The organism is Herbidospora yilanensis (assembly GCF_001570565.1).
GTDB classification, from domain to species: Bacteria; Actinomycetota; Actinomycetes; order Streptosporangiales; family Streptosporangiaceae; genus Herbidospora; species Herbidospora yilanensis.
Window position 1 is genome coordinate 81,589 of the sequence record NZ_BBXE01000015.1, and the last position, 55,446, is coordinate 137,034.

Below are 55,446 nucleotides of genomic sequence, written 5' to 3' on the forward strand. Positions count from 1 at the left end.
TCGGGGTGGGGGTGGGGGACGGGGTGGTGCCGTTGATGGCGGCGGCCAGGGCCGGGTACCAGGCGTTGGCCATCTTCTGGTCGCCGGACGCGTTCGGGTGCACGCCGTCGTAGGTGTCGGTGGCGGTGCTGAAGCCCGTCCACTGGTCGACGACCACGATCGGGGACTGGGCCGTGGTCCGGGCGGCGGCCCAGGCCGGGATCGCGTTGTTCAGGTTGATCGTGCGCTGGGCGCACTCGCCGCAGGTCGACGGGTTCATCGGGATGATCTTGGCGACCAGGATCTTCATCGCGGGGTTCTTGGCCCGCATCTGGGTGACCAGGGTCGAGTAGGCGTCGAGGATCTGCTGGGTCGAGCGGTTGCTCCAGACGTCGTTGGTGCCGAAGTGCATGAGCACGATGTCGGGGCTGGTGGCGTTCAGCCAGCCGACGAGCTGGTTCTGCGCCGCCACGTTGGTCACCAGGTAGCCGCCGTGGCCCTCGTTGTCGCCGTCGTGGCTCACCCCGCACCCCTGCGGGCCGAGGGTGCCGACCATGTCGACCGACGTGTAGCCGGTCTGCTGCAGGCGCTGCCACAACAACGCGCGCCAGCACCCGGGAGAGCCGGTGATCGAGTCGCCCAGCGGCATGATCCGCACCGTGGCCGCCTCGGCGGGCCGCGTGACGAAGAACGCGGCGAGCAGCACCAGAGCCGCCACGAGGGCGCTCATCTTCGACGTCTTCACGGGGCGGATGGTAAGGAGACGGGGTGGTCAGCTCCTAGAAACTTGTTCTGACTCAGGGGCCTGACCTGGGCTGACGCATGTACGTTTCACAACAGGGCGGTGAGTTCGGCGACCGGGAGGGAGCCGGGCGGGCGGGACTCCCGCGCGGCCCGGTTCGCCTCACGTCGCAACATCGTGTTGACCGGGGTCGCCACGCCGTGGGCGCGTCCGAGCAGCACGATCTCGCCGTTGAGGTAGTCGGCCTCGATGGTGCCGCTGCCCTTGGCCAGGCTCTGCCACGACGAACCGCCCGGCCGGGGCACGCCGTCGATCTCGCCGTGCTCGACCAGCCGCCCGCGCCGGGCCCTCTCCTCGTCGGGGGTGGTCACGTCGATGCCGGCGGCGGCCAGAACGGCGACGCCCTCCTCGCGGGCCCGCCGGGCCAGGTCGAATCGGGCCGGGTCGGGGCCGGTCAGGGCTTCGACGGCGTTGCCGAGGTTGCCGAGCAGCTTGCCGTACTTCCAGCGCATGATCGCGGGGTCGGCCCAGGAGGCGAAGCCGCTGCGGCCGAGGTCGGCGGCGATCGTCTCGGAGAGTTTGTCCACACCCTGTGGATAACGTCCGAGGGGGAGCATGCCGGACTTTGGAGTGCCGTAGGCGACGATCGTGCCGGGCTCCAGGTGCAGGGCGGGCATCCAGACCAGCATTCCGTACACGTCGGCGAACAGGCGCAGGGCCAGGCGTTCGTTCTCGACCGCGTTCTGCGCGCAGACCACCGGCAGGCCGTCGGCGTGCGGGGCCCACGCGCTCAGGGCCGCCGCGCTGTCCTGGGTCTTGGTCGCGAGGACCAGCACGTCGCCTTCGCGCAACTCCAGGTCGGCGGGGTCGCCGACGGCCGGGATGCGAAGTGTTTCCGATCCGTTGGGAGTGATGAAACGCAGGCCGGTTGAGCGGAGCGCGGCCAGATGAGACCCTCGGGCGGACAATGTGACGTCGTGGCCACTCTGGAAGAGGCGGGCGCCGATGGTGCCCCCGATGCCGCCGGCCCCGATGATGACGTAGCGCATGCGCCCGATTCTGCCCGGCTTTACAGTCACGGAGAGTTCTGGCACCGTGACCGTGGAATATCGACTTCGGCGGATTTCGGGTCACCCAATATGCTGCGGAACAAAACCGCGGACCTACGGAAGGAAGGCTCATGTACAAGGAGTTCGCGATCGAGGTCGTCGTCTGGCTGATCCCGGTCGTCATCCTGCTGGGTCTCGCCTGGCTGGTCACCGCGACGGCTTAGTCCTCAGCGCAGCTCCAGCGCGAAGTCGCCCGCCGGGCAGCCTGAGAGCCGCCACCCGCCGGGCACCTGCCGGAACGCCACGCTGGAGATCCCCGAGGTCGTCACCGCCGGGCGGGTCGCGCCCGGCGCCCAGACGTCGAGATCGCACCGTCCGGTTCCCTTGGTTCCGGTCAGCCGCAGGTGGCGACGCTCCGGATCCGACCACAACGAGGTGAGCCGGCCCGGCACCGCCCTCGGGTAGGCCCTGCTCACCACGTTGCTCACGGAGCGTGACGGACCCCTTTCGGCGCCGGTCGCGCAGTCGACGGTCACCAGGTTCCCCGCGGTGGCCGGGTGGGTCCCGGCCAGGTGGGGGTCGCCGCAGGCCTGTTTCCACACCCAGAAGGCGCCGCCGATCATGGCGCTGTCCTCCGCCTTCGCGTACGCCGCCAGCCGCCCCCCGCCCCACGCGCTGGTCCACAGGGGAGTGCCGTAGCGTTCGGCCATCCGGGCCGAGAGGGCGACCGCGCGGGCCGGGTCGATCGGCAGGTCGCCGGGCTTGACGGCCAGCACGAGGCCGGGGTCGGCGGCGAAGCCGGGCCAGGGCGCCCACAGCGGGCCGGGCTCGAAGAAGATCAGGTGCCGGTGGCCGCCCGCCGAACGTTCCGCCTCCCTGATGGCGGCGACGGCGCGGGCGTAGAAGCGGCCGAGCGCGGCCGAGGAGGTCAGCGGCGGCGTCTCGCCGAGGCCGGGGCTGTTCATCAGGTCGAACCCGGCGACGGCGGTCGAGTGGGCGAACTCGCGGGCCAGCCGTCCCCATGTCGCGACCAGCCGGGTCTGGACGCCGTCGCGGTCGGCGTAGAAGTTGCCGAAGGCGCGGTTCACCACCGGGGCCAGTTCCTTCACCAGGAACTGGCAGCGTCTGCTGCCGTCGAACGGGGTGGCCCAGCCGGGTGCGCCGTCCCAGCCGGTCAGCGGGGTGGTGCCGGTCGGGCAGGTCGAGCCCATCGGGGCGACGACGCCCCGGCCCCAGGCGTCCTGGTGCAGGTCGATGACGGTGACCATGTCGTTGGCGGCGGCCTGGTCGACGGCCCGGCGGATGCGGGCGACGTAGCCGGTGTCGAGCGTGCCGGGTGTGGGTTCGAGCAGCGACCACGAGACGGCCAGCCGGACCACCGAGAAGCCCATCTCGGCCATCCGGCGGAAGTCGTCGTCGGTGAGCGGGCGCACGGTCTCCCTGGTCGAGTCGCCGCTCCAGTAGTCGACGAGCTGGTTCACCCCGACCCCGCGTAACAACACCTGGCGGCCGTGGCCGTCGGTGATCGCCCGGTCGGGCGCCGCGGCGGCCTCGGGTGCCAACGTCATCGCCAGGGCGAGCACGGGGACGGCCGCCTTCCTCCGGCCGGGCAGCAGGATCGTGGCCGTGGCGGCGAACAACCCGATCACCGCGCCGTAGGAGGCCCCCACCGCCAGCCTGATGAACAGGGCGAACACCGGCCACAGGTCGCCCGAGAGGGCGTCGGCGGGTCCGTACGAGAAGAGGGCCGCGACACTCTGGACGAAGCCCAGGAAGAGGCCCCCGCACACGCACGCGAGCCAGCACCCGACGAACCGGCCGGGCCCGGCGACCAGCCGCGCCGAGGCGACGTGGACGACGGCGAGGAACACCCCGAGGCCGATCAGCCCGCCCACGACCCCGGCACTCGCGGTCGGCGCGAAGAACCACCACCCGCCCCCGAACACGTAGCCGACGGGCGAGTGCGTCCACCACTCCTGCCCGAGCACGAGCAGCCCTCCGACGCCCGCGAACGCCGCCATCACCGTGAACTCGGGCACCGCCCGCCCGCGGGGCCGCCGGCTGCGGCGTGTCACGATCCAAGCCGGGATCGCGGCGGGCCAGCAGAGAAGTCCCAGGTAGACGCCGGTGAAGCCGGAGGCCCAGGCGGTGGTGAAAGGCCCTTCGCCCACCGGAACGGTCCCGAGGAAGCGCCCCGTGACGGCGGCCAGCACCAGCACGCCCCAGGTCGTCAGGAAGCCGCGCCGCAGCAGGTAGGAGGCGCCGAAGAAGGCCGTCACGGTCAGCGCGGCCTCGGCGCGTCCCGGGGCGAGCAGGCCGGTCGGGTCGGCCAGGTCGAAGGTCAGGAGCAGCCCGGCGAGCACGGCGGATCCGGCCCCGGCGGCGCGGAGGGCGGTGCGGTCCACGGTGACATGACGGGGCACCCCGCGATCCAACCAGCCCCACAGGGCTTCCGACTAGAGTCGCAATCTGTCATATGTCACTGCAATTAGGACCGATCCACGTATTTCGGTCAGGTGCCTACAAAAGTGTCACTCCACTGCAATCTTGATCAACGTCATTTGATCATGTGATACTGCGCCGGTGATGCCGAAGTTACGGCAAATCATCACAGTTGCGACATATGGCTAGTGAAGTAAAAAATTGGGAGGTAACCGGCACTGTGCGGACCGGAGAAACCGGTCACCGTTTCCGTCACGTACGCACGCTCTCTTGGACCTTCAAGCGCTCATCCGCCGTGGGCGCTGTTTGTGCTGCGCAAATACATCAGTGTGGGAGCACCAAGAAAATGGCCGTCGAGACACCCGCGAGACCCGCCCGGACCCCGCGCAACCTGCCGATACACCGATTACTGCCCATGGTCGTCCGGGCTCCGCTCGAAGGCCTGACCGATGTGGCCAGGGACGCCGGGGGAGAGATCGTCCGGCTGGACGTCGGGCCGTTCCGGCCCTACCTGCTGAGCCACCCCGATCACCTCCAGCACGCGCTGCGCGGCGACTGGACCAGCTACCTGCGCAAGGGCATGTTCTGGAAACCCGTCGAGCGGCTGCTCGGCGACAGCGTGATCGCGGACGGGCCGGGCTGGGCCGCCAGTCGCAAGGTGCTCCAGCCGCTCTTCACGTCGCGATACGTGGCCTCGCTGACCGCCGACATGGCCGCCACGATCGACGAGGGTCTCGACGAGCTCACCCCCGGCGTGCCGATCGACGCGATGGACGAGATGAACCGCATCGCCACCCGCGCGGTCATCTCGGTGCTCTTCGGCGACCGGATCTCCCCCCGCGAGGCCGAGGTCCTCGGGCCGGCGTACGCCACCGCGAACACCTCCATGGGCTTCCGGATCGCCCTGCCGTTCGTGCCCGACCGGGTGCCGCTGCCCGGCGACAAGAGGTTCATGGGCGCGCGGCAGGTCATCGACGACGTGATCTACCCGCTGATCCGGCAGGCCCGCAAGGAGAGGAGTGACGGGCCCGACATCATCTCGGCGCTGGTCCGCGCTCGCGACGACGAGGGTCGCGAGCTCACCGACCGCAAGCTCCGCGACGACCTGGCCAGCATCTACGGGGCCGCCACCGAGACCACCGCCGTCGCGCTGACCTGGTTGTGGCCGATCCTGCACGACCATCCCGACGTGGCCGCGAAACTCTACGAGGAGATCGACGAGGTGACCGGCGACGGGCCGGTGGGCCCGGACGCGCTGCCGAAGCTGCGCTACCTGACCATGGTGCTGCGCGAGGCGCTGCGCCTCTACCCGGCGGGCTGGGCCATGCCGCGCCTGGTGACCAGAACCCACGAGCTCGGCGGGGTCACCATCAGGGCCGGGTCGCAGGTGCTCATCAGCCCGTACATCACCCATCGCCTGGACGCCTTCTGGCCCGACCCGCTGACCTTCGACCCGGAGAGGTTCGACCCCGAGCGGGAGGACCGCCGGCACCGCTACTCGTACCTGCCGTTCGGCGCCGGTCCGCACCTCTGTCTCGGGCAGCACCTGTTCTACATCGAGGCGCCGCTGCTCATCGCCGGGCTGCTGAAGCGGTTCCGCCCTGAGCTGGTCACCGAAGGGCCGTTCCCGGTGCAGCCCGCGGGCACGCTGCGCAGCCGCAAGAAGATCAAGATGATCCTGCGTCCGGTGACCACGTGATCGACGCCCATGCCGCCGGCCGCGTGAGCGGGCTGGCCGCGGGTTCCGCGCGCGATCTGACCGCCCGCGCCGCCGCCCACCCCGCCCTGTTCCCGGCCAAGCCGTTCGACGCGACGCTGTTCAACGCCGTCTCGCTGGCCAACGCGTTCGGTTCGCCCGACGCCACCGTGGCCGAGCTCCGGGTGGCCAACCGGCTGTCCCTGTGGATCTTCGCGGTCGACTGGCTGATCGACCACCGGGCGACGGAGCTCGCCGAGGTCGACACGATCGTCGAGGAGTGCCTGACCGGGACGGCCGAGAGCCCGCTGACCGCGTTCCTCGGCGAGATCCGCGACGAGGTGGCCGACGCCACCGGGTTGTTCGAGGCCGAACTGGCCCGGATGCTGCACGCCATGCGCCGCGAGTTCGCCTGGAAGGCGAGCGGAGAACTGCCGACCTTGGAGGCCTATCTCGACAACGCGGCCAACTTCGGGTCGACCTTCGTCAACGTCGCCCACTGGACCAGGAACGGGGTCGAGGGCGTGCCCGACCTCCTCCCGGCCAGCGACGAGGTGCAGAAGGTGCTGCGCCTGCTGAACGACCTGGCCACCCACCACCGGGACGTGAGCTGGGGCGACCTGAACGCGCTGATGCTCGGCCCGGCGCCCGACGAGGTCCGCGCCCACATCGAGACCCTGGCGGGCGGCGCCAGGAAGCTCATCGGCGACGGTCCCCAGGCCGACTACCTGGGCCGTCAGATCGGCTACAGCTCCGGCTTCTACGGGGTCGCCGACTACTGGGGGAACCGGTGACGGCCGACCGGCTCGTCCGGGACCTGATGTCGCGGCCGTGGGGCGACGTGTCGCCGTCGGTCTACGAGACCGGCCGCCTGGTCACCCTCGCGCCCTGGCTGGTCGGGCACGCCGAACGTGTCGACTACCTGTGCGCCGTGCAGCGGCCCGACGGCGGTTGGGGCCTGCCCGACGGTTATGACCTGGTGCCCACCCTGTCCGCGACCGAGGGTCTGCTGTCCGCCGCCGACCGGGGGGATCCGGTGTCGGGCCGGAGCGATCCGAGGGCCGCCGCGCGGCGCGGCCTGGCCGTGCTGACGCGCCGGCTGGTCGACGAGCCGTGGCGGCCGCTGCCCGACATGCCGGCGATCGAGCTCATCGTGCCGCACCTGATCGGCCTGATCAACGCCCGGGGCGGCGACCCGGGCCTGCCGCTCCCGCCCGGCATGAGCACGGCCCCGCTCGGCCGAATTCGCGGCTGGTTGAAATCCGGTGTGCAAGTTCCAGAGAAATTGCTCCATGCCCTGGAAATAGCTGGGGATTCCGCGACTTTTGCGCAAACGGGCCTTACTTCCATTGGTACGGTCGGAGCCTCGCCCGCGGCGACCGCGGCCTACCTCGGAGACCGGGGGCTCATGGACGCCGGCAACCCGGCCCGCCTGCACTTGGAGGCGGTCGCCCGGCGGTTCGGCGGGCCGGTCCCGGTGGGCCTGCCGATCACCGTCTTCGAGCGCGGGTGGGTGCTGAGCACACTGGTCAGGGCCGGTGTCCCGATCGACCCGCCGGCCGAGATGCTGGCGGATCTGGTGGCGGCCATCGGTCCCACGGGCACCCCGGCGGGTCCCGGCCTGCCGCCCGACTGCGACACCACCTCGGTGGCCCTCTACGCCCTGGGGCTGCTCGGGATCCCGTACGACCCCGAGTGCCTGCTGGCCTACGAACTCGACACGCACTTCTGCACCTGGCGGGAGGAGGAAGGGGCCTCCATCAGCACGAACGCCCACGTGCTCGACGCCCTGGGGCATCACCTGAGGCTGGTCCCGGACGCCCGCCGCTATCGGCCGAGGGTCGAGAAGGCCGTCGCGTGGCTCGTCGGGAAACAGCTCCCCGACGGCTCGTGGCACGACCGCTGGCACGCCAGCCCCCTCTACGCCACCGCCTGCGCCGCCCTGGCCCTGCACGAGTACGGCGGGCCGGCGGCCGAGGAGAGCGTGGACCGGGCGCTGCGCTGGACGCTCGCCAACCAGCGAGAGGACGGATCGTGGGGCAGGTGGGCCGGCACCCAGGAGGAGACCGCCTACGCGCTGCAGATCCTCCTGCTCGCCGGAGGCCCCCGGCACCGGGAGGCGGCGGCCCGCGGGCACGCCTTTCTGACCGACGAGGACGACATCCCGGAATGGCCGCCGCTGTGGCACGACAAGGATCTGTACCTGCCCGTTTCCATCGTCAGAGCAGCCATGATCGCGGCGCGTCATCTCACGCGACGGAATGCAGCGGCCTATCTTCAGATATGAGTACATAAAGGGACACGTGTTGAGTGTGTTTCCCGGCATTGCTAAGGTTCCCCGGGGCGCCTGCGGCTTGCGCCCTGGAAATCCCCGCTAAGCGGTGACGGGTTAGTAATCGCCGGGAAACGTCCCAAGGTGGTTGATATGCGCTTCCGCAATTCCCGAGTGCGCACCAAGGTGGTGGCACTGCTGCTGTCCCTCGCGGCCCTCTGGGGGTTCGCGGCCTGGGTCACGCTCCGGGAAGGCGTCAACCTCCTGTTCGTGAACACCTTCGACCAGGGTGTCGCGCAACCCAGTGACCCGCTCGTGCTGGCTCTCCAGGACGAGCGGCGCGCGTCGGTCGTCCAGCTCGCGGCCCGCCGCCCGTCGGCCGAAATGGCCGGGCTGCGGGTCAAGACCGACCAGACCAGAGCCCACTTCGAGAGCCTGGCCAGGGGCGACGACGTCAGGTTCGCCTCCAGCCCCGACACGGTCAAGCGCCTCGACGAGCTGTTCGGCCTCCTGGCCGGCCTGACCGACATCCGCAAGGCGGTCGACCAGGGCCGGATCAACCGCGACCAGGCCGCCGAGGGCTACACCAGGGTCCTCGACGCCATCTTCCGCACGTATTTCTCGGTCGCCACCCTCGACGACGACGAAATCGCGAAGGATGCTCGCACTTACATCAGTCTTCAGCGCGCACGTGAAGTTCTTTCGCAAGAGGACGCGCTGCTGGCGGGTGCGATCGCGGCCGGCCGATTCGGCGCCGGGGAACACGCGAAATTCGTTCAGATCGTCGGGGTCCAGCGTTTCCACACCGCCGAGCAGGTCAGCGAATTGCGGCAGGCCGACCGGGGCTACTTCGAGACGCTGCTCAAGAGCGACGCGTTCACCCGGCTCCGCCAGACCGAGAACGCGGTGATGGAACGCGGCCGGACCCTGGAGGCGCCGCCCGTCACCGCCGACCAGTGGCAGCAGACCACCTCGGTCGCGCTCGGCCGGATGATGGACGAGGTCCTCGCCGGTGGTGACCGGGTGGTCGAGCGGGCCACGCCGGTCGCGGTGGGCGTCATCGTGCGGCTCGTCCTGGCCGGCGGTCTCGGCCTCGTGGCGGTCATCGCGTCGATCATCCTGTCGATCACCACCGCCCGGCGGCTGGTCGCGCAGCTCGAGAAGCTCCGCGACGCCGCCCACCAGCTCGCCGACGAGCGGCTGCCCGGCGTCGTCGAACGGCTCGCCCACGGCGAGAAGGTCGACGTCGCCAAGGAGGCCCCGCCCCTGGAGTTCGGCGGCGACGTCATCGGACAGGTGGGCCAGGCGTTCAACGCCGTGCAGGAGACCGCGATCCGGACGGCCGTCGAGGAGGCCGAGCTCCGGCAGTCGATCCGCGACATCCTGCTCAGCCTGGCCCGGCGCACCCAGTCGCTCGTGCACCGCCAGCTCACCCTGCTCGACGTCATGGAGCGCCGCGAGACCGACGCCGAGGAGCTCAAGGACCTGTTCCGGGTCGACCACCTCGCGACCCGCATGCGCCGCAACGCCGAGAACCTGATCGTCCTGTCGGGCGCCACCCCGGCCCGCGCCTGGCGGCGTTCGGTCCCGATGGTCGACGTGGTGCGCGGCGCGCTCGCCGAGGTCGAAGACTACACCCGGGTGACGATCATGCCGATGGGCCAGGTCGACCTCACCGGACGGGCCGTCGGCGACGTCATCCACCTGCTCGCCGAGGTGATCGAGAACGCCGTGTCGTTCTCGCCGCCCTACACCGTCGTGCAGGTCGGCGGCCACCCGGTCGCCAGCGGCTACGCCATCGAGATCGAAGACCGGGGTCTCGGGATGACCCAGGAAGACCTCGACGAGGCCAACGCCCGCATCCTCAACCCGCCCGAGTTCAACCTGTCGAGCACCGCCCGGCTCGGCCTCTACGTGGTCAGCCGCCTGGCCGAACGCCACGGCATCCGGGTGTCGCTCAAGAGCTCCCCCTACGGCGGCACGACCGCCGTCGTGCTGCTGCCGACCGAGCTGGTCATCGACGACCGGCCCGCCGACATCCCCCCGGCCGAGCAACTGCCCGAGGCCCTCCCGAGACTGGCCGAGGTCACGATGCTCGCCGCGCCCGTGGCGCAGCTCACCCAGCGCCGCCCAGAGCCCGAGCAGGACACCCCTGTCGCTCCGCGCGTCCCGGAGGCCACCGTGACCGAGTTCACCCCGTCTGGTCTGCCCTTCCGTGTTCCCCAGGCGAGCATCGCCCCGTCGCTGCGCGACTCGGTCGACGACCTCGCCGAACCGGAGGAAGAAGACGACGAACGGTCACCCGAAGAGATCATGCGCATCATGGGCTCGTTCCAGTCGGGCACCCGGCGGGGCCGGTCCGATGCGGCCCGCAAACTCCAACAGAACGAAGAAGGGGACGATCGGTGACCGCCGCCGACCTCGCCTGGCTCCTCGACGACCTGGTCGGCAACGTCCGGGAGGTTCGGCACGGCATCGTGTTGTCCTCCGACGGGCTGTTGCTCGCGAGCTCACGAGACCTGGAGATATCCAGCGCAGAGCACCTGTCGGCGGTGGCCGCCGGCGTGCAGTCGCTGGCCCGCGGCGTGAGCGAACGGTTCGAGGGCGGAGCCGTCCGGCAGACCATCATCGAGATGCGGTCGGCCTACCTGGTGGTCACCGTCGCCGGTCACGGCGCCTGCCTCGCAGTGCTCTGCGAGGAGGACGCCGACGTCGGCCTCGTCGCCTACGAGATGGCGATGCTGGTGGTCCGCGTCGGCCAGTATCTGACGTCTCCCGCACGGTCCGCGGCGTCTTCTACGGGCAGGAGCGACCCGTGAATCCAGACGAGCAGCTGTACGACGAGCAGGTCGTCCGTCCCTACGTCATCTCGCGCGGCCGGACCGAGGCCCGCGCGAACCTCGACCTGATCTCCCTGGCGGTCGCCATCAGGCAGCCGACCGGGCTGGAGGTCGGGCTCGACCCCGAGCACCTGGCGATCGTGCGGTTGTGCCGCCGGCCGCTGTCGGTGGCCGAGATCGCCGCCGCCCTCGACCTGCCCGCGGGCACGGTCCGGGTGCTGCTCGGCGACCTCCTCGACTCGGGCTTCGTGGCGGTCCAGGACCCGCAGCCCGAGGTGGATGTACTCGACGAGCGAATGTATAGGGCGGTGCTCGATGGCCTCCGTGCCCTCTGACAAGGTCCGCATGCCCACCCCCGTGAAGCTGCTCATCGCGGGCGGCTTCGGGGTGGGCAAGACGACGATGGTCGGCGCGGTCTCCGAGATCAAGCCGCTGCGGACCGAAGAGGTGCTGACCGACCGCAGCGTCGGCGTCGACGACCTGTCGGGCGTCGAACGGAAGACCACCACCACGGTGGCCATGGACTTCGGCCGGATCAGCGTCGGCGACGACTACGTGCTCTACCTGTTCGGCACCCCCGGCCAGGAGCGTTTCTGGTTCGTCTGGGACGAGCTGGCCAAGGGCGCCCTGGGCGCCGTCGTGCTCGCCGACACCCGCCGTCTCTCCGACTGCTTCCCGTCGGTCGACTACTTCGAGCGGCGCGGCACCCCGTTCGTCGTCGCCGTCAACTGCTTCGAGGGCGCCCCGGTCTACGACCTGGCCGAGGTGAAGATGGCGCTCAGCCTGCCGCCGGACATCCCCGTACTGCTGTGCGACGCCCGCCGCCGCGCCTCCGGCAAGGAAGTGCTGATCACCCTCGTCCAGCACGCCTACAGCAGGCGGCCGGTCGCCAAGGTCTGAGACACCGCCTCCTGGATGCGGCCATCAGACAGGTGCCGCTTGTTCGTCGCACCCGCGGTCACAGCAGGCGGCCGGTCGCCAAGGTCTGAGACACCGCCTCCTGGATTCGCCGCCGGACCGCCGCTTGTTCGTCGCGTTCGGTGACGACCTCGACCACCCACAGGCCCGTGCTGGGCTGCATCTCGTTCACGCCGTTGACGCGCGCGTACGGGATCTGGGCCATCGCGGCGACGTCGCGGGCGCTGACGCCGTGGGGTGTGCCGAAGAGGCGCTCGAACTCCGGCCGGCCGGCCGGTTCGAGGGTCGAGAAGATGCCGCCGCCGTCGTTGTTGACGACCACGATCGTCAGGTCGGGCCGGGGCTCCATCGGGCCCATGACCAGGCCGTTCTGGTCGTGGATGAGCGACAGGTCGCCGATCAGGGCGTAGGAGGGGCCGTCGTGGGCCAGCGCCGCGCCGATCGCCGACGACACCAGGCCGTCGATGCCCGACGCGCCCCGGTTCGCCAGGATCCGCACGCCCTCGCGCGGCCGCATCGCCAGGTCGAGGTCGCGGATCGGCATGCTCGAACCGGCGAACAGCAGCGCGTTCGACGGCAGCGCCGCGACCAGGTCGCGGGCCAGCCTCGGCTCGCTCACCGGGATGGCGTCGAGCAGCAGGTCGATCGCGTCGCGGGCACGTTTCTCGGCCTCGTGCCAGGTGGCCGTCCAGTCGGTCGGGCCGGTCGCCTCGCCGGCGCGCACCGACGGGACGACCGCCATCGCCGTGCGGGTCGGGTCGGGGTGGCGGGCGGCACGCGAGACCACGACGTGGCGTTCGGCCGACCGGATGTAGGCCAGCGCCGCGCGTGACAACCCCACCCGGCCGGAGGTGACGACCAGGCCGGGCCGGAACACCCGGGCGAACGCCGGGTCGCCGAGCAGGCTGCGGTAGGTCGAGACGGCCGCCGGGCCGCTGCGGTGACCGCTCGTCGGCTCGGCCAGGATCGGCCAGCCGGTGGCCTCGGCCAGGCCCTCCCAGTCGTCGTCTTCGGCGCCGTCGCCGAGCACGATGACGCCGCGCTCCTCGGCCGGGAGCTCGACCGGGTCGAGGACCGGCGCGGGCGGCGTCATGGCCGTCCACGGGCGGCGGTCGGCGCGGCCCTCCAGCAGCTTGTCGGCGTCGCCCGACGGGATCAGCGGGTCGCGGAAGGCCAGGTTGACGTGGACCGGCCCCGGGTCGGGGTGCAGCATGGCCGACCAGGCCCGGTCGATCGTGGTCCGCCAGTAGGGCATCTGACCCGGTTCGGCCGCGCCCATCTCGCAGAACCAGCGCACGTGGCCGCCGTAGAGCTTGATCTGGTCGATCGTCTGGTTGGCCCCGGTAGCCCGCAGCTCAGGCGGCCGGTCGGCCGTCAGCAGCAGCAACGGGATGCCCGACTCGGCGGCCTCGACCACGGCGGGCAGGTAGTTGGCGGCGGCGGTGCCGGACGTACAGACGAGAGCGACCGGGCGGCCCGACCGCCGGGCCAGGCCCAGCGCCAGGAACGCGGCCGAACGTTCGTCGACCCGGACGTGCAGCCGCACGTGCTCGTTGTTGTGGAAGGCCAGCGCCAGGGCCGTCGACCGCGAGCCGGGTGAGAGGACGACCTCGGCCAGCCCGCAGCGGGCCAGTTCGTCGACGACCACCCCGGCCAGCGCGGTGGAGCCGTTCCCGCTCAGAAGTGCCATGGGAACGGGCTCCAATCGGGTGAACGTTTCTCCAGGAACGAGTCGCGGCCTTCGGCCGCCTCGTCGGTCATGTACGCCAGCCGCGTCGCCTCCCCGGCGAACACCTGCTGGCCCACGAGGCCGTCGTCGATGAGGTTGAACGCGTATTTGAGCATGCGCTGCGCGGTCGGGCTCTTGGCGTTGATCTTGCGGGCCCATTCGAGCGCGACGACCTCAAGCTCCTCGTGGGGCACCACCGCGTTGACCATGCCCATCCGGTGGGCGGCCTCGGCGTCGTAGGTGTCGCCCAGGAAGAAGATCTCGCGGGCGAACTTCTGCCCCACCTGGCGGGCCAGGTAGGCGCTGCCGAAGCCGCCGTCGAAGCTGGCGACGTCGGCGTCGGTCTGCTTGAACCGGGCGTGCTCACGGCTGGCGAGGGTCAGGTCGGCCACCACGTGGAGACTGTGCCCGCCACCCGCCGCCCAGCCCGGCACCACGCAGATGACGACCTTGCCCATGAAGCGGATCTGCCGCTGCACCTCCAGGATGTGGAGGCGGCCGGTGGCCGGGGTGCCGTCGGCGTACTGGTAGCCGTCTTTGCCCCTGATGCGCTGGTCGCCGCCCGAGCAGAAGGCCCAGCCGCCGTCGCGCGGCGAGGGCCCGTTGCCGGTCAGCAGCACACACCCGACGTCGACCTGCTGCCGGGCGTGGTCGAACGCCTGGAAGAGTTCGTCGACCGTCTGCGGGCGGAACGCGTTGCGCACCTCGGGACGGTTGAAGGCGATCCGAACCGTGCCCTGGTCAACCGCGCGGTGGTAGGTGATGTCGGCGAAGTCGAAGCCCTCGACGGGGCGCCACGCCTTCTCGTCGAACAGTTCAGAAACCATGCTGTCTCACTTTACGCAGGTGGGTTCGGCGAACAGATCCCGGATGGCGCCGAGCTTCGCCTCGGTCTCGTGCCACTCCGAGGTCGGGTTCGAGTCGCCGACGATGCCGCATCCGGCGAACAGCCGCAGGTTGGGGCCCGTCACCTCGGCGCAGCGCAGCGCGATGCACCATTCGCCGTCGCCGCGCGCGTCCTGCCAGCCGACAGGGCCGGCGTAGCGTCCCCGGTCGAGGTTCTCCAGTTCGCGCAGTAGCGCCAGGGCCTCCCGGAACGGGGTGCCGCAGACGGCGGCGGTCGGATGGAGCCGCGAGGCCAGGGTGAGCGCGTCGACGTTGTGCCGGAGCGTGCCGCTGATGCGGGTCGCCAGGTGGGTGACGTTGGCCAGTTGCAGTTCGTGCGGTTCGTGCACGTCGAGCTCCGAGCAGTGCGCGCGCAGCACGTCCTCGGCGGAGTCGGCGGCCAGTTCGTGCTCGACCGCGGTCTTCTCGGTGCCGAGGCCGATCGCGCCGCCGGGCCAGTCGGTGCCGGCCAGCACCAGCGACTTCACCATCCGCCCGAACCGGCCGGTCAGCAACTCGGGCGAGGCGCCGACGAGCCCGTCGACGGCGAACGTCCAGCAGCCGGGGAAGCGGTCGTGCAGCCGCGAGACCGCCATGCGCGGGTCGAAGGGCCCGCCGAGCAGCCCCCGCACGTCTCTGGCCAGCACGACCTTGTGCAGCCGTCCCGACCTGATGTCGTCGACCGCCCGGGACACCTGCTTGTGCCAGCGCTCCTCGGCGTCGGGCTCGGCCAGCCACCGCACGTTCGGCAGCGGGTCTGGGACCGTTCCATCGGGATGGCAGGGGTCGCCCACGGTCGTCATCCAGGACGCGCCGCCGCGCCGGGCGATCAGCACCTGCGGGATGACGAACACCGACCGTCCGGGCCCGTGGTCGAAGGTGAAGCTGCCGAAGGCGACCGGCCCCGAGCCCGGCAGGCCCACGCGGTCGTCGACGTTGCGCTGGGCCAGCCAGCGCCGGAACCAGCGGCGGGCGTGCTCGAACCGGCCGGGCCCGCTCACCTCGAACCGGGCCGCGATGCCCCACCCGGCCATGCCCTCGTCGCCGTGCAGCCAGAGCAGGCTGTCGGCGAACGGCGCGGCGGCGATCAGCGGGCCGGGATCCTGGATCGGAACCGTCCGCACCAGCTCCATCAGGTCTCCTCGGGCCGGCGCGCCAGCACCGAGTGGACGGTGAAGGACACCGCGCGGAAGCCCGGGTCGGCCATCACGGCGCGCACCTCGTCGAGCTGGTCCTTCGTCAGCCCGGTGGCCAGGAAGTGGTCTTCCAGGTGGAAGCTGTTGCTGGTGAGCAGTTCAAGGCCGGGCGACTTCGGTCCCCACACCTCGACGTGGCACCACGGGTCGATCTGGGTGAACCCGGCCTGGGCGATCTCCTGCGCGGCCGAGCGTCCCCACGTCGGGTCGCTGCCCACGCCGACGAGCACCGAGGCCATCGCGTGCAGGAACGTCTCGTAGAGCTCGCGGGAGCCGTGGTCGGGCGTCAGCAGGGCGGGCCAGTGGGTGACGTCGATCTCGTCGACCTGCAACCAGCCGCCGGGCCGCAGCGCGTCGCGCAGCCGGGCCAGCACCGCCGCCCGCTCGGGCAGGTGGCTGAGCACCAGCCGGGCGTGCACCAGGTCGAACGCCGCCGACGGCAGCGGGTCGTGCACGATGTCGTGCTTCGTGACGGTCAGCCCGTCGTGGGCCGGGATGCGGCCCGGCTTGATGTCGGTGGCGAAGACGTGGCCGCGGGGCGCGACCCGGTCGGCCAGCCACCGCGCGACGCTGCCGCCGCCCGCCCCGATCTCCAGGCAGTTCCAGCCGTCGCCGACGCCCGTCTGGGCGAGCCGGCCGAACGTGAGCGGGTCGAGCAGGTCGGCCAGGCATCGATGCTGGTCGGCCGAGTGGTCTCCGTCGTTGTCGAACACATATTGATGAGCGAGCGCATGCGTCACTGGATTTCCCCCCCGGGAAAGACAAGCAGTCCGGTTCCGCATGCTAGGGCGTGATTACATCAGGACATCGGCAGACACTCAGAGTGATGAGCCGTTCCGGGGGGCTACTCGGTGATGGGGATTCTCAGCGAGACCGAGCCGCGCAGGTCGAGCCAGGCGTCCTTCGGCCCGCGCACGAAGGTCAGCACGACCTCCTCACACCCCGGGCAGCGGGCGACCAGCCCGGGTTCGGGCCCGTAGACGCGCAGTTCGGCCAGCGCGCCGCGCCGGCCGCAGCCCGCGCAGGTGCCCTGTGCCACGGTGACGTCGAAGGTGAAGATCTCGCTCAGCGGACCGGCGAGGGCGTTGCCGTCCTGGTAGTCCAGGTGTTCCATGGGTCAGCCTCCGGTCGGTCCGAAACGCTCGGTCTTGATCTTCGCCGGGTCGTGGCCCAGCCCGGTCAGCAGGTCGGCGGCGGCCTCGACGAAGCCCGTCGGCCCGCAGACGAAGACGTCGGGGGCGGTCTCCGGCGGCCAGCCGTAGGCGATCAGGTCGGCCGCCCGGATCCGCCCGGGGGCCCGGCCCGCGTCGGGCGGGGCGGTCCGGGTGTAGAGGTAGGCCACCTCGACCCCCGCCATCACCTTCTCCAGTTCGCCCGCGTAGAAGAGCTGGCCGGGGTCGCGCAGGGAGTAGAGCAGCCGGAACGGCGTGTCGGACTTCCCGCGCGACCGGATCATCGCCATCAGCGGCACGATGCCCGACCCGCCGCCGATCAGCAGCACCGGCGGGGAGGAGTGGGGACGCCACACGAACCAGCCGCCGACCGGGCCGCGCAGCTCGATCTGGTCGCCCACCTCCAGCACCTCGGTCAGGTAGGGCGACACCTCGCCGTCGCCGACCCGCTGGACGGTGAGTTCGACGCGTTCGCCGTCGTCGCCGTTGGCGACCGAGTAGCTGCGCTGGGCGCTGTAGCCGTCGTCGGCGGTGAGCTTCACGTCGACGTGCTGGCCGGGGAGGTGGCCGGGCCAGCCGGGCACGTCGAAGACCAGCGTGCGGGCCGTCGGGGTCTCCTGGCGGATCTCGGTGACCGTGGCCACCCGCCAGGTCAGCCGCTTAATCACCCTGGTAGCGCTGCTCGCGCCACGGGTCGCCGTAGTTGTGGTAGCCCGCCGTCTCCCAGAAGCCCGGCCAGTCTTCGTTCAGCAACCGGATCCCCTTGACCCACTTGGCCGACTTCCACAGGTAGAGGTGGGGCACCAGCAACCGGGCCGGGCCGCCGTGGGCGGGGGCCAGTTCCTCGCCGTCGAACTCGTACACGATCCAGGCCTTGCCGTCGAGCAGGTCCTCCAGCGGCAGGTTGGTCGTGTAGCCGCCGTGGCTGTAGGCCAGGGCGTACTCGGCGGCCGACTCGACGTCCTCCATCAGGACGTCGAGGCTGACGCCCTTCCACTCGGTGCCGAACTTCGACCACTTGGTCACGCAGTGCAGGTCGACGGTCGGGGTCTCCTGCGGCAGGGCCTGGAACTCCTCCCACGACCAGCGGTGCACCTCGCCCTCGGGGGTGTCGATGGCGAACTCCCACCGGTCGAGCGGGACCCGCGGAGTGGGCCCGGCCGACAGGACCGGGAAGTCGTGGACGAGGTACTGCCCCGGTGGGAGCTTCTCGTCGTGGTCTCTCGGGCGGCCCTGGAAGGCGCGCGAAATGATCCCCATAACTGGCGTCCTACCCCTTTTGCAGGAGGTTGTTGAGTTCACCGTAGGGGAGACCCTCGGCGATCGAGGTGTACGTCCCCTCGCCGAGCAACTCCCTGGTCGCGGCCTGCGCCACGGCGTAGGCGGCCGAGGCGACCGAGGAGCCCAGGCTGATCCGGGCCACCCCGGCGTCGGCGAACGCCCTGACGGGAGGGGCCCCCGGCCCGAGCAGCATGTTCACCGGCGCGTCGATCTCCTTGACGAGCTGGGCCGCCAGGCCGGGGCCGCGGACCCCCGGGACGAAGATCCCGGTCGCGCCCGCCTCAAGGAACGCCGAGGCCCGCCGCAGGACGTCGGCCAGGTCGTCGCCGCCCCGGAGGTAGGTGTCGATGCGCGCGTTGATGTAGAGCGGGACCCCGAAGTCGTCGGCGCTCTGCCGGGCCGCGGCCAGCCGGGCCGACTGGTCGGCGAGGTCCCGGGGGCCGTCTTCGATGTTGACGCCCACGGCGCCCGCTTCGAGGATCCGGGTGACCGTCACGGCGACCTCGTCGGGCGTGGCGCCGAACCCGCCCTCGATGTCGGCGGTGACCGGCACCCCGACCACTTCGGTGACCCGCCTGACCGCCTCGGCGGCGCGGTCGCGGCCGAGATGGTCGCCGTCGGGCACGCCCAGGCTCCAGGCCACGCCCGCGCTCGTGGTGGCGACCGCTTTGGCCCCCGCCGCCTCGGTCAGCAGGGCGCTGGCCACGTCCCAGGCGTTGGGCAGCAGCAGCGGGTCGCCGGAGACGTGGAGCGACCGGAAGAGACGTGCTTTCTCCGTGAGAGAGGACATACGGCTCAGTAGATCAGGTTTGCAGCATCTCTTGTGAGACGTACCAGAGCCGCATGGCGAGCTCCGGATCGACCGCATAGGGCGCGTAGCCGCGCCTCGGGCCGGTGCCCGGGTAGGGCTCGGCCTCGTTGCAATCCTCGAAGTAGCGGCCGGTGACCCCGTCGAGGAGTGGAGAGGTCGCCACCAGGACGCTGGTCGCGGCGCCCTGCGGGATGGTCTTGCCCTGCGGGCGGCCGGTGTTGTCCATCAGGGTCTGGAAGTCCTCGTCGGTGAAGTAACGCTGGATGCCGGTGCGGATCACCCCGGGCATCACCGCGTTCACCATGATCCCGTCGCCCGCCCAGCGTCCGGCCGCGCCGACCGCGAACAGCGCGTTGGCGGTCTTCGACTGGCCGTAGGCCTCCATCGGGTCGTACTCGCGGCGCAGGTAGTGGATGTCGTCGAAGACGACCGGCGAACGCAGGTTCGCCACCGAGCTCAGCACCACCACACGCGCTCCCGGCCGCATGGCCAGCGCCTCGTGCAGGCCCGTGGTCAGCGTGAAGTGGCCGAGGTGGTTGGTGGCGAACTGCAGCTCCCAGCCCTCGGGGGTCCGGGTCAGCGGGATCGCCGAGATGCCCGCGTTGTTCACCAGGATGTCGAGCGGCCCGGCCCACCCGGCGACGAAGTCGCGGACCGAGGTCTGGTCGGAGAGGTCCAGGTGGGCGATGGCGACCTTGCCGCCGATCTCGTCGGCGGCGCGGATGCCGGCGTCGACGTCGCGGACCGCGAGCATGACCTCGGCGCCCGCGTCGGCCAGCACCCGCGCGGTCTCCAGGCCGATGCCGGAGTTGGCGCCGGTGACGATGGCGCGTTTGCCGCCGAGGTCGATGCCTTCGATGACCTCACTCGCCGTGGAATCAGCCCCAAAAGGCGTTTTAACGGTCATGGCTCCGAAAGTAGCGAGTGAGCCGTCAACGTCCGGTCAAGGCAGGGGCACGGCCACCGGTTCCCGCTGACCCTCCCAGGTCAACCAGATCACCGACGGGTGCCGGGCCGCCGGGCGCAGCAGGAACTGCCAGCTCGACCCCGGTCCGATCGCCACCTGCGCCGGCAGGTCGCCGAGGCCGGGCCCGGCCTTGCGCCAGTCGGCCGTCACGGACAGGGCACGGTCGGTGCCGGTGTTGGTCAGCCAGCACAACGACTGGGTGCCGCGCACCCGTGCGATCCGCCACGCCACCGGGGGCGGGCCCGGCTCGTCGAGGGTGCGCCGGTTCACCCACAGGCCGACCATGCTCAGGCCCAGCCCGCCGACCCCGACCGCCGCGCCGAGGGCGAGGTCTCCGCTCGTCAATGCGTTCACGCGGCCGACATTAGGAAGGCGCGGGACCACGAGCCGGGCTAGTGGCGAGACCCTTACCTCTACCTGGCCTTATGCGGATGGCACAGAACGGCGGTTTCATCGCGGAAAGCTCATCATTTAACCTAGGGGCAAAGTAGGAATCGAAGGGAGATGCCGTGCGGTCATTGATCTTGCTCGGGCTCGTCGGGTTCGCGGCTCAACTCGTGGACGGCAGCCTCGGCATGGCTTACGGCGTCACCTCCACGACTCTGTTGCTGGCGATCGGCACCAACGCCGCCGCCGCGTCGGCCACCGTGCACCTCGCCGAGATCGGCACCACCCTCGCCTCGGGCGTCGCGCACTGGCGGTTCAACAACATCGACTGGAAGGTCGTCGCGAAGATCGGCATCCCGGGCGCCATCGGGGCCTTCGCGGGCGCGACCTTCCTGTCGAGCATCTCGACCGAGTCGGGCGCTCCGATCATGTCGCTGATCCTGCTCACGCTCGGCCTCTACATCCTGATCCGCTTCACCGCCTTCGGCCTGCCCAAGGGGCAACTCGGCAAGCCGATGCGCAAGCGGTTCCTGGCCCCGCTCGGGCTGTTCGCCGGATTCGTCGACGCGACCGGCGGCGGTGGCTGGGGGCCGGTCGGCACCCCGGCGATCCTGGCCAGCGGCCGGATGGAGCCGCGCAAGGTCATCGGCTCCATCGACGCCAGCGAGTTCCTCGTCGCCATCGCCGCCTCGCTCGGCTTCCTGTTCGGCATCGGCTCGGAGAACATCGACTTCGCCTGGGTCGGCGTGCTGCTCCTCGGCGGCGTCATCGCCGCGCCGATCGCCGCCTGGCTGGTGCGGCACGTGCCGCCGCGCATCCTCGGCTCCGCCGTCGGCGGCCTGATCATCATCACCAACGTGCGCACTCTGCTGCGCAGTGAGTGGGTCGCCGCCTCCGGTCCGGTCCAGACGGTCGTGTACGTCGTCCTCGCGCTCGTCTGGGTCGGGTCGATCGTCTACTCGGTCGGCGAGCACCGCAAGACGAAGGCCGCCGAGGCGGAACTGACCCCGGCGGCCTGACGCCTAAGCGGTCACCTTCTGCACGATCCGGTCGATCACCAGCATCGCCACCATCGTCAGCCCGGCCAGCGGGAACAGAATCCCCAGCACGGCGAGCAGGACCACCACGCCCCACGTGGTGCGCCCGTTCGCCGGGCGGCGGGGGGCGCCGACCGAGCCCTTCGGGCGCCGCTTCCACCACATCCAGACGCCGGTCACGATCAGCGCGATCAGCGCCAGGCACGCCCCGAGCATCACCAGCAGGTTCAGCACGCCGTATCGGCGGCCCTCGTGGATCGCGATGCCCAGTTCGACGGCCTTGGCCAGCACGCCGTACTCGTTCCAGCCGTAGTCGGTGAGGATCTTCCCGCTGTACTGGTCGACGTGCAGGGTCTGCCCGGCCGACGGGTCGCGGTAGTGGTCGGTGACGACCGTGTAGACGCCGGTCGGCTCGGCCGGTAGCAGCATCTTCAGGTCACACTGGCCCGGCGGGCAGTCCCGGATCGCCGGGCGGGCCGCCGCCAGCGCCGCCTCCAGCGCGATCGCGCCCGGCTGGAGCACGCCCCCGCCACCGCCGTGGTGCGCCTCCGACTCCGGCACGGGCAGGTTGGCCGCCGCCCACGGCACCTTCGCGTCGGGGTGGTGCGACAGGTCGCCGCTGAGCGTCGAGGTCGAGGTCACCTCGGGGTAGCCGGAGTCGAAGTAGGCCTGGGCCTTGTTCACGTAGTCGCCCCAGAAGCCCGACCAGGGCAGGCCCGACAACACCAGGAACACGATCGCCACCCCGGCGCCGACGCCGGTCCACATGTGCAGGCGGCGCAGCGAGGCGCGGGTCCTCTTCTTCGGGGCGGCGCGTCTCCTGGTCGTCCACCACATGTAGGCGCCGGTCGCGACCAGGATCAGCGACCAGCACGCGGCCGTCTCCACGATCCGGTCGCCGACGACCCCGGCCATCAGTTCGCCGTGGATCTTGCGGATCGCGGCCATGAACGTGCCGGCGTCGTCGACCACGCCCAGGACCTCGCCGTCGCCCGGGTTGACATAGACGGAGATCCCGTCGGCGAACGGCCCCGGGTCGGCGCCCTGGAAGATGATCCGCGTGGACCGCTCGGGCCCCGAGGGCGGGATCACCGCCCTGATGTCGACGCCCGGCTTGACCGCCTGCGCCGCGGCGACCTGGTCGGCCAGCGGCACCGGGTTCGCGACCGCGGCCACCTCCCGCACGTCCCGCTGCGACCAGGCCTCGAAGGGCTGCTTGAACAGGTAGACGGAGCCGGTCACGGCCATCACGAACAGGATCGGGGCGACGAACACCCCGGCGTAGAAGTGCCACCGCCACAACAGACGGTAGTTGTGCGTTGACGCCTTGGGGTCGGAATCGGGCGTCGTCGGACGCACGTCGATCGAGGTCATCGTTTTTCTCCGGGGTGAGAGGTCGACGGGTTCAGCGGGCGGGCTGAACCGGTGGACCCCTCCGCCGCACGACGGAGGTGAGCAACCGCTCGTCCGGGACGGCTTCCGCCGCGCCCCGGAACCGCACGACCCCGACGGCCGGGATCCGGGGCCGCGACAACACCAGGAGCCGCGCCGCCAGCAGGTGGAGCAGCTCCGCCAGGGCGCTCTCGCCCCGCGACAACCAGGCCGCCGAGAGCACCGCCACCACGCCGTGGGCGACGACCATGCCGAACACGGCCGCCGCGCCGCCGGTGTGGTGGTCGGCCGGCGGGGTCACCGCTCCCAGGGCGAAGAGGTGGTGCATGCCGTACTGGAACAGGAAACAGAACCCGAGCAGGACCGGGCCCGAGAGACGGCGGCGGGCCAGCGCGAACGCGACGCACCCGGTCGCGAGGGCGGCGGCGCCGACCAGCGGGAGACGGACCGGGGAGCCCCCGGCCAGCAGGTGCATGGCGAGGGACGCGAGCACGCACACGACGGCGAACAGCGCCGCGCGTGCGACGCGTAATCCGGGCCCGCCGATGTCCACGACCGCAATGCTCCCAGAAACGATCAGAGAGGCAAGGCCTCAAGGGCTCACGCCCGGAGATACGCGACGGACAGCCTGGCCGTTCATCATCGGACATGCGGTCGGACGCACAAGGAAGGCGGGCGGCCCCGGCTCGCCTCCCCGCCGCTCGATGAAACCTTCACCGTCAGTGCGACCAGCCGACGCCGAAGACAGGGCATCGGGTCGGTGACAACATGAACGTCGTCATCACCATCCATGTCAGGACGAACCGCCGAGGTGAAGGTCAAGGCCAGAAGATGGCCCGCGGCACCATGAGCACCGAGGCACCAGCTTCAACAAGGTCACCGGTGACCCGCCTTCATGGGGCGAAAAGCAATGAACCCGGACGTTTGCCGATGGCGTCGCTCACGGTGATACCGCCACGCCAATGTCCCATTTCGTCACGGTATCGGAATTGCAAATCCTTGATTCTCTCGGCCGAACGGCGCGCGGATTCGCCGATCGTCTCGCTCCCTATTCCGGCATAGCGGTTGACGGCCGCCGTGTGGGCATTGCGCGGATCGCGGGCGCAATAGGCGCCGATGGCCATGGGAAAGACGAGGGTCGAGGCGATCAGATCGGCGATCTGCAGCCCGGCGTGATTGTCGCTGCAGGCGAACAACGGGACGTCGCGCAGAGCAGGATAGGGGTCCCCCGCCGACCGCCACTTCTGAGTGAAGATCGAATGAGCCACCCTGCGATTGGTGTGGGACTGACGGCTGTCCGCGATCACCATGCCGATATCGCTTCTGACCTGCATGTACTGGTTGAAGTGCGTGGTGATGAGCTGAACGGCCGAACAGTAACTCCCATCGGGGGACATCGACCGGCCGGGTTCTTTGATCCACACCCGCCCGAGTAACCGGCAGCCATGAGCCTCGACGAGATCGAGCAGCGCGCCCCGGAAGCGGGTCGCGACCCGCCTTTTGTTCCGCGAATCGCTGCGCGTCATCTGGAGGATCTCACTGCCCTTGATCTCCACCAGGATGTGGTCGAGCGCCCGGCGCCCATCGAACCGGTTGGGGAAATACTGCCGCTTCAGCGCGAGAAAGTCCCGCGTCAGAAGGGGAATGGACGCGGCATTCACCACCAGTCCGAGAATGACCATGGCTGGAGTGGCGGCGGGGGAAAGGTCGGGAGGCTCGCAACCGCCGGCCTCGTCGAGGTAGCAGAATTGCACCCGGGTCACAATAGCGCTAAGGCCGCCCCACCGGGGCGGCCTTAGGATGTGGTGTTCGGGTTTCCCCTAGGCACCTGAAGAATTTTCTACCCTCAGTTAAGCACAGCGCATTGCCATGCGGCAAAGCAGTGAGCAAAGACTTGTCAGGCTGTGAAGGCCCCGGCGTGCTCGTGTGCCCAGTCGGCGAACGTGCGGGCGGGCCGCCCGGTCACCTCTTCCACCGTCGGCAGCACCGTCCGCCCCTGGATCGGGGGGCGGTGCGGACCTGGAGCATGAAGGCGACATCTGGTCGGTGGTGAGCTCCTCGAAGCGGATCTCGCGGTCCAGGACCTTCGACAACACCGCCACCTTCTCCGGGGCGGTCAGCGCCTCCGGGCCGGTGAGCCAGTACTCCCTGCCCTGGTGGCCGTCCTCCGTCAGGGCGCGGGCGGCGACCGTCACCAGGATGCGTGTCATGCCGCCGACCCTGGGAATCCATGCGGCCAGGTCATGTCCTCAAACGGACTCGGCCCGGCCCTTGCGCCAGTAGCCCATGAACGCCACCGCCTTCCGGTCGAGCCCTCGCTCGCCCACGAGGTGCCGCCGCAGCGTCTTGACCACCGCGGCCTCCCCGGCCAGCCACACGTAGCAGGCCGCCGGGGGCGCCTCGGGGATCTCCCACAGGATGTCCTCGTCGACGTCGACGTCCTCCACCTGCGCGGGGGCGGCCGGCGGGATGAGGCGGGCCGCCGCGGCCCGCACCTCGTCGATCAGCAGGGAGCCGTGGACGGCGCCGTTGCGGGGGAGCCAGGTGACCCGCATTCCGGCGGGCGCGGTCTCCTTCTGTACGTCGGCCGTCTCCGGCACCTCCATCAGCGCCTCCCCGGTGAAGTGCGGGGGGAGTTGCTCCAGGATGCGGGTGATGGCGGGCACCGCCGTCTCGTCGCCCGCCAGCAGCAGGGTCCCCCCGTCGGCGGGCAGCTTGAACTCCAGCCCGCCGTAGGGGCCGCCGTGCCGGGAGTCGGGGCCCCACAGGGCGCAGCGGTCGTCCTCCCGCACGTCGGCGGCCCAGCGGGCGGCCGGGCCCAGGTGGCCGTCGTCGGGGTGCAGGACGATGTCCACGTCGACCTCCGCCACCGAGGGGCGCACGGCGCGGACGGTGTAGGTCCGGATCGGGTTCTTCCGGTCGTCGGGGAGGGCGCGGTAGCGGGCGTACCAGTCGGGGCCGTCGGGGAACAGCAGGGTGCCGTGCTCGGGGATCGGGACGACCAGTTTGATCCGCTGGTCGTAGCCGGGGTCGGCGAAGTGTGCCAGGTCGTCGCCGGTGAAGGTGACGCGCAGGAACGCCGGGCTCAGCCGCTCGACACGGCGGACGCGCACCTGGAAGACGTGCCACGGGTCGTGCATGTCAGGACTCCTGTCCCGCTCGTGACCGCCACAGCAGCCAGACGAAATACGGTGTGCCGAGCATGGCGGTGACCAGTCCGGCGGGGATCTGGGCGGGCGCGATGGCCGTCCGGCCCAGGGTGTCGGCGAGGCTGACCAGCAGCGCGCCCAGCAGGGCGGCGACCGGCAGGACCCGGCTGTGCCCGCCGCCCACGAGGGCGCGGGCGGCGTGCGGGGCGACGAGGCCGACGAAGCCGACCACGCCGATCGCCGAGACGGCGGTCGCGGTCAGCAGCACCGCGCCCGCCAGGGCGGTGAGGCGGGCCCGTTCCACCGGCACCCCCAGGATGCGCGGGGTGTGCTCGTCGAGCGAGAGCAGGTCGAGTTCCCTGCGCTGCGCGGCCACGAGCGGCACGACGACCGCCAGCGCGACCGCCACCGGCAGCAGTTGCAGCGGGGTGCGGCCGTAGGTGGAGCCGGACAACCACGTCAGCGCCGTGGCGGTGTTCCACGGGTCGGTCTCCACGATGATCAGCACGGTGAGCGCCGTGCCGGCCGAGGCGACCGCGAAGCCCATCAGCACCAGCCGGTCGGAGCTCAGGCCGCCCTTCCACGCCAGGCCGTAGACCAGCGCGAACGACACGAGCGCGCCCAGCCCGGCCGCGCCGGTGACGGCCCACAACCCGGCGGCGGGGGCGAACGAGATGATCGAGATCGCGCCGACCCCGGCGCCCGAGGTGATGCCGAGCACGCCCGGTTCCGCCAGCGGGTTGCGGCAGACCGCCTGGATGATCGTGCCGGCCACCGCGAGCGCGGCCCCGGCCAGCACCGCCGCCAGAACGCGGGGGTAACGCTGGTCGAGCACGAACGTGATGCCCATGTTCGTGCGGCCCCGCAACCACAGGCCCACGTCGCCGGTCCGCAGGAAGGTGTCGCCGAGCAGCATGCCGAGCACGACCGCCCCCGCGAGCAGGGCCGTGCCGCCGAGGACGAAGGCCGCGAAGACGGCGCGGGACCGGTGGGCGGCCCGGACGCCGGGCGGGCGGCGGGCCGGCCAGCCGTCGCGGTGCCGCCGGGCCAGATAGACCATGACCGCGGCCCCGACCAGCGCCGTCACCACGCCGGGCGGCACGTCGACCCCCGACTGGCCGCCGAACAGTGCCCGCAGCGACACGTCGGCGGCCAGCACCACCAGCACTCCGGCCAGGCCGGAGAGCGGGACCAGGAGCCGGTGGGCCAGCAGGCCGGGCGCCCACCGCCCGGCCAGCCGCACGACCACCGGCGCGCACAACCCGACGAACCCGATCGGGCCGGCGATCACGACCGCCGCCGTGGCCAGCAGCACGGCGAGCAGGGTCACCCAGAACCGCAGCCGGCGCACGTTCACGCCGAGCACGGTCGCGCCCTCGTCGCCGAGCCCGAGCACGTCGAGCCGGGGCCCGAGCAGCACCGCGGCGGCCAGCGCGACCACGATGACCGGCCCGACCTGCGTCACGACCGACAGGTCCTTCTGCGTCAGCGCGCCCGAACCCCAGGCGTACAGGCCCGTCGTCTCCTGCTGGAACAGGATCATCATCAGGTTGGTCAGCGCCGTGAACGCGAGCGCCGCCGCCGACCGGCCAGGATCAGCCGGGTGGTGCCGCTGCGCCCGCCCGCCGACACGGCCATGACCAGCCCGGCCGCCGCGAGGCCGCCGAGGAACGCCAGCCCGCCCGACGGCAGGGTCGGCAGGTTGAGGCCCAGCGCGGCGGCGGCCACCACGGCGAGATAGGCGCCGGAGGAGACGGCCAGGGTGTCGGGGGAGGCGAGCGGGTTGCGCGAGATCGACTGGAGCAGCGCGCCCGACGTGCCGAGCGCCAGCCCGACCGCGATCGCGGCGAGCAGGCGCGGCAACCGGGAGGCCAGGAGCACGCGCATGGCCTCGTCGCCCGTGTCGAGCAGGTCGAACAGGCCGACGGAGGAGGTGCCCTGGGTGAGGTGCACCGCCGCGACCACGACGATCGCGGCGACGGCGGCGGTGAAGACGCCCGCCACCCCGAGGCGCGGGACGGCGGGGGTCACGACGGTGGTGGTCAAGCCGTGTAGGCCTTCACGAGCGCGTCGGCGTACTGGGCCACCGAGAGGGGGCCGCCGAACGTCCAGATGCCGTCGGGCAACTTGGTGACCTGGCCGTTCTTCACGAAGGGCAGGGAGGTCCAGATGGCGTTGTTCTTGAGGTCGTCGGCGAAGACGTCGGCGCCGTCGCTGGCGTTGTAGAAGAAGCGGATCTTCTCGTCCTTGAGCGGCGACAGGCCCTCGACGTCGGTGGTGCCCAGGCCCCAGTCGGGGTCGACCTCGCCCGTCCAGGCGTTGCGCAGGCCGATGGCCTCGGCGGTCTCGGAGACCAGGGCGCCCTTGCCGAACATGCGGATCGACACGCTGCCGCCCTCGGACCAGCCGTCGGCCATGGCGAACGGGCTGCCGGCGTGCCCGGCGGCCTCGATGGCCGACTTGGCGGTGGCGAACCCGGCGTCCATGTCGGCGAGCAGCCTGTCGGCCTCGGCCTCCTTGCCGACGGCGGTCGCGATCATCTTCAGGTCGGCGCGCATGCGGCCCAGGTTGTCGGTGGCCGACGAACCCTTGGGCACCAGCACCGGGACGAACTTCTCCAACTGCGCCACCAGCGGGCTGTTGGCCGCGGCCTCCATCACGATCAGGTCGGGCTGCAGGGCCACGATGGAGTCGACGCTGGGCTCGCCGCGCGTGCCGACGTCCTTGACCGACGGGTCGAGCGGCGCGGCGGTGACCCAGGTGGCGTATCCCTTGACGTCGGCCGCGCCGACCGGCATCACGCCGAGGCCGACGAGCATCTCGATCTCGCCCCACTCCAGGCCGACCACCCGGGTGGCGGGCTTGGCCAGCGTGACCTCACGGCCGAGGGAGTCGGTGATGGTGATCGCCTGAGCCGGGCTCCCGGAGGCGGCGGCGGGGGCGGGGGCTGCGGCGGGCTCGGTCGTGCCGCACGCGCCCAATCCCAGGACGGCGGCGATGAGGAGCGCGGTGCGCAGGGGCTTCATTGAACGTCTTCCTTAAATGGTGCTTTTCGAATGACGGCCGACCGGACGGGTCCGGATCGTCGCGCCGTCGTGGGTCACTTCGACCCGGATGCCGTAGGCCTCGGTCAGCAGGGCCTCGGTGAGGACCTCGGCGGGGGCGCCGACGGCCGTGACCCGGCCGCCGTGCAGCAGCACGACCTCGTCGGCGACGGCGGCGGCCTGGTCGAGGTCGTGCAGCACGACGCCGACGGCGACGTCGTGGTGGTCGGCCAGATCGCGGACCAGGTCGAGCAGTTCGACCTGGTAGCGCAGGTCCAGGAACGTGGTGGGCTCGTCCAGCAGCAGCACGCCGGTCTGCTGCGCCAGGCAGGTGGCGAGCCAGACCCGCTGGAGTTCGCCGCCGGACAGTTCGTCGGCGGGACGGTCGGCCATCGCGGTCGTCCCGGTCAGGTCCATGGCACGCGCCACCGCCGCCGCGCCCCCGGCGTCTGCGGCCCGCCAGCGTCCCCGGTGGGGGTGGCGGCCGTACGCCACCACGTCCCGCACCAGCACGCCGGAGGGCGTCGGCCGTGACTGGGAGAGCAGCGTGACCTTCCTGGCGAACTCGCGGGGGGCGAGGTCGAAGGCCGAGGTGTCGTCGCCGAGCCGTACCGAACCGGAAACGGGCTCGTGGAGACGGGCCAGCGCGCGCAGCAGGGTCGACTTGCCGCTGCCGTTGGGGCCGACGAGCGCGGTCACCCGGCCGGCACGCAGCACGATCCCGGCGTCGTGGACGACGGGGACGCCTTGGTAAGCGAGGGACAGGCCGGAGCCGCGCAACGCGAGAGTTTCGGTCACGTGCACTTAGGTTAGGCTAACCTTCGCCAACCTTCAATATCGGGTAAAAGGGACACCCCGTTAGATCGCCCTCCCTGGAGGCAGACTCCCCGCCATGGAGCGGAACGAGTCCGACGGATTCCTGATCATCCCGTTCGCCTCCGCCGAGGCGTTCGACGACTGGCTGGAGAAGAACCACGCCCACGAGCCCGGCCTGTGGCTGAAGTTCGCGAAGAAGGGGCGCGGGATCCCGACGATCACCTTCGAGGAGGCCCTGGAGACCTCGGCCTGCTACGGCTGGGTCGACTCGAAGATGTACCGCTACGACGACGACTACTACATCCTCCGCTACCAGCCGAGGAAGAAGACCTCCAAGTGGTCGCCCCGCAACAGCGACCTGGCGCAGCGGCTCATCGACGAGGGCCGGATGCGCCCCGCCGGGCAGGCGCAGGTCGACGAGGCGAAGGCCGACGGCCGCTGGCCGGGCGTCAAGGGCTGAGCCCCGGGTCAGCGCACGGCGGTGAGCACGCAGTCGCCGCAGATGCCGCCCACCCGGTAGTAGAGGCAACACGACCGGCGGACGCCCCGCCGGTCGAGCGTGCCGGTCAGCGGCCCGTCGTTCAGATATTCCCGCCGCAACGCCTCGGCCCGCGACGCGTGTTCCGGCCGGGCCCGGGAGAACACGCCCGCCGCTCCGGTCAGCGCCGAGGCCGCGTTGCCGTAGAGGACCTTGGGCGACACCCACGGCAACGCCGCCACCAGCGGTTCGAGCGCGAACCTCGGCCCTTCGCGCAGCTCCGGCACCCGCACCCCGTCGTCGTCCCAGCGCGCGTCGGACAGGTCGATCGAGATGCCGTGGGCGGCCCGCAGGCCGACGTACGGAGACCACAACCGCGCCAGCGCCCCCTGGAACAGGATGGACGCCGCCGCCCTGCGGTCGAGGGTGAGCAGCCGCTTCGCCGTCGCGTCGATGACCGCGTCGTCGGCCAGCCGCTCGACGAGCGGGACCCCGCCGCCGACGCCGAGCGCGAAGAAGGTGTTCACCCCTGCCACGTCGGCGACGGCGGCCTCGATGGTCGTCATTCCGCCGATTATCGGGGAACCGCTCAGATGTAGGTGACCGTGCAGGGCACCCCGTTGAGGGTGATGCCGGTCGGGTTCACGTAGGTCCCCGTGTACGTCGCCACGAAGCCGATGGGCGCCGAGGTGGTGCCCGGCGCGATCGACGGCGCCCAGACGGGGTTGACCGCCTGGAGGCTCGGGGGAGTCTGGGTCCACGTGGCCGACCAGCCGGAGCTCATCGTCTCGTCCCCGGCGAAGACGATCTGCAGGAGCCAGGGGGAGAAGGTGGACGTGCCGGTGTTCTCGACGGTGATGGACGCGACGAAGCCGCCGGTCCAGACGCTGGTGTCGTAGGTGACGTCGCAGGAGTACGTCATCGCGCGGGCGGGAGCGGAGATGCCGAGCACGAGGGCTGCGGCGACGGCGAGGGCGGTCAGGATCCTCATGGGCGGATGGTCCGGCGAGGACCGTTCCCGGTCAACGAAAGGGCACGTCACCGCAGTTCAGCGCGATGAATCTTTCACGTGCCAGGGCCGGTCGGGCTGGGTCGGCGTGGTGCCGCGCGCGACCTGGACGCCGTAGACGTGGTCGCCGACCACGCCGAGGTAGCCGTGACCGGTCAGGTGGCACCACGCCGGGAGGTCGATGGGCGCGGCCGGGTCGGTGGCGCGGAGGTGGACGACCGTCCCCGGGTCGAGCGAGTCGACGAGCCCGCGCAGCTCGATCAGGAGCAGCACGCAGCGCCGATCGCCGCCGTCGAGCACCACCGGTTCGTTCGCCATGGGACAAGTCTCCCCCAACCAGGTCAAGCGAGTGGGCGGCGGGATCATGCTTTAGTCCATACATGAACGGGATTTTCAGCGGCAAAACGTAACAAATGGCGTATTGCTAGCGTGGCCGGGTCCAGTCGATGTCAGGGGGACGATATGGGCAAGGTCACCGTAGGCCGGGAGAACAGCGACACGATCGACATCCACTACGAAGACCACGGGTCCGGGCGGCCCGTCGTGTTGATCCACGGCTATCCGCTCAACGGCGCGTCCTGGGAGAAGCAGCAGCGGGTGCTCCTCGACGCCGGCTTCCGGGTCATCACCTACGACCGGCGCGGCTGGGGCAAGTCCAGCCAGCCCGCCCAGGGTCACGACTACGACACCTACGCCCACGACCTCAAGATCCTTCTCGACCACCTCGACCTGCCGGAGGTCGACCTGGTCGGCTTCTCGATGGGCACCGGCGAGGTCACCCGCTACCTTGCCAAATACGGCAACGACCGGGTCCGCCGCGCGGTCCTGCTGGGCGCGATCCCGCCGTTCCTGCTCAAGACCGCCGACAACCCGGAAGGCGTCGACAAGTCGGTCTTCGACGGCATCAAGGAAGCCGTCGCCCACGACCGCCCGGCCTACTTCCGGAAGTTCCTGGACGACTTCTTCAACGTCGACATGTACGACGGCACCCGCATCAGCCGGGAGGCCTACCAGAACTGCTTCATCGCGGCCTGCCTGGGCAGCCCCTACTCGGCGTACAAGTGCGTCGACACCTGGCTGGAGGACTTCCGTGACGACCTGCCGAAGATCGACGTGCCGATCCTGCTGGTCCACGGCGACCAGGACCGCATCCTGCCCTACGCCAGCACCGCCGCGCGCCTGCCCGGCCTGATCAAGGACCTGACCTTCGTCACCATCGAGGGCGGCCCGCACAACATCGGCTGGACCCACCCGGAAGAGGTCAACAAGGAACTCCTCGACTTCCTGGAGCGCTAGCGCTGCAGCCGCCCGCAAGGCGGGCACAAGAGGGCCGCCCGACGCTGGGCCTCATGAACTCACGCCTGTTCAGAGGTCTCGCCGGGGTGGCCCTCGTCGCGTCCGCGGTCTTACCCGCCACCCCCGCGCTCGCGGAGCCCGCCCCGTATGTGCGGGTCATCCTCGACTCGATCGTCGCCCACTCGACCCAGGAGGGCGGCGGGGACGAGATCAGACTCAAGGTCAAGGGGCCGGGGATCGTGCCGTTCAGCAGCCGTACGGTGCAGATCTGGCCCGCCAACGAGTGGTATCCGCCGGTGGGCGTCCGGACCGGGGTCTGCTACAGCCCCGACAACGTCGCCTGCCCGCCGGGGATGCCGGTCCAGACGAACGGCGGCGGCACCCCGAACCGCCCGGCCTTCCCCGCGACGGGCGCTCTCGCGTACATCGACCTGTGGGAGATCGACGACTTCGACCCCGACGACCTGATCCTGGGCGGCTCGGTCCGGCTGACCCCCAGAGAGGGCTTCTCCCGCCAGACGATCCGCATGAGGACCGGCGACGCCGACTACGAGGTGACCTTCACCCTGGCGCCGAGCGAGACCCCGCTCTGAGGCCGGCGCGGTACCGCATGCCGTGGGCCTCGCCTGTGCGGTCTCCGCGAGGCGGTCTTGTGAGGTTACGCGGCGTGCGGGGCCGGTCGGGTGGAGGCGGCCTGGGGGTCCACGACGATGCCCGGTACGCCGACGTCCCCCAGGAGGGAGCGCAGGGCCGGTTCGCTGAGCCGGATCCAGGGCTGGTCGGCGCCGAGCACCAGGGCGAGCCGGACCGGAGAGGTGAAGGCCACCGCCGTGCGGGCTCCGCCCGGGGTGCGGAAGACCCGGAGAGCGTCGGCGCAGCCGGTCTTCCGGACCGGCACGAATAGCGGCACGTCCATCGTCGTATTCCCTTCCACGTTCACGGCATCGACGTTAGGGGCCGGAGAAAGGCCGTGGGGGTTTCCCTACGGCGATCCGACGCGTGCGCCGCGAATGCTGACGCCGCCTTTACGCGTGGTCATCGCGTCAAGGCGGCGTAGGAATGACATCAATATGGCCCGTCGCGGCCCCTTGTGCTTGTTGGATATGAGCGGAAGGGGGCGGGAAATGGTTTCTCGGCATGGCGCGCCATTGGAGTTGCTCATTCCGTGTGCCGCCGTGATGGCGGTCGGGGCGGTGGCCGTGGTGGCCGTGGCCGTACCGGACGTGTCTGGGCGGGTCGCCGCGATGGCCGGGCTGACGGCGGTGATCGGGCTGGTCGTGCGGCGTCCGGTGGCGGCGGGGGCGGCCGGGGTGATCGGGTGGTTCCTGACGACGGGATTCCTGGTGAACGGGCTCGGCGAGCTGACGTTCACGACGGCCGACTGGCTGCGGCTGGGGCTGCTGACCGGGGCCGGGCCGGTGGGCGCGGCGATGCGGCTGCCGATGCCGCTGCGGGTTTCTGCCCCCGCGAGGATTCCGGTCGTCACCGAATATCGGCGTATAGACCGATTTGCGCATCATAAGACTTTGTCCTGAATTAGCGTTGGCCGGGGCTGACGTCAGAATCCATGCGGGTATTTTGCGACCGGACACCTCCGTGGTGTTCGGTCGTTTCACAATTACAACTCGCATGGAAGTGCATATGCATACGCGTGCCAACAAATGGAGCCTGGGGCTGACGGGTGTACTCGCCGCCGCCCTGGTGACCTTGACCGGGGCGACCGCCTCGGCCCAGGTCAACCCCATCGACCCACCCATCCAGCCGGTCCCGGCGGCGCAGACCGTCCCGGGCACGGCGGGCGCCGAGAAGTCGGCCAAGAAGGCCGCCGCCAGAGCCGCCAAGAAGGCCACCGCCCTCCTGGCCCTCGCCTCGGCGACCCAGGCCACGAAGAGCGACGACCCCATCCCGGCCGCGCCGGCCAAGCCTGCCGCCTCGGCTCCGGCTAAGCCCACCACCCCGGCTTCAGCGAAGCCTGTCCCTCCGGCTCCGGCTCAGCCGGGGAGCCCGGCTTCGGCTAAGCCTGTGCCCCCGCCTCCGGCGAAGGTCGCCGCCCCGGCTCCGGCCAAGCCTGTCGCTGCGGCTCCGGCGAAGGTCGCCGCTCTGGCTCTGGCTCTGGCTCAGCCTGTCAGCTCGGCTTCGGCTAAGCCTGTGCCCCCGCCTCCGGCGAAGGTTGCCTCTCCGGCTTCGCCCAAGCCTGTCGCCCCGGTGCCGGCGGAGGTTGCCGGCCCGGCTGCTCCGGTTGCGGCTTCGGCGCCCGTCGCCTCGGCCGCTCTGGCCAAGCCTGCCGCCTCGGCTGAGGCCGTCGCCGCGCAGGTCGTGCTGGTCGAGAAGGCCGGAGCCGAGCGGGCCGAGGCGATGCAGCAGGCCGCCGTCAAGCGCGTCGAGATGATGCGGAAGGCCGCTCTCAAGCGGGCCGAGATGATGCAGAAGGCCGCCGCCAAGCGGACCGAGATGATGCGGAAGCTGGCCGAGATGCGCGCGGCCGCCGCGATCAAGGCCGCTCTGGCCGCGAGGGGCCTCACTCCGATGGCGACCGTCGACACCCCGGACGCCAAGGCCACCGCCCCGGCCGCAGTCAAGGCCGCCGTGCCCGCCGCCCAGGTGGCGAAGCCGGTCCCTGCTCCGACGAAGACCGCGACCCCGCAGGTCAAGAAGCCCGCCCCCGCCGTCGCCCCGGCCGCTCCGGTGCAGGCCGCTCCAGTGCAGGCTGGTTCCGCGCAGGCCGCTCCGGCGCAGATCCGTTCCGCCCAGGTTGCTCCCGTGCAGGCCGCTCCGGTTCAGGAGGAGGCGCTGTCCGCCGTTCAGGTCGCGGCGGGACTGGCCGAGGCTCATCCGTGTTGCAAGGGGCCGCGTGGTCCGCGTGGCCCGATGGGGCCGCCCGGACCTCCCGGGCCGCCCGGGTTCCCCGGCGTCCCCGGTCCGATGGGCCCGCTGGGCGCGACCGGTCCGGCCGGCGCGCCGGGGCTGGCCGGCGTCTCGGGCTACGAGATCGTCAACGGGCTGCCCGTCACCTGTGAGCCCGGCACCGAGTGCGCCGGTCAGGCGATCTGCCCGCTCGGCAAGCGGGCCGTCGGCGGCGGCTACTCGCTGGAGTCGGCCGGCCAGCCGGCCGTCAACACGGGCCCGAACCCGTCGGGTCTCTCGTGGGACGTGACCGTTTTCAACGGCGGCCTGCTGCCGCTGGAGTTGGTCCCCAGGGCGGTCTGCGTCACCGCCCTCTAGAACCGTGGAACGCCGTCCCGTGACACGCGGGACGGCGTTCCGCCGTCAGCGGCCGACGTCGCGCCGCATCAGGTCGGCGGGCTCCTCGCGCCGGACGATCAACCGCGCCGCCCCGCCCCGCACGGCGACCACCGGAGGACGGCACGTCAGGTTGTACGACGACCCCATCGCGTGGTGGTAGGCCCCGGTCACCCGCACGACCACCAGGTCCCCGGGCCGGGCGTCCCCGGCGGGCACGTCCTCGGCGATCACGTCGCCGGCCTCGCAGTGCCGCCCCACGATCGTCACGGGTTCCCCGGAGCGTCCGGGCACCGAGACCGAATAGCGTGCCCCGTAGAGCGCCGGGCGGGGGTTGTCGCTCATTCCGCCGTCGACGGCGACGAAGGTCCGGCCGCCCTGCCGCTTGACCGAGATCACCCGGTAGAGGGTCACCCCGGCGGCGGCCACGATGGCCCGGCCCGGCTCGACCACCAGCCTCGGTTCGGGCAGCCGGAGTTCGCGGCAGCGTTCGGCGACCACCTTCGGCACGGACGTCCCGAAGTGTGCCAGGTCGAGGCCCTGCTCGTCGTCGAGGTAGGCGACGCCGTGGCCGCCTCCGAGGTCGAGTTCGGGCAGTGTGGTCGCGAACCGCTCCCGGACCATGGCGAGCTGGTCGACCATGATCCGGGCCGCCGTCTCGAACGGCGTGACCGAGGTGATCTGCGATCCGATGTGACAGTGCAGCCCGGCCAGCCGCAGTTCGGGCCGGCTCAGCACCCGCCCGACGGCGTCGGGGAGCCCGGCGAGCGGGATGCCGAACTTCTGCCCCTCCGAGCCGGTGCGGATCGCCGCGTGCCCTCCGGCCTCGATCCCCGGCGTGACGCGCAGGTAGACGTCCTGCCGCGGCCCGAGCGGCACCAGCGCCGCCAGCCGGTGGATCTCGGCCACGTTGTCGGTGACGACGCGCCCGACCCCGACGGCGTCGCGCAGTTCGCCGGGGGTCTTGGCGTTGCCGTGGAAGATGATCCGGGACGCCGGGAACCCGACCGACCGGGCGAGCGTGAGCTCTCCGCCGGAGCAGACGTCCAGGGAGAGCCCTTCTTCCGCCACCCACGACGCCATGGCCTGGGTGAGGAACGCCTTCCCGGCGTAGGCCACCGTCGCCGACGGCAACGCGGCGAGGTATTCGCGGCAGCGGGCCCGGACGGCGTCCTCGTCCACGACGTACGCGGGGGTCCCGAATCGACGGGCGATATCAGCCAAATCCATAAAACGACACTAAGCACCCAAATAGCTATAAATAGGGATCTATATGTCGTTCTCGCGTATTTCCTACGCCGTATTGACGGGGTCGTAACTGCCCACGCTCCACACGTGCCCTTCGGGGTCGCGGATCGTGTACCCCCGCCCGCCGTAGTCCTCTGACCGGAGTTCCCGGATCACCTCCACGCCGGCGGCCTTCGCGATCTCGTACAGGGCGTCGATCTCCATGTCGTCGACCACGACATACGTGCTCGCGGGCCCGGTCACCACGTCGAGCCCGTGCCCGACGGAGCCCAGCATGACCATGCCGTTTCCCCGGCTGAGCTGGGCGTGGACGACCACGCCGTCGTCGGAGCGGTAGACCTCCGGCGAGGTGAAGCCCAGGACGGCGGTCAGCCACGCCAGGGCCTTGTCGGCGTCGTGATAGCGAATCGTCGGAATGACTGTCATGGCGTACCTTTGCCCGGAAAGTCGTAGGGACCTACCCCGGCCGGGCACGGTCGAAGACGCGGCCTGCCGCGGATCCGCCGTCCATCTTGCGGAGTTCCCGGCGTCTCAACCTTCCGTCCCCCGCCGGAGTCCTTAGGGCGATGTACGACGCAGAGGGATTCCGGAAGTTCGTGGCCGTACGCGGCCGCGCGCTGTCGCGTGCCGCCTACCTCCTCACCGGCGACCACGCCAAGGCCGAGGACCTCATGCAGGAGACCCTGGCCAAGGCCGCGGCCAAGTGGCGGCGGATCTCGGCCGCCGACGACCCCGAGGCGTACCTGAAGACCATGATGATCAACCAGTTACGGACCTGGCACCGCCCCCGCAGCCTGGTCTTCTTCCCGACCTCCCAGCCCCCGGACACCGCCGCGCCCCCGCCCGACACCGAACTGAAGATCGTGCTCCGGCACGCCCTGACCACCCTCACCGCGAAACAGCGCATCGTCCTCTACCTGCGCTTCTACGAAGACCTGCCCGAGGCGCAGATCGCCGCCCGGCTCGGCTGCTCGGTCGGCACGGTCAAGCGGCACACGCACGACGCCCTGAAGCGGCTGAGAAAGGCAGGCATCCATGAACCCGCGTGAGGCCTACCGCGACCTCGCCGACGACGCCCGCGACTACGGCGACCCCGACCGGGCCATCGACACCGCCGGACGCCGCCGGGCCGCCCGCTGGAGCGCCGTGGCCGTCGCGGCCGTGGTGATCGCCGTGTTCACGTGGCTCCGCCCCCAGCCGGAGCCGGCGACCGTCTTCCACAAGCCGCCGTACGCGAGCGCGCGGGCCCATTCCCTCTACTCCGCCTGCCGCACCGGTTGTTCGACCATGCTGCGGCTGACCGACGGCCGCGACATCGAGATCGGGATCGACACGATCCACCCACCCGGCAACTACACCATCTCCCCGGACGGCCGCTGGCTCGGCGTCCCCGACGGAGGCGGCTACCTGCTGAGCGACCTGCTCGGCGGCCCGGACCTCCGGATCCCCGCCGAACTGAGCGGCGTCTACGGCCCCTGGGTGTGGGCGGCCGACTCAAGCCGGATCATCCTGGCCAACCACCGGGACGGCGACGTCTTCCACTACCTCGACGTCGACCTGCGCACCGGCCAGGTGACCCGTCCGGTCGTCCCGGAGGGCAACGAGATCGTCGGCCTGACCGGCGGCGGCGACCTGATCCTCCTGCCGCCCCAGAAGGTCACCGACGAGCTCACCCTGACCGTCGCCGGACGCTCAGTCGTCTTCCGCGCCCAGTCCGGCCCGTTCGCCGACGAGGACCACGGGTTGTGGGTCCAGTCCCGGGGCGATCAGCTCTACCTCCACGAATACGGCGAGAAGCCCGTCGTCCAGATGTTCAGCCCCGACGGCCGGGCCGACGCCTACCTGGGGCTCCCGGACGGCCGCTACGCGGTGGGCCCGACCGCGACCGGATACGTCGTGGTCGAGCCCGGAAACCAGGCGCAGCGCCTCTACGAGATCGGGCAAGAGGAGAAGTTCGTCGGCGAATATCCGCCCCAGGCCGGAATCGTCATCCCGGGCCTGGCCCGCCACTAGGCCCGCCACTAGGCCAGCCGCGCCACCGTTTCGGGCGTGAGCTCGGCCAGGTCGGTCAGCACCAGCGACGCCCCGGCCAGCGCGTCGTCGTCGGGCGGATAGGCCTCCTGCGGCACGGCGACCACGATCAGCCCGGCCGCCGCGGCCGACCGCAGCCCGTTGCTGGAGTCCTCCACCGCGACACACCGTCCGGCGGTGACCCCGAGCCGCTCGACGACGGCCAGATAGACGTCGGGGGCCGGCTTGCCGCGCTTGATGGTCTCGGTGGAGATCGCCACCCGGACGTCCACGTCGAGGGCGGTCAGGACGGTGTCGATCAGCGCGGCGGGGGAGGAGCTGGCCACCCCGATCGGCCACTGGTCGGCGATGGCGCGCATGGTCGCGGCGGCGTGCGGGAGCAGGGGCAGGTGGTGGCGGTAGCGTTCGGCCATGCGCTCGACGACCGTCGCGGCGGTCTCGTCGGGGGAGAGCCAGACCCCCAGCTCGCCGGTCAGGTAGTCGGCCCACTCGGGGGTGCTCATGCCCATCAGGCGTTTCTGGGTGTCGGGCATCCAGGTGCCGCCGAACTCGGCGACGACGCCCCGGCGGACCTCTTCCCAGACGGGCTCGGAGTCGATGACGACTCCGTCGAGGTCGAAAACGACTGCTTCGATCATGCGTACAGCCTGACATGCGAGAAGGGGCCGTCCCGAAGGACGGCCCCGTTCCACCCCCTGGTTACGGCAGGGAGTAGATCACGGCGTCGCGCCAGTCGTAGTTCATCCAGTCGTAGTTCGGGTACATGCCGCCGGTGACGTCGGCGAGCTCGGTGTCGGCGAGCTCCTCGGCGGTGCTCTCGAAGTTGTTCATGACAACCCCCTTCGTTCGTGAACCTTGCGGAAACACAGTCGCAGGGGGCACTTGGCTATCACTTGTGCGCGACTCCGAGCGGTCTCCAAGTCGGATACGCGTCGGGGCCGCCCCGCAGGGACGGCCCCGAATCTCACCCCGTGGTTACGGCAGCGCCTCGATCACCGCGTCGCGCCAGTCGTAGTTCGCCCAGTCGTAGTTCCAGGGCAGACCGCCGGTGACGTCGGCGAGCTCGGTCTCGGTGAGCTCGTTCGCGGTGCTCTCGAAGTTGTTCATGACAACCCCCTTCGTTCGTGAACCTTGCGAATCAAGAGTCGCAGGGGAGACTTGGCGGGATCTTGGCGCTGATTGGGGCGTTCGCTTGGTGCGCCACCAAGCGCGCGTAATGGCCGCCGAGTTCCACCAGCTCGTCGTGGGTGCCCTGCTCGACGACGCGGCCGTCGTCGACGACCGCGATCAGGTCGGCGTCGCGGACCGTGCTGAGCCGGTGGGCGATCACGATGCGGGTCTGGGTCAGAGCGGCGAGGTTGCGCTCGATGGCGGCCTCGGTGACCGTGTCGAGGTGGCTGGTGGCCTCGTCGAACAGCAGCACCTTCGGCCGCCCGAGCACCGCCCTGGCCAGCGCCAGCCGCTGCTTCTGCCCGCCCGACAGGCCCATGCCCTCCGACAGGTTGGTCTCGTAGCCCATGGGCATCGCCATGATCTCGTCGTGTACGCAGGCCGTCTTCGCCGCCCGCACGATCTCCTGCGGCGTGGCCCCCGGCCGGCCCAGGGCGATGTTCTCCCTGATGGTGCCGGTGAACAGGTGGGCCTCCTGGGTGACCACCCCGAAGTGGCGCCGCAGGGAGGAGCGCTGGAGGGCCTCCATCCGGACCGAGTCGTAGCTGACGGTGCCGAAGGTGGGTTCGTACAGGCCGACCATGATGCGCGCGAGGGTGCTCTTGCCCGAGCCGCTCCCGCCGACGAGGGCGATCTTCTGGCCCCGGCCGATGGTCAGCGAGATCTTCCACAGGATCCACGGCCCGTTCGGGGCGTGCCGGAACGACACGTCGCGGAGTTCGATCTGCCCGCGCAGGTGGCCGACCTGGACCTCGCCGTAGGGCTCGGGGGTGAACTCCAGGATGTCGGCCAGCCGTTCGATGTGGGTGCCCGCTTCCTGGAGGACGCGGACCGTCCCCACCAGCGACAGGATCGGCGTCAGGGCCGCTCCCGCCAGCGCGACCAGCGTCAGCGTCTGGCCGAGCGGACGGCCGTCCAGCACCTCCCAGCCGCCGGTCCAGAGCAGCGCCGCCGGGGCGGCCAGGCGCATGCTGTCGAGGACCGAGGTGACCAGGTTCTCCATGCGCCCCTGCCGCGCGTCGGCCTTCAACTGGTCGAGGAAGAGCTGCGACCAGCGGCTCAGCGCGGCGTCCTCCAGCGCCCCGGCCTTGAGGATCTCCACTCCCTTGATGGCCTCCATGAGCTGCCCCTGCGTCTGCACCTGCGCCGACAGCGCCGCCAGGTTCAGGTCGGCCCGCCGCCGCCGGGTGAGGAGCAGCAGCACGGCCTGGACCGCCGCCAGCGCGAGCAGGCACAACCCCAGTGGCACCGACGACCACAACACGATCGTCACGTAGCCGATCGCGAGCGGCCCGTCGAGCAGCGCCGTCGTGATCGGCCCGGAGATGAGCTGCCGCAACCGGCTCACGCTGGCGCTGCGCTGGGCCAGATCCCCGGCGCCCCGGGTGGCGAAGTAGCGGTAGGGGAGCCGGAACAGATGGCCGACCACCTCCGACGTCAGCAGCCGGTCGGCGCGCAACCGCAGCTTGAGCACGGTCGCCGCGCGGAAATAGGTGAGCCCGAGGTGGACGGCGCCGGCCGCCGCCAGCGCCAGGCCCAGGGAGGCCAGCAGCGAGGAGTCCTTGGTGGGGAGCACACCGTCGACCAGGATGCCCGAGAACGTCTGCACCCCCAGCCCGAGGATCTGCAGCAGCAGCGACGCCAGGAGGATGCGCGCGATGAGGCCCTTCTGCAGCGCGGTTCTGGCGAGCGGGCCGACCCACGTCCGGCGGGCCCGTTTCCGGGGCTGGAAGGTCTCGCCCGGCTTGAAGGTGAGCAGCACGCCCGAGTAGCCCTCGGCGAACTCGTCCCGGGTCAGCCTGCGGCGGCCGGCCGCCGGGTCGACGACGTCGACGTGGCGGGCGGTCTGCCGTTCGACGACCACGAAGTGGTTGCGCCGCCAGTGGGCGACCGCCGGGAGGGGCGCGTCGGTGACGGTCTCGGCCTTGTAGGCGGTCGCGGTGAGCCCGTAGCCGCGCGCCGCCTTGACGATCGCCAGTGCCGAGAGTCCGTCGCGGCCGACCCCGCACTGCTCGGACACCTCGCGGACCCCGGTGTGGCGGCCGTGGTGGCTCAGCACCATGGCCAGACAGGCGGCCCCGCATTCGGCCAGGCCCGACTGGAGGCGGACCGGTACTCTCACGTTCACTTTCGTGATCGTGGCAGCCCCGACTTGGACCTCACTTGCCCATGATTTGAGGACCCGGCGAATCCGCCGGATCCTCAAAGGCGGATCGGTCAGGCGAAGGCGTCGAGCGTGGCCTCGCAGAAGGCCTTCAGGTCATCCGGCATGCGGCTGGTGACCAGGGTCGACGGGCCTTCGGTGCAGACCACGACCTCCTTGTCCTGCCAGGTCGCCCCCGCGTTGCGCAGGTCGGTCTGGAGGCTCGGCCAGGAGGTCATGGTGCGGTCACGGACGACGCCGGCCTCGATCAGCGTCCACGGCGCGTGGCAGATCGCCGCCACCGGCTTGCCCGTGTCGAAGAACTCGCGCACGAACCTGACCGCCTTCGGATTCATCCGCAGGAAGTCGGGGTTGGCGACCCCGCCGGGCAGCACCAGTCCGTCGAAGTCGGCCGCCTGGGCCTGGCCGACGGTGGCGTCGATCGGGAACCTGTCTCCCTTGTCGAGGTGGTCGAACGCCTGGATCTCCCCTTCCTTCGTGGAGATCAGTTTCGGCGTGCCACCGGCGTCCTTGATCGCCTTCCAGGGTTCGGTGAGCTCCACCTGCTCGACGCCCGCCGGTGCGGCGAGGAAGGCTATGGTCTTGCCTTCGAGCATGTCAGTCTCCCCTCTGAGCGGTGCGGACTCTTCCCCTGCCCAGTCCTTACGGGACCAACCGGAACGATTGTGCGGCCGTGCCGTTGCAGGCGTACTGGACGAGCTGCACCGAGTCGGCCGTGGAGGCGGCCGGGACGTCCAGGCACTTGCCGCTGCCCCGGTTCACGAAGTGGTAGTAGCCGTCGCCCTCGGCGACCGGGAGCCACTGCTGGTTGTTGCCGCCGCCGTAGGTCCAGGTCTGGACGGGGGCGTTGTCGGCGGTCGAGACGTTGGTCACGTCGAGGGCCTGGGCGGGGTTGCCCTGGCCGGAGATCCGGTGATAGCCGCCGCTGGTCGGGGTGAACTGGTAGCGCTGGGCGGCGGTGCCGTTGCAGGTGTACTGCTGGATCGCGGTGCCGTTGACCGTGCCGGCCGCGCGGGCGTCGACACACTTGGCGCTGTTCTCGTTCACGACGGTGTACCAGGTGGTGGGGGAGATCGGCCCGGTGGGCGGCGGGGTGGTGCCGCCCTCTCCGGCCAGCCAGCGGATGCCCTGGATGAGCCACTGGTTCTGCTGGGCGCTGGCGAAGGTCGAGGAGGTTCGGGTGTTGGTGGAGTAGTTCATCCCGTTGTGGCCGAAGTTGGTGTAGAGCATCTTGTACTTCGTGTTCGTCCACATGATCGGGTAGAACCCGCTGCGCCACTGCTGGTTGGGGTCGGTGCCGACCGGGAAGCTGGCGGCGTCGATCGAGGCCAGGATGTTGATGTCGGGGTTCTGCCGCAGGTCACGGCTCCACGAGTACCACTCGCTGACCGACGACTGGATCGTGGCGGGCAGCCCCGCGGTCGACGGGTGGTCGCGGTTCTCGATCTTCAGCGTCTCCGCCGTCGGCAACCAGGTGTTCGTGGCGAACGCCCCCGACCCGAGGAACGTGTTGTAGTACCAGCTCCAGGAGTTGGGGTCGGTGGTGAAGGCGCTGACGTGGAAGCCCAGCCACGCCCCGCCGTTGTTCATGTAGTTCTGGAACGCCTGGCGCTGGCTGACCGGCGGGGCGTCGTCGAGGAACATGACCACCTTGTACTGGGAGATCGTCGACGAGCTCAGCCGTGACCAGTCGGTCGTCGCCTCCCAGGTGAACCCGTTCTGGGCCGCGGCCGACGGGAACCACTCCTTGGCGTCCTTGGTGAAGTCGATGTGGGCGGCGTCCCACGTGCCGTTGTAGAAGGCGAGCACCTTGAACGGCGCGGCCTGCGCGGGCGGGCTGAGCACGGCGATCAGTACGAGGCCGAGTAAGGAGGCGAAGAGACGTTTCACGGGATACCTGCCTTGAACCGTGGGGGGTGGCCGCCGGCGCCGCGTGGCCATTTTCTTAAGAAAGTTTCCTAACAAATGACCACACCTGTCAATGATCTGGAAAATCGTGCGTCATGCACGACGAAGACGGCACCGTGCCGGTCCTCCAGCACGATGCCGTCGAAGACGCCGTCCTAGAAGACGGGCACGCCCGCGCGCACCAGCCTCCAGTTGACGTCGGCGAAGTCGGCCGGGTCGATCGTGCCCGACGCCGTCGCGGCGTCGATCAGCGCCTGGCGGATCTCCACCTGCCCGTTGTAGACCACGGGGGCCGTGGTGACGTGCGGGAAGCCGCCGCCGCCCGACTGACGGTAGTTGTTGATCGCCACCACGAACTGCTGGTCGGGGGTGACCGGGTTGCCGTCGTGGCTGAGGCCGACGATGCGCGACCCGACCGGCTGAGAGATGTCGACGTCGTAGTCGACGCCCGCGAGCTGGTCGTAGTTGTAGTCGGGCGTGCCGCCGGCGTTGGTCAGCGCGGCCAGGTCGATCGGCGCTCCGGGGGCGACCTGGGCGAAGTACTTGGCGGAGTACTCCAGGAAGTCCTTCACCTGGGCGCCGGTCAGCTTGATGCCGAGCAGGGTGTTGTCGTAGACGTACAGGCCCGCCATGTCGCGCACGCTCACCGGCCCGGCCGGGAACACCGCGCTCCGGCTGAACGGCGCCGCGATCGACAACACCGGCAGCGCCGCGTCGGGCGTGCCGGCCACGGCCGCCTTCACCACGTCGGTCTGCACCTTCTGGATGTAGTCGAGGATCGGCGTGTCCTTGTAGGGCGACTCCACCGCCGCCAGCTGCTCCTTCGACTGCGCGACGACCTGGTTCACGTAGGCGACCGTGGTGTCGTGCTGCGGCTTAATCAGCTTGACGATCTTCGGGTCCTCGGCGACCGTGTTGGCGTTCAGCGTGGTCGACGCCTTGCCGGTGACCCGCCACTCGCCGCGCTGCTTGGCCAGAGTGAAGTCGACGACCGAGAGCCGCTGCCCCCACCGCCCCGGCTCGGTCAGCAGCACCTGCTCGCCGGTGACCTTGTTGGTCACGAACCGCTGCGGCACGTCGTTGTGGGCGTGCCCGAAGAGGACGGCGTCGATGCCGGGCACCTGCTCGGCCACCATCGCCGAGGCGTTCTCCACCGGCAGCTCCGACCCGTAGGACGACAGGCCGTTGTCGCCGGCGTGGGCCGTGACGAGCACGACGTCGGCGCCCTTGGCGCGCAGGACCGGCACGTACTTCCTGGCCGTCTCGACCAGGTCGAGGAACTTCAGCCTGCCCTCGACGTTGGCCTTGTCCCAGATGGCGCTGCCCGGGTTGGTGAGCCCGAGGACGCCGACCTTGACCGGCTTCTCGCCGCGGACCTTCATCGTCTTGATGACGTAGGGCTCGTAGGCGGGCCGGCCCGTCGTCGCCGACACCGCGTTGGCCGCCAGGACCGGGGCCTTCATCTGCTTCACCCAGGTGGCGAGCAGCGGGATGCCGTAGTTGAACTCGTGGTTGCCGAGGGTCACGGCGTCGTACCCGATGGCGTTCATGGCCTTCGCGATCGGGTGGACGGCCCCCGTCTCGGTGATGGGCTCGACCTTGGCGTAGTAGTAGGCCAGCGGGGTGCCCTGGATGGTGTCGCCCGAGTCGAACAGCAGTGTCCTGTCCGCTCCCCGGTCACGGCGGATCTGGTTCACCAGGGTGGAGATCTTGGCCAGGCCGACGTCGTTGCGGGCGTTGTCGTCGTATTCGGCGTTCTTGAAGTAATCCCAGTTGAGGGCGTTCCCGTGGATGTCGGAGCTCGCCATGACGGTGACCGTGACCTCGTGGTCGCGGTCGGCGTTCGCCGGGACTGCGGGTGCGAGGGCCACGGCGGCGAGGGTGATCGCGCCGAGAGCCCGTGCTGTTAAGGAGAACATGGGACGGGACGCTACCTGACGCCCGTCTGCCGTTCGGCGACGAGCTGGAAGACCCGCTTGAACTCCGCGTACGCCTCCTCTCCCACCGCGCGCGCGTGCTCGGCCTCCATCTCCACGAGGACGGCGTCGGACTTCTCCATGTGGTCGAGGCCCAGTTCGGTGGGCACGACGAGCTTGGCCCGGCGGTCGGCCGGGTCGGGGCGGCGTTCGACGTACCCGAGTGCCACCAGTTCGTCGACCAGGGTGCCGATCACCTGCTTGTGCTGGCCCGACTGCGCGGCCAGGTCGGAGGCCCGGCTGCCCTCGACGTCGAGGTAGGCCAGCACGGCGCCGTGCCGCGGCCTGACCTGGGCGTGGCCCATCGTGGACAGGCGCGTGAACAGCTCCTTCTGCAGGCTGAACAGCGTGCGGCCGGACAGGATCCCCAGGTCGGGCCGCTCGCGCTTGCGCTCACTCCGTCGCACCACAGGCCTCCAATTTAGTCACTTATTTTGACCGTCACTATTTCTTACTATATGGTCGAGCACGACAACGTTCGCAGGAACAGGGGGAGATCGCGATGACCATTCTGATCACCGGAGCCACCGGCACCGTCTCCAGGGAGGTGCTGAACTCGCTCCAGGGCACCGATGACCTGCGGGTGCTGGTGCGCGACCGCGACAGGGCGCCGGCGGGGGTCGAGGCGGTGGTCGGCGACCTGCACCACCCCGAGACGCTCGAACCGGCGTTCAAGGGCGTCGACACGGTGTGGCTGCTCACCGCCATGGGCCCCGACGCCACCCACGCCAGCAGCAACGCGCTCTGGGCGGCCAGGCAGGCGGGGGTGGGCCACGTCGTCCGCATGTCGGCCATCGGCGCCGGACACGACGCCCCGACCCGCAACGGGCGGCTGCACGCCCTGTCCGACCTCGAACTCGCGGCCTCCGGCCTCGGCTGGACGGTCCTGCGCCCGGCGTACTTCATGCAGAACATTCTCGGCTCGGTCGGCGGCGGCACCTTCTACGGGGCGCCGGGGGAGGGCCGGGTCGGCATGATCGACGTGCGCGACATCGCCGACTTCGCCGCCACCGTGCTCCGCGACCCCGCGCCGCACCACGGCCAGACCTACACCCTCACCGGGCCGGAGTCGCTCCGGCTGCGCGACGTGACCGGCGCGCTCGCCGAGGCGTCCGGCGGGCCGCTCGCCTACCAGCCGATGAGCCCCGACGACGCCTACCCCGTGCTGGTGAACGCCGGGATGAAGGAGTGGGACGCGGCCGTCACGGCGGAATACCTGAAGGCCTACGACGCGGGCTGGGGCGACTACACCACCCCCACGTTCAGCGACGTGACCGGACGGCCGGGCCGGACCTTCACCGAGTTCGCCCGCGACTACGCCGACCGGATCGGCGGCTGAGAACCGCGCGGGGCGACCAGCCCCGACTCGTAGGCGACGATCACGAGCTGGGCGCGGTCGCGCGCGTGGAGCTTGGTCATGGCCCGGTTGACGTGGGTCTTGGCGGTCAGGGGGCTGATCGCCATCCGCTCGGCGATCTGGTCGTTCGACAGGCCCCGCGCGACCAGGACGACCGCCTCGCGTTCCCGGTTGGTCAGCTCGTCCGGCGTGGCGACCTGGGCCGGGGGCGGCTGGGTGACGAAGTTGTCGATGAGCTTTCGGGTGATCGACGGGGCCAGCAGCGCGTCACCCCGGGCGGCCACCCGCACGGCGTGCAGGAAGTCCTCCGGCACGATGTCCTTGACGAGGAACCCGGCCGCCCCGGCGCGCAGCGCGGCGAAGACGTGCTCGTCGAAGCCGTAGTTGGTCAGGATCACGACGTGCACCCCCGCCAGGGCGGGGTCGGCGGCGATGCGCCGGGTCGCCTCGATGCCGTCCAGTACCGGCATCTGGATGTCGAGCAGCACGACATCGGGCACGAACTCCCTGACCAGAGCCACCCCGGCCAGCCCGTCGGCGGCCTCGCCCACGACCTCGATGTCGTCTTCGAGATCGAGCAGCGCCCGGAACCCGCCGCGCAGCAACGGCTGGTCGTCGACCAGCAGCACCCTGATCACGACGACTCGTCCACCGGAAGCTCCGCCTGGACGGTGAAGCCCCCGCCACCACGCGGCTCCGCCCGCAACCGTCCGCCGAGCGCGGTGACCCGCTCGCGCATGCCGAGCAGCCCCACCCCCGGAACCGGCGCGGTCTCGGGGGTGGCCCGGCCGTCGTCGTCGACCCGGACGACCAGCGCGCCGGGCCGGTGGTCGATCAGCACCGACGCCGTCGCCGCGGCGGCGTGCCGGGCGACGTTGGTCAGCGACTCCTGGACGATCCGGTAGGCCGTCCGCCCCACCGCCACCGGCACGTCCGCGGGCCGCCCCTCGATCGTCAGCCGTGCGTCCAGGCCCGTCGTGCGCGCGCGTTCCACCAGTTCCGGTACGTCGTCGAGCCCGCGCGGCGGACTCTTCCCGTCGTCGCGCAGCGCCTCCAGGGTCGCGCGCAACTCCCGCGACGCCTCACGACCGGCCTCCCGGATCACCAGCAGCGACTCGGGCACCTGCTCACCGCGCTTGCGCGCGACGTGCACGGCCACCTCGGCCTGCAGCTTGATGACCGAGATCTGGTGGGTGAGCGAATCGTGCAGCTCCCGCGCGATGTGCAGCCGCTCCTGGTCGGCCCGCCGCCGCGCCGTCTCCTCGCGGGTGCGCTCCGCCTCGTCGGCCCGCCGCTCGGCCTGCCGCAACGCCTCACCCGCGGCGCCGGCCGCGACCAGCCAGGCGAGTTCGAGCGCGCCCCGCGCCTGGGCGAAGGCCTCGCCCGTGTCATGCAGCCCCGAGGCCAGGGCGGCGAGGGGAAGCGCGGCCAGCATGAGCACACTGGCGACCACGGTGACGGCACGGTGCCCGGCCCGGACGGCGGCGTACACGGCGAACAGGAAGGCGACGGCCGGCACGTCGAAACCCGCCGCCTGGTAACCGACCGCGCACACCCCCGTGACGACCAGCACCGCGACGGGCGCGCGGCGACGCGCGGCCAGCGCGAGCCCGCCCGCCACCAGCGGCACGTAACCGACACCGGCCGCGTCCTGCTCCGACAACCCGGTGACGAGCAGCGCCGTCGCGACGCAGACGGCGATCGCCCCGTCGACGACCGCGGCCCGCCGTGTGTCCATGCGCGCACCCTAACCCGGTTGCCGCCGGTGGCGACTCCTGCGGACGGATGACCGGGAACTACGGCGTCTGCGGTATTCGCGCCTGTTTCCGAGGCGTCGGCGGCAGGGCGGGTGGCCTGCGGGGGGTGGACGACAGGAGGTGGTCTCCGCGGACATGATCCGGCTCATCCAGTTCGTTTCGGAGGAGCGTGTCACATGTCAGTCCCGATCATGGTCACTGAGGTCGCGCCGGTCTACGGCCTCACCGGCGGGCGCGTGGTGTCGTTGGTGGCCGCGCTCGCGGCACTGGCCGGAGTGGGGTTCGGCGGGATGGCCCTCTTCCGCTTCGTCCGGCGGCGAGCGGTCATCGCACTGGCCGCCGGGGCGGTGGGGGTGGCCGGCGGCGGGTGGGTCGTGGCCGTCGCCGAGGGCGGGCCCGGCACCGGGGCGGGAATCGTCGGCGGGCTGGTGGCGCTGGTCTTCGGGCTGGTCGCCCTGGCCCTGGGCGGGATGGCGCTGAAGCAGTCATGACCCATCACCGGGCTTCTGCCGCTGACCCGGAGTGTCGTCGCGCACGGCGCCGGCGGTGAGGATCGCCGCCAACTTCCCGACCCGGTGGCGCGTCTCACCTTCATGGGCATTCTGCTTCGAGTCACCGCCGCGGCCGTCGCCTTGTTCGCCGCCGCGGAACCGGCCGCCGCCGCGGCGTCGGCCGATCAGTGGAAGGTGGTCCGTCAGGACCGCCGCGACACCTACGACGCGGTGACGGTGACACCCGGCGGAGCGGTCTGGGTCGCCGGGACGAGCGGCACCAAGCCGGTCCTGCTGAAGGGCCGCACCACCTTCAGGCGGGTCACCGGCCCCGGCTTCCGGGTGAAACGGCTGGCCTCGGCGTCCGACACCAGGGTGTGGGCGTTCGGCACGTCGAAGTACGCCCGATGGGACGGCAAACGCTGGCAGGTCAAGCCCTGGAGCCACGGCCGGGTCGACCGGGCCTACTCCATCGGCAAGAACCTGTGGGTCGTCGAGAACACGAACACCTTCTCCACGGCCGGCGGCGCCGGCTGGAAGGCCCGGTCCACGCTGCGACGCCTGACCGGGTCGACGTGGCGCAAGGTCCCGACGCCGATCGTGGTCAAGGGCCTCGACGGCACGTGGGCGGCCGGCTCGGCGCACGGCAAGGCGGCTCTGGCCCGCTGGACCGGCACGGCCTGGCGCGCGGTCGCACTCCCCGCGATCCCGGCCGCGCACCCGGGCCAGATCTCGGAGCTGACGGACGTGGCCGTCGACGGGGAGACCGGCAGGGTGATGGCCGTGGGCTGGGTCGCCTGGCCGTGCGGCGCGGGGAACTGCGGTGAGACCCTGCTGCTGTCCGGGTATCTGGGCGGGTTCGTTTTCGAGCTCCGCGCCGGTCTGGGTGTCCAGCCACGCGCCCAGGCGGAACCCGACGGAAGGGGCGGGGCCTGGATCGTCCACCCCGCCAAGGGCGGCGGCAGCGCATACCTGCACATCGGCGCCGACAACGTCGAGACGGGCACCTTCCCGGCTCCCTCGAAGCAGTCCGTGCGCGACCTCGCGATCCAGGTGGAAAGCCGCTCCATCTGGGCGGTGGGCGCGACGCCTTCCGGCGGCAACGGCGTGATCTGGGCGAACGGCCGCTGAGCCGGGCGCGGGCCGTCGTTTCCGTACAAGACGGGTGTTGCGGGGCCTCCTAGCATGGGTGTGGCCCAACACTTCGTCGATCGACGCGGCGACCCCCGTCGCCCGGCAATGAGGAGAACAGCACATGCGTGAGTTGGTCTACACCGGGTTCGTCTCGCTCGACGGCGTTCTCGATTCCCCGGGCGGACCGGCCGAGGGGCACCGCAGCGGCGGCTGGGTGGTCAAGGACATCGAGTTCCTCCCCGAGGCGTTCTCGCTCAAGGGCGAGGAACTCGAAGACACGACGGCCCTGATGTTCGGCCGCCACAGCTACGAGGCGTTCGCGCCGGTCTGGCCCGGCTCCGACGACCACGCCTCCTACAAGGACCTGCCCAAGTACGTGGTCTCGTCCACGCTGTCCGACGACGCCCTCGTCGACGGCTGGGGCGAGATGACGATCCTGCGCTCGACCGAAGACGTCGCCGAGCTCAAGAAGGGCGAAGGCGGCGCGATCTTCATCCACGGGAGCGCCGAACTCGCCCGGCGCCTGTCCGACGCGGGCCTGATCGACCGCTACAACCTGCTCGTCTTCCCGGTGCTGCTCGGAGCCGGCAAGAGCCTGTTCAGCAGGGCCGACAAGGACAAGCAGACCCTCCGCCTCCGGACCTCCGAGGCCTACCCGAACGGCATCGTCAAGATGATCTACGACGTCGTCGGCTGATCGAGATCCAGCGCGATCGCCCCACCGGCCCCCTCGCGCAACTGCCGCGCCGTCCGCCCGACATATCTCCGCAGCGCCCGCGCGAGGTGCGGCTCGTCGAAGTAGTCGAGCTTCGTGACGACCTCGGCGACCGGCGTGCCGGAAGCGAGCAGCGCCGAGGCCGTGCGGACCCGCTCGATCTGCCGCACGGCCCCCTGAGTGAACCCGGTCGCCGCCCGGAACCGGCGCTCGACCGTGCGCCCCGACACGTCTGGACGCCCACCCCGGAGAACCTCGGCCACGAGCGGGTCACGGACGACGGCCCCGGCCCGCACCAGCCGCTCGACCAGGGCCTCGGCGTCGTCAGGACCGGGCGTCTCCCAGCGCAGACCGTCGAGCTCGAAACTCCCGCGCGTGACGTCGGGAAGCACGAGACCACCGTCGACGAGATCGGCCGTGGGCACGACCCGGAGCGAGGTGCCCACGGCGAACTGGATGCCGACGAAGCTGGCGCCCTCGGGGACCGGCGCGGTGGCGGTTCCGGTCTCGGGGCCGGTGACGCTCACGTGTGCCGTGCCTTCGCGCTCCCAGAACACCAGGCCCCAGCACGGGGTGGCCACCGAGGTCATCTCGGTGACGCGCCGGCTGGTGCAGGTCCAGACGGAGTCGACCCAGGGCGAGTCGGACGCGCGAATGTCGAACCGCAGTGCCACGGGAGAAGGATAGGTGCGGATCGTCGTACACCCAATCGAATTGCCTGCCGGACTCGCCCATGGGTCCACTTGATGATTACATGATTACGGAGGTAGTCGTGATCGTTGAGTACGTTCGATATCGGGTGCCCGACCCGGAGGGATTCGAGGCCGCCTACCGCCGGGCCGCGGTGCCTCTCGGGGCGGCGCCGGAATGCCTGGACTTCGAGCTGTCGCGGTGCGTCGACGAGCCGGAGTGCTACATCCTGCGCATCGAATGGACGTCGGCGCAGGGTCACCTGCAGGGCTTCCGGAACAGTGAGCGGTTCCAGGAATTCTTCGCCGAGATCAGGCCGTATGCGGCCGGCATCGAGGAGATGCGCCACTACGAGCAGGTGATCACCAAGACCGAGCCCACGATGTACGACTGGGCGGGGGGAAGCGAGGCGTTCGAGCGGCTCACCGAGGTCTTCTACGACAACGTGATCAGAGACGACCTGCTCGGACCGATCTTCGCCCACATGGACGGGGAACATCCCCGATTCGTGGCGATGTGGCTGAGCGAGGTCTTCGGCGGCCCCGACCGCTACACGCGCGAGCGCGGCGGCTACCCGCACATGCTCGCCCAGCACGTCGGCAAGCACATCAAGGAGGCCCAGCGGCGCCGATGGGTGAGCCTGCTGATGGACGCCGCCGACGAGGCCGGACTGCCCCGCGACCCCGAATTCCGGGCGGCGTTCGCGAGTTACGTCGAGTGGGGCAGCCGCCTGGCGGTGGAGAACTCCGCACCCGGCGCGACACCACCGGCCAAGGCGCCGGTGCCTCGCTGGGGGTGGGGGGTCGCGCCGCCGTACACGCCTTGACGCGAGCGTCCTGGTTGCGTGGATATGCCGTTTTCCTCTTACGACCCCGAACTCCATATAGGGCCTTAATCCTGCCGCTGATTTACCCCACGACCTTCTCGTTATGGGTTTAGCACCTCGATACCCAGCATCGCCCGAACCTCGCCAATTAGACCGGGCGGGGCAGACGTTGCCACCGCCGTACGCGACCGCAGTCAATTCCGGTCACCCGAATTCCGGGTTCGAGGTAATCGCCCTGTTTCGGCCTCCCGGCGTGGCCAATTGCCGGAAAAACATCATCTTGTCGATGTTTGCCGGTAGCCTTCCGCCCAAGGACGTCAAAAGGATGGCAATGGACCCTCGTGAACTTGGGTTTGGGCGGCTGAAGAGCGTTGCCGACGCGGCTGGACGGATGGTTGCCGACAGCACGAACGCCGCGATGAAACTCGTGGCCGATGCCGCCGGCGATGCCGAGGAGATAGTGAGGCAGTCCGCCGAGCAGGTGAGGGCGAAGGTCGCAGAAGTAAAGGACAGCCTGTCGGCGAGTTCGTCCCCCGGCGACGCCAATTCCGCTGACTTGTCCGCTCTCAGTCCCGATGCGAAGTTGCTCTATTGCCGGGTGTTGGTGAGCCTGGCACTGGTCGACGGACTTCTCGATCCTCGCGAGATCGCGAATCTGTACTTGTTCGCATCGACCATCGGCCTCGATGGTGAAGCACGATCCAAGCTGCGCGGTGAGATGACCGGCGCACGACGCGATGCGGCGAGCGGCGCAGGGGCACTCGACGCCACGGTGGAGCTGGCCGGGGAATTGCGCGACCTCCTCGAAGAAGATAAGCGGGACCCGGTGTTCACGGCGCTGATACGCGATCTGGTGCGAATCTCGCGTGCTGACAGGCACGCTGCGGATATCGAGCGTGAGCGAATCGTGCTGGTCGCCGAACTCGTGTTTCCCGAGTCGGCTGACGAGGTCGTACAGGCGACCGAACGGCTTGTGGTCGCCGAAGAGGAATTCGCCTCGGGCAATATCACGACCAGCCAGCTTGAGACCACTACCAAAGACATCGCTGCCAAGGCGGCTGCTTTCGGCGTCCCGATCGCCGCGGTCAGTCTCGCCGGAAGCGTCTCCGGCCTCAGCGCGGCGGGAATCACCTCGGGTCTGGCGGCCCTGGGGTTCGGCGGCCTGCTGGGACTGAGCGCGATGGTCACCGGCATCGGCACCGTGGTGATTCTCGGGGTCGTCGTTCATCAGGGGGCGCGCTACATGCTGACCGCCAACGAGCGTGAACGGGAGAACCGGCGCGAGCATCTGATCCAGCAGGTCATCAAGAATCACCAGGAGGCGATGGCCGAGCTCACCGACGACATCGCGGGGCTCGCGCACCGGATGGAGTCCCACCTCAGCCAGACCACGAGGAACGAAGAGCGACTCGCCGCACTCCGGGCTGAGCTGGCCGCCTTCCAGCTCGCCTTGGTGAACCTGCAGAACAGTCAGGAGGCCTTCGAACGGCGGGAGCCGCTCAGTGCCGGATGACCAGCTTTCGGCTGCCGCCATAGTCGTGGCTTACCAGGCCGTCACGCTGACCGAACTTCGGGATTTGTTCGACCAGGTGGAATTCGACCTCAAGGACGTCCTGGAACGCGAACTTCGGGTCAGCCACACCCTGGACTCGGTCGAATCCGAATTCGACGTGGTGCGCGCCCGTCTCGAAGCGATGGGCGTGCTCATATCCACCCAAGAATCACCGTCGGACACGGTGACCACCGTGGGTGCCGAGACACCGGGCCGTCCGCGTTACGCCGTGCCCGTCGTTCCGGCTGACGGCGATTTCGATGAGCTCGCCAGACTCGCCGGAGCCCGGTTGGATCGGCTGGGGATCGATCTGACCCGTGACCCGCTCCAGCAGGTCCTTCCCACCGGCCAGATAGCTCGCAGCCTGCGCGGATACGCCGCGGAACACGGTGACGTCAGCTGGGATGAGACCGACTGGACGGTCGTTCTGATGGCCGGAGTCGTCGCGACCTTCCTTGATGTCACCCTCGTCCGAATCCCCAAGGATTCCACGTTCCTGGGCGAGGAATACCCGGGATCACCTCTCACCAAGTGGCTCCAGGACCGTGACCGCGCGAAACGCATCTACCAGCGTTTCTTCAAAGGGTTTGAGAAGCGGTC

General features: G+C 70.5%; 60 protein-coding genes (1 of these 60 only partly in view). 22 read left to right on the forward strand and 38 right to left on the reverse strand.

The genetic code is table 11. The annotated features are described in order from the left end of the window. The 3 genes from AW273_RS06675 to AW273_RS36040 all read right to left on the reverse strand — a co-directional run. Positions 1 to 724, reverse strand: a 724-nt coding sequence (locus AW273_RS06675; RefSeq protein WP_232327132.1) for an SGNH/GDSL hydrolase family protein, incomplete at its 3' end; no start/stop codon positions are given. 86 nt (positions 725 to 810) lie between these two features. Further along, on the reverse strand, positions 811 to 1,770 hold the full coding sequence (locus AW273_RS06680) for a ketopantoate reductase family protein (protein WP_062346321.1): 960 nt from the start codon (positions 1,768 to 1,770) through the stop codon (positions 811 to 813). A 227-nt stretch (positions 1,771 to 1,997) separates the two neighbouring features. Beyond that, positions 1,998 to 4,175, reverse strand: coding sequence for a glycoside hydrolase family 5 protein (locus AW273_RS36040; protein WP_062346323.1), 2,178 nt, complete (start codon positions 4,173 to 4,175; stop codon positions 1,998 to 2,000). Positions 4,176 to 4,558: 383 nt separating this feature from the next. Here AW273_RS36040 and AW273_RS06690 point away from each other — a divergent pair, with 383 nt between their 5' ends. The 7 genes from AW273_RS06690 (at position 4,559) to AW273_RS06720 (ending at position 11,920) form a co-directional block, all read left to right on the forward strand. Continuing rightward, a complete protein-coding gene (locus tag AW273_RS06690; RefSeq protein WP_198168032.1) occupies positions 4,559 to 5,911 on the forward strand; it encodes a cytochrome P450 in 1,353 nt (450 codons plus the stop codon). After that, positions 5,908 to 6,702 (forward strand): terpene synthase family protein, encoded by a 795-nt coding sequence (locus AW273_RS06695; RefSeq protein ID WP_062346327.1) that lies wholly within the window; start codon positions 5,908 to 5,910, stop codon positions 6,700 to 6,702. Before AW273_RS06690 ends, AW273_RS06695 begins: the two co-directional genes overlap by 4 nt. Continuing rightward, positions 6,699 to 8,195, forward strand: a complete 1,497-nt coding sequence (locus tag AW273_RS06700; RefSeq protein ID WP_198168033.1) for an amino acid adenylation domain-containing protein — start codon at positions 6,699 to 6,701, stop codon at positions 8,193 to 8,195. The genes AW273_RS06695 and AW273_RS06700 overlap by 4 nt, the downstream gene beginning before the upstream one ends. Positions 8,196 to 8,333: 138 nt before the next feature. After that, positions 8,334 to 10,589: a sensor histidine kinase gene (locus tag AW273_RS06705; RefSeq protein WP_062346329.1), complete on the forward strand. Its 2,256-nt coding sequence runs from the start codon at positions 8,334 to 8,336 to the stop codon at positions 10,587 to 10,589. Further along, positions 10,586 to 10,999 (forward strand): roadblock/LC7 domain-containing protein, encoded by a 414-nt coding sequence (locus AW273_RS06710; protein WP_062346332.1) that lies wholly within the window; start codon positions 10,586 to 10,588, stop codon positions 10,997 to 10,999. The genes AW273_RS06705 and AW273_RS06710 overlap by 4 nt, the downstream gene beginning before the upstream one ends. Further along, positions 10,996 to 11,355, forward strand: a complete 360-nt coding sequence (locus AW273_RS06715) for a DUF742 domain-containing protein (RefSeq protein ID WP_030452107.1) — start codon at positions 10,996 to 10,998, stop codon at positions 11,353 to 11,355. The genes AW273_RS06710 and AW273_RS06715 overlap by 4 nt, the downstream gene beginning before the upstream one ends. Beyond that, complete coding sequence (locus AW273_RS06720; RefSeq protein ID WP_062346333.1) at positions 11,336 to 11,920, forward strand: GTP-binding protein; 585 nt, start codon at positions 11,336 to 11,338, stop codon at positions 11,918 to 11,920. Before AW273_RS06715 ends, AW273_RS06720 begins: the two co-directional genes overlap by 20 nt. Before the next feature lie 58 nt (positions 11,921 to 11,978). On the opposite strand, the gene menD is transcribed toward AW273_RS06720, so the two are convergent. From menD to AW273_RS06770, 10 genes are all read right to left on the reverse strand, one after another. Continuing rightward, positions 11,979 to 13,628, reverse strand: coding sequence for a 2-succinyl-5-enolpyruvyl-6-hydroxy-3-cyclohexene-1-carboxylic-acid synthase (gene menD / locus AW273_RS06725; RefSeq protein WP_062346335.1), 1,650 nt, complete (start codon positions 13,626 to 13,628; stop codon positions 11,979 to 11,981). After that, a complete protein-coding gene (locus AW273_RS06730; RefSeq protein ID WP_062338771.1) occupies positions 13,616 to 14,494 on the reverse strand; it encodes a 1,4-dihydroxy-2-naphthoyl-CoA synthase in 879 nt (292 codons plus the stop codon). The genes menD and AW273_RS06730 overlap by 13 nt, the downstream gene beginning before the upstream one ends. Before the next feature lie 6 nt (positions 14,495 to 14,500). Further along, entirely contained in the window at positions 14,501 to 15,685 is a 1,185-nt protein-coding gene (locus AW273_RS06735) for an isochorismate synthase (protein ID WP_062346337.1), read from the reverse strand. Continuing rightward, the gene (locus tag AW273_RS06740; RefSeq protein ID WP_232327133.1) at positions 15,685 to 16,461 is read right to left on the reverse strand and encodes a class I SAM-dependent methyltransferase; all 777 of its coding nucleotides are present in this window, start codon (positions 16,459 to 16,461) and stop codon (positions 15,685 to 15,687) included. Before AW273_RS06740 ends, AW273_RS06735 begins: the two co-directional genes overlap by 1 nt. Before the next feature lie 131 nt (positions 16,462 to 16,592). After that, a complete protein-coding gene (locus AW273_RS06745) occupies positions 16,593 to 16,862 on the reverse strand; it encodes a DUF6510 family protein (protein ID WP_062346342.1) in 270 nt (89 codons plus the stop codon). Positions 16,863 to 16,865: 3 nt separating this feature from the next. Beyond that, positions 16,866 to 17,588 (reverse strand): ferredoxin reductase, encoded by a 723-nt coding sequence (locus AW273_RS06750; RefSeq protein WP_062346344.1) that lies wholly within the window; start codon positions 17,586 to 17,588, stop codon positions 16,866 to 16,868. Next, the gene (locus AW273_RS06755) at positions 17,581 to 18,180 is read right to left on the reverse strand and encodes a molybdopterin-dependent oxidoreductase (protein WP_062346346.1); all 600 of its coding nucleotides are present in this window, start codon (positions 18,178 to 18,180) and stop codon (positions 17,581 to 17,583) included. Before AW273_RS06755 ends, AW273_RS06750 begins: the two co-directional genes overlap by 8 nt. Before the next feature lie 10 nt (positions 18,181 to 18,190). Beyond that, positions 18,191 to 18,991, reverse strand: a complete 801-nt coding sequence (locus tag AW273_RS06760; protein ID WP_062346347.1) for an isocitrate lyase/PEP mutase family protein — start codon at positions 18,989 to 18,991, stop codon at positions 18,191 to 18,193. 13 nt (positions 18,992 to 19,004) lie between these two features. Beyond that, on the reverse strand, positions 19,005 to 19,919 hold the full coding sequence (locus AW273_RS06765; protein ID WP_062346349.1) for an SDR family NAD(P)-dependent oxidoreductase: 915 nt from the start codon (positions 19,917 to 19,919) through the stop codon (positions 19,005 to 19,007). A gap of 36 nt (positions 19,920 to 19,955) precedes the next feature. Further along, positions 19,956 to 20,333, reverse strand: a complete 378-nt coding sequence (locus AW273_RS06770) for a hypothetical protein (protein ID WP_157555606.1) — start codon at positions 20,331 to 20,333, stop codon at positions 19,956 to 19,958. Between the two features lie 155 nt (positions 20,334 to 20,488). On the opposite strand from AW273_RS06770, the gene AW273_RS06775 reads away from it, so the two are divergent. After that, a complete protein-coding gene (locus AW273_RS06775) occupies positions 20,489 to 21,385 on the forward strand; it encodes a sulfite exporter TauE/SafE family protein (protein WP_062346353.1) in 897 nt (298 codons plus the stop codon). A 3-nt stretch (positions 21,386 to 21,388) separates the two neighbouring features. Here the strand turns inward: AW273_RS06775 and AW273_RS06780 are convergent, their stop codons facing one another. The 8 genes from AW273_RS06780 to AW273_RS06815 all read right to left on the reverse strand — a co-directional run bounded on the left by AW273_RS06780 (position 21,389) and on the right by AW273_RS06815 (position 29,786). After that, a complete protein-coding gene (locus tag AW273_RS06780) occupies positions 21,389 to 22,777 on the reverse strand; it encodes a PepSY-associated TM helix domain-containing protein (protein ID WP_062346355.1) in 1,389 nt (462 codons plus the stop codon). Positions 22,778 to 22,808: 31 nt separating this feature from the next. Further along, complete coding sequence (locus AW273_RS06785; protein ID WP_062346357.1) at positions 22,809 to 23,348, reverse strand: hypothetical protein; 540 nt, start codon at positions 23,346 to 23,348, stop codon at positions 22,809 to 22,811. A 340-nt stretch (positions 23,349 to 23,688) separates the two neighbouring features. Next, complete coding sequence (locus AW273_RS06790; protein ID WP_062346359.1) at positions 23,689 to 24,549, reverse strand: DUF3800 domain-containing protein; 861 nt, start codon at positions 24,547 to 24,549, stop codon at positions 23,689 to 23,691. A 495-nt stretch (positions 24,550 to 25,044) separates the two neighbouring features. After that, on the reverse strand, positions 25,045 to 25,935 hold the full coding sequence (locus AW273_RS06800) for a siderophore-interacting protein (protein WP_062346364.1): 891 nt from the start codon (positions 25,933 to 25,935) through the stop codon (positions 25,045 to 25,047). Position 25,936: 1 nt separating this feature from the next. Continuing rightward, positions 25,937 to 27,490, reverse strand: a complete 1,554-nt coding sequence (locus AW273_RS39035; RefSeq protein WP_269750219.1) for an iron ABC transporter permease — start codon at positions 27,488 to 27,490, stop codon at positions 25,937 to 25,939. Between the two features lie 8 nt (positions 27,491 to 27,498). After that, positions 27,499 to 27,990, reverse strand: coding sequence for an iron chelate uptake ABC transporter family permease subunit (locus AW273_RS39040; protein WP_269750220.1), 492 nt, complete (start codon positions 27,988 to 27,990; stop codon positions 27,499 to 27,501). After that, positions 27,987 to 28,970, reverse strand: a complete 984-nt coding sequence (locus tag AW273_RS06810) for an ABC transporter substrate-binding protein (RefSeq protein WP_062346366.1) — start codon at positions 28,968 to 28,970, stop codon at positions 27,987 to 27,989. The genes AW273_RS39040 and AW273_RS06810 overlap by 4 nt, the downstream gene beginning before the upstream one ends. A 12-nt stretch (positions 28,971 to 28,982) precedes the next feature. Further along, positions 28,983 to 29,786, reverse strand: a complete 804-nt coding sequence (locus AW273_RS06815; protein WP_157555607.1) for an ABC transporter ATP-binding protein — start codon at positions 29,784 to 29,786, stop codon at positions 28,983 to 28,985. A gap of 94 nt (positions 29,787 to 29,880) precedes the next feature. Here AW273_RS06815 and AW273_RS06820 point away from each other — a divergent pair, with 94 nt between their 5' ends. Next, complete coding sequence (locus tag AW273_RS06820; protein ID WP_062346368.1) at positions 29,881 to 30,264, forward strand: YdeI/OmpD-associated family protein; 384 nt, start codon at positions 29,881 to 29,883, stop codon at positions 30,262 to 30,264. Between the two features lie 8 nt (positions 30,265 to 30,272). Here AW273_RS06820 and AW273_RS06825 read toward each other — a convergent pair whose 3' ends face one another. Genes AW273_RS06825 through AW273_RS06835 form a run of 3 tightly spaced genes read right to left on the reverse strand, consistent with a single transcriptional unit; the run spans position 30,273 to position 31,609 of the window. Further along, the gene (locus AW273_RS06825; RefSeq protein ID WP_062346369.1) at positions 30,273 to 30,848 is read right to left on the reverse strand and encodes a (2Fe-2S)-binding protein; all 576 of its coding nucleotides are present in this window, start codon (positions 30,846 to 30,848) and stop codon (positions 30,273 to 30,275) included. Positions 30,849 to 30,871: 23 nt separating this feature from the next. After that, positions 30,872 to 31,273: a cellulose binding domain-containing protein gene (locus tag AW273_RS06830; protein WP_062346371.1), complete on the reverse strand. Its 402-nt coding sequence runs from the start codon at positions 31,271 to 31,273 to the stop codon at positions 30,872 to 30,874. A gap of 57 nt (positions 31,274 to 31,330) precedes the next feature. Then, a complete protein-coding gene (locus AW273_RS06835; protein WP_062346373.1) occupies positions 31,331 to 31,609 on the reverse strand; it encodes a sulfurtransferase TusA family protein in 279 nt (92 codons plus the stop codon). A 144-nt stretch (positions 31,610 to 31,753) separates the two neighbouring features. Here AW273_RS06835 and AW273_RS06840 point away from each other — a divergent pair, with 144 nt between their 5' ends. Together AW273_RS06840 and AW273_RS06845 are read left to right on the forward strand one after the other, a co-directional pair. Further along, a complete protein-coding gene (locus AW273_RS06840; protein ID WP_062346375.1) occupies positions 31,754 to 32,587 on the forward strand; it encodes an alpha/beta fold hydrolase in 834 nt (277 codons plus the stop codon). 53 nt (positions 32,588 to 32,640) lie between these two features. Then, positions 32,641 to 33,180: a hypothetical protein gene (locus AW273_RS06845; RefSeq protein ID WP_157555608.1), complete on the forward strand. Its 540-nt coding sequence runs from the start codon at positions 32,641 to 32,643 to the stop codon at positions 33,178 to 33,180. A 65-nt stretch (positions 33,181 to 33,245) separates the two neighbouring features. Here AW273_RS06845 and AW273_RS06850 read toward each other — a convergent pair whose 3' ends face one another. Beyond that, positions 33,246 to 33,503, reverse strand: a complete 258-nt coding sequence (locus AW273_RS06850; RefSeq protein ID WP_062346378.1) for an SAV_915 family protein — start codon at positions 33,501 to 33,503, stop codon at positions 33,246 to 33,248. 208 nt (positions 33,504 to 33,711) lie between these two features. Here AW273_RS06850 and AW273_RS06855 point away from each other — a divergent pair, with 208 nt between their 5' ends. Both AW273_RS06855 and AW273_RS37015 read left to right on the forward strand, forming a co-directional pair. After that, positions 33,712 to 34,122, forward strand: coding sequence for a hypothetical protein (locus tag AW273_RS06855; RefSeq protein WP_157555610.1), 411 nt, complete (start codon positions 33,712 to 33,714; stop codon positions 34,120 to 34,122). Positions 34,123 to 34,228: 106 nt separating this feature from the next. Next, positions 34,229 to 35,809 (forward strand): hypothetical protein, encoded by a 1,581-nt coding sequence (locus AW273_RS37015; RefSeq protein WP_157555611.1) that lies wholly within the window; start codon positions 34,229 to 34,231, stop codon positions 35,807 to 35,809. A 45-nt stretch (positions 35,810 to 35,854) separates the two neighbouring features. On the opposite strand, the gene lysA is transcribed toward AW273_RS37015, so the two are convergent. Continuing rightward, complete coding sequence (gene lysA / locus AW273_RS06865) at positions 35,855 to 37,057, reverse strand: diaminopimelate decarboxylase (protein WP_062346385.1); 1,203 nt, start codon at positions 37,055 to 37,057, stop codon at positions 35,855 to 35,857. Between the two features lie 63 nt (positions 37,058 to 37,120). Beyond that, positions 37,121 to 37,501 (reverse strand): VOC family protein, encoded by a 381-nt coding sequence (locus AW273_RS06870; protein WP_062346387.1) that lies wholly within the window; start codon positions 37,499 to 37,501, stop codon positions 37,121 to 37,123. A gap of 140 nt (positions 37,502 to 37,641) precedes the next feature. Between AW273_RS06870 and AW273_RS06875 the strand changes: the two genes are divergently transcribed. After that, positions 37,642 to 38,124, forward strand: a complete 483-nt coding sequence (locus AW273_RS06875) for a SigE family RNA polymerase sigma factor (protein ID WP_062346389.1) — start codon at positions 37,642 to 37,644, stop codon at positions 38,122 to 38,124. Beyond that, entirely contained in the window at positions 38,111 to 39,088 is a 978-nt protein-coding gene (locus AW273_RS06880) for a TolB-like translocation protein (RefSeq protein ID WP_062346391.1), read from the forward strand. The genes AW273_RS06875 and AW273_RS06880 overlap by 14 nt, the downstream gene beginning before the upstream one ends. An 8-nt stretch (positions 39,089 to 39,096) precedes the next feature. On the opposite strand, the gene AW273_RS06885 is transcribed toward AW273_RS06880, so the two are convergent. The 8 genes from AW273_RS06885 to AW273_RS06910 all read right to left on the reverse strand — a co-directional run bounded on the left by AW273_RS06885 (position 39,097) and on the right by AW273_RS06910 (position 46,731). Next, entirely contained in the window at positions 39,097 to 39,744 is a 648-nt protein-coding gene (locus tag AW273_RS06885; RefSeq protein WP_062346393.1) for an HAD family hydrolase, read from the reverse strand. Positions 39,745 to 39,805: 61 nt separating this feature from the next. Continuing rightward, positions 39,806 to 39,937, reverse strand: a complete 132-nt coding sequence (locus AW273_RS39045) for a hypothetical protein (protein WP_269750222.1) — start codon at positions 39,935 to 39,937, stop codon at positions 39,806 to 39,808. Positions 39,938 to 40,081: 144 nt separating this feature from the next. After that, positions 40,082 to 40,213 carry a hypothetical protein gene (locus AW273_RS39050; RefSeq protein WP_269750223.1) on the reverse strand — a complete coding sequence of 44 codons (132 nt, stop codon included), beginning with the start codon at positions 40,211 to 40,213 and terminating at the stop codon, positions 40,082 to 40,084. 31 nt (positions 40,214 to 40,244) lie between these two features. Further along, the gene (locus AW273_RS06890) at positions 40,245 to 42,404 is read right to left on the reverse strand and encodes a peptidase domain-containing ABC transporter (RefSeq protein WP_062346395.1); all 2,160 of its coding nucleotides are present in this window, start codon (positions 42,402 to 42,404) and stop codon (positions 40,245 to 40,247) included. An 89-nt stretch (positions 42,405 to 42,493) separates the two neighbouring features. Continuing rightward, positions 42,494 to 43,036, reverse strand: coding sequence for a type 1 glutamine amidotransferase domain-containing protein (locus tag AW273_RS06895; protein ID WP_062346397.1), 543 nt, complete (start codon positions 43,034 to 43,036; stop codon positions 42,494 to 42,496). A gap of 46 nt (positions 43,037 to 43,082) precedes the next feature. Continuing rightward, the gene (locus AW273_RS06900; RefSeq protein WP_198168034.1) at positions 43,083 to 44,330 is read right to left on the reverse strand and encodes an RICIN domain-containing protein; all 1,248 of its coding nucleotides are present in this window, start codon (positions 44,328 to 44,330) and stop codon (positions 43,083 to 43,085) included. Positions 44,331 to 44,503: 173 nt separating this feature from the next. Further along, complete coding sequence (locus AW273_RS06905; protein WP_062346401.1) at positions 44,504 to 46,267, reverse strand: bifunctional metallophosphatase/5'-nucleotidase; 1,764 nt, start codon at positions 46,265 to 46,267, stop codon at positions 44,504 to 44,506. Between the two features lie 11 nt (positions 46,268 to 46,278). After that, a complete protein-coding gene (locus AW273_RS06910) occupies positions 46,279 to 46,731 on the reverse strand; it encodes a MarR family winged helix-turn-helix transcriptional regulator (RefSeq protein WP_062346762.1) in 453 nt (150 codons plus the stop codon). Positions 46,732 to 46,826: 95 nt separating this feature from the next. Here AW273_RS06910 and AW273_RS06915 point away from each other — a divergent pair, with 95 nt between their 5' ends. Further along, positions 46,827 to 47,663, forward strand: coding sequence for an SDR family oxidoreductase (locus tag AW273_RS06915; protein WP_062346403.1), 837 nt, complete (start codon positions 46,827 to 46,829; stop codon positions 47,661 to 47,663). Here AW273_RS06915 and AW273_RS06920 read toward each other — a convergent pair. After that, positions 47,639 to 48,319 (reverse strand): response regulator, encoded by a 681-nt coding sequence (locus AW273_RS06920; RefSeq protein ID WP_062346405.1) that lies wholly within the window; start codon positions 48,317 to 48,319, stop codon positions 47,639 to 47,641. The genes AW273_RS06915 and AW273_RS06920 overlap by 25 nt on opposite strands. Next, the gene (locus AW273_RS06925; RefSeq protein ID WP_062346408.1) at positions 48,316 to 49,419 is read right to left on the reverse strand and encodes a sensor histidine kinase; all 1,104 of its coding nucleotides are present in this window, start codon (positions 49,417 to 49,419) and stop codon (positions 48,316 to 48,318) included. Before AW273_RS06925 ends, AW273_RS06920 begins: the two co-directional genes overlap by 4 nt. A gap of 195 nt (positions 49,420 to 49,614) precedes the next feature. Here AW273_RS06925 and AW273_RS06930 point away from each other — a divergent pair, with 195 nt between their 5' ends. The 3 genes from AW273_RS06930 to AW273_RS06940 all read left to right on the forward strand — a co-directional run bounded on the left by AW273_RS06930 (position 49,615) and on the right by AW273_RS06940 (position 51,760). Further along, on the forward strand, positions 49,615 to 49,929 hold the full coding sequence (locus tag AW273_RS06930) for a DUF6223 family protein (protein WP_157555613.1): 315 nt from the start codon (positions 49,615 to 49,617) through the stop codon (positions 49,927 to 49,929). Positions 49,930 to 50,031: 102 nt separating this feature from the next. Beyond that, positions 50,032 to 51,060, forward strand: coding sequence for a hypothetical protein (locus tag AW273_RS06935; RefSeq protein WP_157555614.1), 1,029 nt, complete (start codon positions 50,032 to 50,034; stop codon positions 51,058 to 51,060). A 124-nt stretch (positions 51,061 to 51,184) separates the two neighbouring features. Next, positions 51,185 to 51,760 carry a dihydrofolate reductase family protein gene (locus AW273_RS06940; RefSeq protein WP_062346414.1) on the forward strand — a complete coding sequence of 192 codons (576 nt, stop codon included), beginning with the start codon at positions 51,185 to 51,187 and terminating at the stop codon, positions 51,758 to 51,760. Here AW273_RS06940 and AW273_RS06945 read toward each other — a convergent pair. After that, complete coding sequence (locus AW273_RS06945) at positions 51,742 to 52,452, reverse strand: helix-turn-helix domain-containing protein (RefSeq protein ID WP_062346416.1); 711 nt, start codon at positions 52,450 to 52,452, stop codon at positions 51,742 to 51,744. The genes AW273_RS06940 and AW273_RS06945 overlap by 19 nt on opposite strands. Positions 52,453 to 52,550: 98 nt before the next feature. Here AW273_RS06945 and AW273_RS06950 point away from each other — a divergent pair, with 98 nt between their 5' ends. The 3 genes from AW273_RS06950 to AW273_RS06960 all read left to right on the forward strand — a co-directional run. Further along, entirely contained in the window at positions 52,551 to 53,294 is a 744-nt protein-coding gene (locus AW273_RS06950) for a group II truncated hemoglobin (protein ID WP_062346418.1), read from the forward strand. Between the two features lie 331 nt (positions 53,295 to 53,625). Then, positions 53,626 to 54,807 carry a hypothetical protein gene (locus tag AW273_RS06955; RefSeq protein WP_198168035.1) on the forward strand — a complete coding sequence of 394 codons (1,182 nt, stop codon included), beginning with the start codon at positions 53,626 to 53,628 and terminating at the stop codon, positions 54,805 to 54,807. Continuing rightward, positions 54,797 to 55,446, forward strand: partial view of a hypothetical protein gene (locus AW273_RS06960; protein WP_062346422.1) — the start only. Its footprint extends 778 nt past the window's final position; only the first 650 of its 1,428 coding nucleotides appear in the window; the start codon lies at positions 54,797 to 54,799; its stop codon lies off the right edge, out of view. Before AW273_RS06955 ends, AW273_RS06960 begins: the two co-directional genes overlap by 11 nt.

Coding starts and splice junctions, on each gene's coding strand:
- AW273_RS06680 (WP_062346321.1), bottom strand. CDS start 1,770: ATGCGCTACGTCATCATCGGGGCCGGCGGCATCGGGGGCACCATCGGC.
- AW273_RS06690 (WP_198168032.1), top strand. CDS start 4,559: ATGGCCGTCGAGACACCCGCGAGACCCGCCCGGACCCCGCGCAACCTG.
- AW273_RS06705 (WP_062346329.1), top strand. CDS start 8,334: ATGCGCTTCCGCAATTCCCGAGTGCGCACCAAGGTGGTGGCACTGCTG.
- AW273_RS06720 (WP_062346333.1), top strand. CDS start 11,336: ATGGCCTCCGTGCCCTCTGACAAGGTCCGCATGCCCACCCCCGTGAAG.
- menD (WP_062346335.1), bottom strand. CDS start 13,628: ATGGCACTTCTGAGCGGGAACGGCTCCACCGCGCTGGCCGGGGTGGTC.
- AW273_RS06730 (WP_062338771.1), bottom strand. CDS start 14,494: ATGGTTTCTGAACTGTTCGACGAGAAGGCGTGGCGCCCCGTCGAGGGC.
- AW273_RS06735 (WP_062346337.1), bottom strand. CDS start 15,685: ATGGAGCTGGTGCGGACGGTTCCGATCCAGGATCCCGGCCCGCTGATC.
- AW273_RS06745 (WP_062346342.1), bottom strand. CDS start 16,862: ATGGAACACCTGGACTACCAGGACGGCAACGCCCTCGCCGGTCCGCTG.
- AW273_RS06755 (WP_062346346.1), bottom strand. CDS start 18,180: ATGGGGATCATTTCGCGCGCCTTCCAGGGCCGCCCGAGAGACCACGAC.
- AW273_RS06760 (WP_062346347.1), bottom strand. CDS start 18,991: ATGTCCTCTCTCACGGAGAAAGCACGTCTCTTCCGGTCGCTCCACGTC.
- AW273_RS06765 (WP_062346349.1), bottom strand. CDS start 19,919: ATGACCGTTAAAACGCCTTTTGGGGCTGATTCCACGGCGAGTGAGGTC.
- AW273_RS06780 (WP_062346355.1), bottom strand. CDS start 22,777: ATGACCTCGATCGACGTGCGTCCGACGACGCCCGATTCCGACCCCAAG.
- AW273_RS06800 (WP_062346364.1), bottom strand. CDS start 25,935: ATGCACGACCCGTGGCACGTCTTCCAGGTGCGCGTCCGCCGTGTCGAG.
- AW273_RS39035 (WP_269750219.1), bottom strand. CDS start 27,490: ATGATGATCCTGTTCCAGCAGGAGACGACGGGCCTGTACGCCTGGGGT.
- AW273_RS06810 (WP_062346366.1), bottom strand. CDS start 28,970: ATGAAGCCCCTGCGCACCGCGCTCCTCATCGCCGCCGTCCTGGGATTG.
- AW273_RS06820 (WP_062346368.1), top strand. CDS start 29,881: ATGGAGCGGAACGAGTCCGACGGATTCCTGATCATCCCGTTCGCCTCC.
- AW273_RS06825 (WP_062346369.1), bottom strand. CDS start 30,848: ATGACGACCATCGAGGCCGCCGTCGCCGACGTGGCAGGGGTGAACACC.
- AW273_RS06830 (WP_062346371.1), bottom strand. CDS start 31,273: ATGAGGATCCTGACCGCCCTCGCCGTCGCCGCAGCCCTCGTGCTCGGC.
- AW273_RS06835 (WP_062346373.1), bottom strand. CDS start 31,609: ATGGCGAACGAACCGGTGGTGCTCGACGGCGGCGATCGGCGCTGCGTG.
- AW273_RS06840 (WP_062346375.1), top strand. CDS start 31,754: ATGGGCAAGGTCACCGTAGGCCGGGAGAACAGCGACACGATCGACATC.
- AW273_RS06845 (WP_157555608.1), top strand. CDS start 32,641: ATGAACTCACGCCTGTTCAGAGGTCTCGCCGGGGTGGCCCTCGTCGCG.
- AW273_RS06850 (WP_062346378.1), bottom strand. CDS start 33,503: ATGGACGTGCCGCTATTCGTGCCGGTCCGGAAGACCGGCTGCGCCGAC.
- AW273_RS06855 (WP_157555610.1), top strand. CDS start 33,712: ATGGTTTCTCGGCATGGCGCGCCATTGGAGTTGCTCATTCCGTGTGCC.
- AW273_RS37015 (WP_157555611.1), top strand. CDS start 34,229: ATGCATACGCGTGCCAACAAATGGAGCCTGGGGCTGACGGGTGTACTC.
- lysA (WP_062346385.1), bottom strand. CDS start 37,057: ATGGATTTGGCTGATATCGCCCGTCGATTCGGGACCCCCGCGTACGTC.
- AW273_RS06870 (WP_062346387.1), bottom strand. CDS start 37,501: ATGACAGTCATTCCGACGATTCGCTATCACGACGCCGACAAGGCCCTG.
- AW273_RS06875 (WP_062346389.1), top strand. CDS start 37,642: ATGTACGACGCAGAGGGATTCCGGAAGTTCGTGGCCGTACGCGGCCGC.
- AW273_RS06880 (WP_062346391.1), top strand. CDS start 38,111: ATGAACCCGCGTGAGGCCTACCGCGACCTCGCCGACGACGCCCGCGAC.
- AW273_RS06885 (WP_062346393.1), bottom strand. CDS start 39,744: ATGATCGAAGCAGTCGTTTTCGACCTCGACGGAGTCGTCATCGACTCC.
- AW273_RS39045 (WP_269750222.1), bottom strand. CDS start 39,937: ATGAACAACTTCGAGAGCACCGCCGAGGAGCTCGCCGACACCGAGCTC.
- AW273_RS39050 (WP_269750223.1), bottom strand. CDS start 40,213: ATGAACAACTTCGAGAGCACCGCGAACGAGCTCACCGAGACCGAGCTC.
- AW273_RS06895 (WP_062346397.1), bottom strand. CDS start 43,036: ATGCTCGAAGGCAAGACCATAGCCTTCCTCGCCGCACCGGCGGGCGTC.
- AW273_RS06905 (WP_062346401.1), bottom strand. CDS start 46,267: ATGTTCTCCTTAACAGCACGGGCTCTCGGCGCGATCACCCTCGCCGCC.
- AW273_RS06915 (WP_062346403.1), top strand. CDS start 46,827: ATGACCATTCTGATCACCGGAGCCACCGGCACCGTCTCCAGGGAGGTG.
- AW273_RS06925 (WP_062346408.1), bottom strand. CDS start 49,419: ATGGACACACGGCGGGCCGCGGTCGTCGACGGGGCGATCGCCGTCTGC.
- AW273_RS06930 (WP_157555613.1), top strand. CDS start 49,615: ATGTCAGTCCCGATCATGGTCACTGAGGTCGCGCCGGTCTACGGCCTC.
- AW273_RS06935 (WP_157555614.1), top strand. CDS start 50,032: ATGGGCATTCTGCTTCGAGTCACCGCCGCGGCCGTCGCCTTGTTCGCC.
- AW273_RS06940 (WP_062346414.1), top strand. CDS start 51,185: ATGCGTGAGTTGGTCTACACCGGGTTCGTCTCGCTCGACGGCGTTCTC.
- AW273_RS06955 (WP_198168035.1), top strand. CDS start 53,626: ATGGACCCTCGTGAACTTGGGTTTGGGCGGCTGAAGAGCGTTGCCGAC.